Here is a 57,671-nt window from a genome sequence, read left to right on the forward strand (position 1 = left end):
ACTCAAAATTTAAATGTGATTACAACGGTATTGAAGCGACAAAAACGCTTTTCATTCCTAAAAGGGAAGATGCCGAAGTATGGGATGTGGTACTACGTAATACCAGCAATAAACCACGTACAATCAGCACCTTTTCTTTTGTAGAGTTCTCTTTTAGCCACATTGCTTCAGATAACCAGAATCATCAAATGTCGCTCTACTCTGCCGGAACTGAGTATCAAGATGGCGTGATCGAGTACGATCTTTTCTACAACACCAATGAGAAAGAAGGGTTCTACTATCTTGCTTCAACCTTCGAACCTGATAGCTACGATGGTCAACGAGACAGTTTCTTAGGCCTATACCGTGATGAATCAAACCCAATCGCCGTTGAGCGTGGACAGTGTTCAAACCATGTACAAACCTGCTACAACCATTGTGGCTCACTGCATAAGCAGTTCACCATCCAGCCCGGTCAAGAGGTTCGCTTTGCCTATGTCTTAGGTATTGGTAAAGGCAACGGCACTCGACTACGTGAAAAATACCAAGATCTGAATGAAGTCGATAAAGCCTTCGCAGAGATTAAAACGCACTGGGATGAACGCTGCGCGAAATTCCAAGTCACTTCTCCTAATGAAGGGCTTGATACCATGCTTAATGCTTGGACGTTATACCAAGCTGAAACATGCGTTGTTTGGTCGCGATTTGCTTCCTTTATTGAAGTTGGCGGACGTACCGGACTGGGTTACCGAGACACCGCTCAAGATGCAATGGCCGTCCCCCATTCAAACCCGGAGATGACCAAGAAACGCATTGTTGATTTACTTAGAGGCCAAGTGAAAGCAGGCTATGGTTTACACCTCTTTGATCCTGACTGGTTTGACCCTGACAAAGCCGATGTTGAACCGTCAAAGTCACCAACTGTGGTCCCTACGCCAAGTGATGAAGATAAGATCCATGGCATTGCAGACACCTGCTCAGACGATCATCTGTGGTTAATCCCAACCATTTGCCGTTACGTCATGGAAACCGGTGAAACTGAGTTCTTTAATGAAGTCATCCCTTATGCCGACGGTGGCGATGCGACCGTCTACGAACATATGAAAGCAGCGTTAGATTTCACCGATAAACATGTTGGCGCGACGGGTATTGCTAAAGGACTTCGAGCGGATTGGAACGACTGTTTAAACCTCGGCGGCGGTGAGTCTTCCATGGTGGCTTTCTTGCACTACTGGGCGTTGCAAGAGTTTGTCGACCTTGCCAATTATCTCGATAAACCTAGCGATGTCGCGTGCTATGAAGCGATGGCTAAAAAAGTTCAAGATGCTTGTGAAACTCACCTTTGGGATGAGGACGGTGGCTGGTACATCCGCGGTATCACCAAAAATGGTGACAAAGTCGGCACCAATGAGCAAACCGAAGGAAAGGTTCACTTAGAGTCAAATACTTGGGCGGTTGTCTCTGGCGCGGTTAGCGAAGAACGTGGTCAAAAGGCAATGGATGCCGTAGACGAATACCTATATTCCGATTACGGACTGCACCTCAACGCCCCATCTTTTGCTACGCCTAATGATGACATCGGTTTCGTGACTCGAGTCTATCAAGGCGTGAAAGAAAATGGCGCCATTTTTTCTCACCCGAATCCATGGGCTTGGGTAGCCGAAGCGAAATTAGGCCGCGGTGATCAAGCAATGAAATTCTACGACTCGCTTAACCCGTACAATCAAAACAACAATATCGAAACCCGTATCACTGAACCCTACTCATATGTGCAATTTGTCATGGGACGCGATCATCAAGATCACGGCCGTGCCAACCATCCTTGGCTGACTGGTACCTCAGGGTGGGCATACTATGCCGCGACTAACTACATATTAGGCGTTCGCCTCAGCTTTGAAGGGCTCATTGTCGACCCGTGTATTCCAACAGACTGGCCTAGTTTTGAGGTCACAAGAGAGTGGCGTGATGCCACCTATCACATCACTGTTGAGAACCCACACAACGTGAGTAAAGGGGTAAAATCTATGACCCTCAATGGCGAGAAAATGACCGGAGCAGTTGCCCCTCAACAACCGGGATCCACCAACCACATCCATGTGGTACTTGGCTAATTCCCACCTCAAGGACGAACTATCAATACGAGCTCTTCGGAGCTCGTTAGGAGAGAATTATGATTAAATTTGGTACGGGTGGTTGGCGCGCATTTATTGGCGAGGAATTTACCCGAGATAACGTCAGGATTGTGGCTCAAGCTTTAGCAAATATTATTAACCACGAAGGGGTAGCGAATAAAGGTTTCGTCATTGGTTACGACCGACGTTTTTTATCAGACAAAGCGGGTCAGTGGTTTGCCGAAGTACTCGCAGGAAATGATATCCCGGTTAGCTTCATCAATAAATTTGTACCAACCCCGATCGTCATGTATCAGGCTAAGCACATGGGCTGCGCCTATTCAGCTTGCATCACCGCCTCTCACAACCCCGCCGATTACAATGGCGTGAAAGTGTTTATTGAAGGTGGCCGAGATGCTGATGAGATCATCACAGAAAAGATCGAATCTCAGATCGCCACGTTAACGGCAGATCAAATCCAACGTCTCGACTTTGATATCGCAGTGCAACAACACAAGATCATTGAGATCAACCCAATGAATCAGTTTGTTGATTCAATCATCGATCTCATCGATATTGACGCGATCAAAAAAGCCAACTTACGAGTGCTCATCGATCCTATGTTCGGTGTGGCTAAGAACGCCCTACAAACGGTATTAATCAACGGTCGATGCGATGTTGATGTGATTAACGATGGTAAAAATCCAGACTTCGGTGGCTTAATGCCATCCCCTAATGCCGCTACACTCTATCGCTTGAAGCACCTTGTTGCCGCTGAAGGCTATGATATCGGTATCGGTACCGATGGTGATGCCGATCGACTAGGCATCATTGATGAAAAAGGTAACTTCATTCATCCCAATGAAGTCTTGATGCTGTTGTACTACTACTTACTTGAGTATAAAGGTTGGACTGGCTCGGTAGTTCGAAATATTGCAACCACTCATCTACTCGACAAGATCGCCGCGCATTATGGACAAAAGGCCTTTGAGGTTCCCGTAGGCTTTAAGCACATTAGTGCCCAAATGGAAGCTGACGACTCACTTATTGGTGGGGAAAGCTCGGGCGGTTTAACCATTAGAGGCCACATTAAAGGTAAAGATGGCGTGTTCGCTTCAAGCTTACTGGTAGAGATGCTGAGCGTCACCGGAAAAAAACTTTCCGAGCTTCTCAATGAAATTTACAGTCAATATGGCTATGCCTATACCGCTGAGGGCGACTGTACCTTCAAGGCCTCACAAAAAGATAGCCTGTACCATAAACTCTATATCGAAAAACAGCTGCCAGAATTTGATTACGACATTGATAAAGTGAGCTACGCCGATGGCGCTAAGGTTTACTTTAAAAATGGTGGCTGGGTCATTGCTCGCTTCTCAGGAACAGAGCCTCTATTGCGTATTTTTTGTGAGATGGAAGATAAAGAACAAGCAGAATATGTTCTTCAACAGATGAAAGGCTTTTTGTCGTTGTAGTCTCTGTTACCTTTCTCCTTGCTTCCTGTTATAAGGACCTGCCTTACCAAATGATGGGCTAGCAAGGAACTCCCTATAGGTGGAGAACATCTTTGCCCGATGAATATTCATCGGGCTTTTTTTGAATGGTACTAAAAGCATTCCTTCCCATATTAATCACAATGAGCAGCCGTATGAGTGTCATCACTTAACTAAAAGCCACAATCCCTTGGGATTCAACACTCACTGCCACACTTTGACCGACATTCAATGCTTCCATTGACGTCGCTAGTACTCGTGTGCCTTTTATATCCACCACATAACGGCAGTGGTCACCCATGAACTGCTGCTCTACAACATGAATGCTACTTTGCTCAGAAGAGGACAATTGGATCTGTTGCGGTCGAACCAACAACTGACACTTTGCACCTTCCGCAATGAAAGTACAGGATGTCGCAGCAATCTGCCCTATCACCGTATCAAACGTAGAGCTCGTGATATGCGTAGCTTCAAGATAGCTGCCTCCCCCTAAGAAATCGGCAACAAACTTACTCGATGGACAAAAATAAAGCTCTGATGCACTGCCATACTGCTCGATAACGCCTGCATTCATCACCGCCATTTTATCAGCAAACGCGAAAGCCTCTTCGCGGCTGTGAGTCACAAAGATAGCGGTGATACCCTGCTTCTTAAATATTTTACGGATCTCACGAATCAATTCATGACGGACTTGAGTATCGATATTTGAGAACGGCTCGTCGAGAAGAAGTAGATCGGGTTTATACGCTAAGCTTCTTGCTATCGCCACGCGCTGCTGTTGACCACCGGAGAGTTGATGCGGGTATCGGGCTTTAAACGCTTTGAGGTGAACAAGAGAAAGCGCCTCATCAACAATTGAATCTTGTTGCTCTTTCGGTTGCCCCTTGAGTCCAAACGCGACATTTTCTGCCACAGTAAGATGCGGGAATAACGCATAATCTTGGAAGATCATACCAATATTACGCTGCTCTGGCGGTAACCATGTTCTACCATCATCAATGACTTTTTCATTTAACGTCATTAACCCGCCAGATAAAGGCAGCAAGCCAGCAATCGCTTTTAATAATGTTGTCTTGCCGCAGCCACTCGCGCCAAGCAAGCAAACAATCTCTCCTTGATTCACTTGCAGCGACAACGCTTCCAACACCATTTGAGAGTCATATTGGCAAGAAAGGTTTTCAATAGATAACGCAGTCGTCATTAGTGGGGTTGCTCCAAAGATCGGTTAACTATGATGAGAGGGATAAGTCCAACCAAGACTAATAAAACCGCTGGCATAGCCGCCAACTCTAAATGCTCATCAGAGGCAAAGTTATAGACATAAGTCGCTAACGTTTCGAAATTAAACGGTCGTAATAACAGCGCCGCATTGAGCTCTTTCATCGACTCAATAAACACCAAAAGACCGGCTATCAAAATCCCACGTTTAATCAAAGGAAAGTGCACGCGTGCCAACATCTGATTTTGCTTACAGCCCATGGTGCGAGACGCCATATCTAGTGAAGGCGACACCTTGCTTAAACTGGTTTCGATACTGCCAATCGCTACCGCTGAAAAGCGCACAACCATAGCAAAAATAATCGCAAACATAGAGCCAGAGAACAGCAGGCCTGGACGCTTCCACTCCATCCAAACAGCAAAATCATTAATCGCATGATCCATAAATAACACAGGAACCATGACACCAATGGCTAATACTGTTCCCGGAACGGCATAGCCTAATGAACTGGCTCTCATGAAAATTTGGCTAGATGTATTGGACGCCAAACGACGATAAAAATTCACCACTATTGCGATGGCCACCGCAATCACAGCTGCAATGATAGAAACCTTTAGGCTGTTCATTGCGTAAGTTTGAAATTCAGGTGTCCAGCTTTGAGCAAAATACTTATAAGCGTAAATAACCAGCTGGCCTAGTGGGAAAATAAAGGCAATCGCCACCAACCCCCAGCACCAAGCAACAGCAAACCATTTTTTCCAACCTTTAAGCTCATAGCGAAAGTCTTCATGACTATTATATTGGCTTTGAAACAGCTTTTGACGACGTCGACTGTATCGCTCGGCCCCCAATAGCAGCACAATAACCATCATCATTAATGCGGATATTTTGGCGGCAGCACTTAAGCTAGAATAACCAAGCCACGTATCATAGACCGCTGTCGTGAGGGTATTCACAGCAAAATAACTGACGGTACCAAAGTCCCCGATGGTTTCCATCGCCACCAGCGACAAACCGACGGCAATCGAAGGGCGAGCCAATGGTAGGGAAATACGCCAAAAGCTTTCAAACGGCGTACATTTCAGCAACCGAGCAGACTGTAACAAAGAGACGTTTTGTTCCATAAATGCCGCACGGCACAGAAGATACACATACGGATAAAGAACGAGTGACAACACCACTGTCGCGCCACCAACGGTACGAATATCAGGGAACCAATAATCGCCTACGCCCCATTCAAATACGTTTCTTAACCAGATTTGAATTGGACCAGCAAAGTCAAACCAATCGGTAAAAATATAGCCAATAATATAGCCAGGCATTGCGAGGGGAAGAACCAGTGCCCATTGCAGTACTTTTTCTGATGGTAGCTTACACATGGCCATAAACCACGCGCTAGGCACACCAAGAATCAGAGAAAGTATCAGTACACCGACAACAAGAAGCACAGTATTGATGGTGTAAGTGGGCATCACCGTATTTATTAGGTGCGAGAAGATGTCACTTGTTTCACCAAGTGCTGTATAGAAGATCGCTAAAATAGGCAAAACCAGTAGCAGAGTTAACACTCCACTACTGGTTTTCCAAACTGCATTTTTTTCTTTCATTGCCTAAACATACATCAGGCGACACGAAGTCGAGACGTTCAGTAACCGGAATTCAATAAGGGGCATTATACCCCTTTTTGCCAATTAAAGGTCGAACTTAACTTCATCTAACAATTTGATTGCCGCATTGTGATAGCCAGCGATGTCATCAAGTGAAACTGTGTCGGCTTTATAGTCGCCCCACGATTCAACCAATTCAGAACGCTTAACACCCTCTTTAACTGGGTATTCATAGTTCACTTCTGCGTACATTTGCTGCGCTGTTGCGCCAGTTAAAAATTCCATTAGCTTAAGAGCATTGTCTTGGTTTGGTGCGTATTTCGCCATGGCCATACCACTAATGTTTACGTGCGTACCTTCCGTTTTTTGATTCGGGAAGTTGATGTAAACTGCATCTGCCCAGGCTTTTTGATCTTTGTCGTTAACCATTTTTCCTAGGTAGTAGCTATTGCCCAGTGACACGTCACAAAGGCCTTCTTTGATCGCTTTTACTTGAGCGCGATCGTTACCTTGCGGCTTACGAGCTAAATTAGACTTCACACCTTCCAACCAAGCTTTTGTTTCTGCTTCACCGTGATGCGCAATCATAGAAGAAACTAAAGAAACATTGTAAGGGTGCTTACCGCTACGAGTACAGATTTTACCTTTGTATTCAGGGTTCGCTAAATCAGCATAGTTAAAGTCTTCACCAAGCTTGCCTACACGGTCTTTTGACGAGTAAACATTACGAGTACGTAATGTAAGCGCAAACCACTCATTTTCTTTGTCACGATATTGAGCAGGAACGTTGGCATTAATAACGTCACTTTCAACAGCTTGAACCACGTCTTTATCTGTGAGTTCAGCAAGGCGGCTAATATCGGTTGTTAATACCACATCGGCAGGGCTATATTCGCCTTCTTGTTGAAGCTTCTCTGCTAAGCCTTTTTTAGCAAACTTTACATTGACCTTAATACCAGTCTCTTTAGTGAACTCATTGAACATAGGCTCAACGAGAAATGGTTGACGGTAAGAGTAAACGTTGACTTCTTCAGCGGCCATTGCTGGGGCAGCAAATCCTGCGGCGATTGCTGATAGGGCTAGCAGTTTTTTCATTATTTAGTTCCTTTAATTCAAAATGAGAACGTTTATCAGTTGCGTTATTATATTCATCTCTAGACAGAAAACAATGATCTAACATAAAAAAACCTGCCACTATGGGCAGGTTTTTTAACAATTATGTGACAGCGTGTATATCTAGTATGAGACTTTAAATCGAGTGTTTAGCCGCTACTTTGAAGTCACAAACTCAGGATAAGCCCCGACACCGCAGTCATGCATATCCATACCTTCTAATTCTTCATCTTCTGATACTCGGATACCAATCGTTGCTTTTAGTACCGCCCAAACCACCAAGCTAGCACCAAATACCCAACCGAAGATAACCGCAGCTCCAAATAGCTGAGCGCCAAAGGTCGCATCACCATTACTCAGTGGCACAACCATCAGGCCAAAGAAGCCACACACACCGTGAACCGAAATCGCGCCTACTGGGTCATCGATCTTAATTTTATCTAAGCCGACGATGCTAAATACCACTAATGCCCCAGCAACCGCACCAATGGCGACAGAGTAAACGGGTGATGGTGATAACGGATCTGCAGTAATCGCAACTAGCCCAGCAAGCGCACCATTGAGAATCATAGTCAGGTCTGCTTTGCCCCACGTGGTTTTACACACTAACATCGCGGCAATAGCACCCGCAGCAGCGGCAGCGTTGGTATTTAAGAAAATTTGCCCCACCGCTGTTGCGTTCTCAAAGTCAGAGACCATAAGTTGAGAGCCACCGTTGAAACCAAACCAACCTAACCAAAGAATAAACGTACCTAGCGTCGCAAGTGGCATGTTTGAACCTGGAATTGGATAAATTTCACCGTTCTTACCATATTTACCTTTACGAGCACCAAGGAGTAACACGCCAGCTAGTGCTGCTGCTGCGCCAGCCATATGAACAATACCAGACCCGGCAAAGTCACTAAATCCTGCTTCAGAAAGGAAACCACCACCCCACGTCCAGTACCCTTCCATTGGATAGATAAAGGCCGTTAGCGCGACAGAGAAAATTAAGAATGACCATAGTTTCATTCGCTCAGCAACCGCACCAGAAACTACCGACATTGCCGTTGCAACAAACACAACTTGGAAGAAGAAGTCAGATTCTAGCGAGTGGTCCGCGCCTTCCGCTTGTGTACCAATTAACGCACCAAATGAAGGTAGCCAACCCGCTTCTGCATTATCGACATACATAATGTGATAGCCGACCACCAAATAACAAGTACAAGCAATGGCGTACAAGCAGAAATTCTTAGTCAAAATTTCTGTGGTGTTTTTAGAGCGAACTAAGCCGGCCTCTAACATGGCAAACCCCGCTGCCATCCACATCACTAAAGCGCCTGAAATAAGAAAGTAAAAAGTGTCCAGCGCGTAACGTAGTTCACTGACTGTTGTTGCTAATTCCATAATATTTTCTCCAATCCCTTAAAGTGCTTCAGCATCCATTTCGCCCGTACGAATACGAACGGCTTGGCACAAGTCATACACAAAAATTTTACCGTCACCTATTTTTCCGGTTTGTGCGGCATTTGAAATAGCCTCGACAACACGATCAACATTGTCGGCGTGAGTGGCAATTTCTAGCTTCACTTTTGGTAAAAAGTCCACTTGGTATTCAGCACCGCGGTACAATTCTGTGTGTCCTTTTTGGCGGCCAAACCCTTTGACCTCGGAAACCGTCATACCCTCAATACCGACATCAGCAAGCGCTTCACGTACGTCGTCTAATTTAAATGGTTTGATGATTGCGTTAATAAGTTTCATGGCATCCCCTTCGCCGTGTGTATCCCTGTTGTTGGAATAACACTTTCAAGGCGCGTGCCAAGTTTTTAACGTATTGATATATAAGAAATAGAAATAATCATGTTAATTAAATGAAAACACATTGCACTTTAGTGGTGCAATGTGTTCACAAAAATAAGGCAGGCCATCGTTCAAGCACTAGAACTGTGCATGAGAGTAAAAAAGCAATCTAACGGTTGTGAATAAATCGCTCCCACTGAGCAATAACAGAACTAAAATCCTCAAGACCTGACTCGCTAAAACTTTCACTGCTGTAAAGTTCAAAGTCTTCCACACTATCGCTAGTCACATCAAAATTTAGACAGTTTTCAAATACATGCACTTCTGACTCAACAATGCTCAACGAAATTTCTTTGCCTTCCCAACGAAACTCCTTGCTTGGATATTGCGAGGCTAAAGCAATCTGAGCTTTAATTTCCGCAATGGTACGGTCACACGTTGAGATTTCCTCTTGGAATAAACGTGCCAATACTTCATGCCCCATTTCACACCGGACCATATATTCTCCGGTGAGCGAGTTTTTAATAAATTCGAATTCCATCACATTGTCTCTTAGCAATAACCAAACGATTATACCTTAAATTCTAATGTTCTCGGGTATACTCAAAAGATTCCTAGTAGTAGAGACGACGAGATGCAGCTCAACGCATTGATAGCGAAACAAATTGTTGATAGAGCGAAAAAGATCATTCAACATTCAATCAACGTTATGGATGATAACGGTGTGATTATTGGTTCAAGCGACCCTTCACGCTTGCATCACACCCATGACGGTGCGTTATTGGCAATCAAAGACAATCGTATTATTGAAATTAATGATGCGGTCGCGTCTACCCTCTCAGGAGTAAGAAAAGGCATTAATTTACCCATTCTTTATGATGATAACGTCATTGGTGTCGTCGGGATCTCTGGCACGCCCGATGAAGTACGCAACTACGGCGAGCTAGTCAAAATGACGGCTGAACTCATCGTAGAACAAGCGGCGTTGATGCACCAAATTCAATGGAACAAACGTCACCGTGAAGAGTTATTGCTACAGCTTATCCAAGGAACCAGCTTAAACGAGGGGCAGCTACTCTCCATTGCTCAGCGATTAGATCTAGACCTAGACCAACCGCGCGTTGCTGCCGTTATCAAAGTGATCCCCAAAGCGAATGAAACGCTAACACTGGAACATCTACAACGGCTGGTACATTTACTTGAGTACCCAGAGCGCGACAATATTGTCGGCATTGTCTCGGTGTCTATGAACGAAATTGTGGTACTTAAGCCGATTACGGTTCAGCAAACTATTTGGAATCGACAAGAAGAACAAAAGCGCGTTGCCAAATTAATGAAGCGTATCGACCACGAGTGCGACTTTTCTATTCAAATGACCATTGGCGATTACTTCCCAGGTGTCATCGGGTTAGCAAAATCTTACGAAACGGCTAAATCCACAATGGAAATCTGCCAACCCAAAGCAAAGTCGATCCTTTTTTATCACGATCACAAGTTGTCAGTGCTGGTCAGTAGTATTAAGCGAGACCCTTGGCGAGCGCAGCAATTAACGGATCCTCTCCATAAGCTTACCGTGTCAGACACCAAGAACGTGCTAGTGAAAACGCTACGTGTCTTTTTTGAACAAAATTGCGATCTAGCTCAAACTTGTGAGGTGCTACATATTCATCGAAACACCCTTCGTTACCGACTAGATAAGATAGAACAAGAAACAACACTAAATATCAATAGGTTAGAAGATAAAATTCAACTTTACCTTGCTTTGAAATGTATCTGAATAAATCACAAAATTGTTCAAATGCACAAATAATCTATCACTCCCATCTATAAATCTGTCACTTCGCATAAAGCTTTAGCCTTATTCTGTCGGTAGTCTGTTTCAATAAGGTGAAACTCTACACCGACAAGAATTCTAATAACTTACGCGGAAAACTCAAAATGATAGAAGTCTCTACTCTCGGTGCCTTAGCGGCACTGGTCGTCGCTATAACACTCATTCTCAAGAAAGTACCACCCGCATACGGCATGATTATTGGTGCCCTCATTGGTGGTGTCATTGGTGGTGTCTCGCTTACAGAAACCGTCAGCTTAATGATTGGTGGCGCACAAGGTATTGTCACCGCAGTACTTCGTATTCTCGCTGCTGGTGTGTTAGCAGGTGTGCTCATTGAATCAGGTGCCGCAACCTCGATTGCAGAAACCATAGTCAAAAAGGTTGGTGAAACTCGAGCACTACTTGCATTAGCTATCGCAACGATGATCCTCACAGCGGTTGGTGTCTTCGTAGACGTGGCGGTTATCACTGTTTCTCCTATCGCACTGGCGATTGCACATCGTGCCGATATTTCTAAAGCTGCCATTTTGCTTGCGATGGTTGGGGGCGGTAAAGCGGGTAACGTCATGTCACCTAACCCAAATACCATTGCGGCAGCCGACGCATTTAACGTTCCACTGACCTCAGTAATGGCAGCCGGTATTATTCCTGGCATTTGCGGCATGATTGTCGCGTACTTCATCGCGAAAAAATTAATCAACAAAGGCTCAAAAGTAGCGGCGAGTGAAGTCGTTGCGGTTGACCATTCTAAACTGCCTTCTTTTGTCGCTTCTATCACTGCCCCTATGGTTGCGATTGCGCTACTGTCACTACGCCCGATTGCCGGTATCAACGTTGACCCACTCATCGCGTTACCACTCGGTGGTCTTATCGGCGCAGTCGTTATGGGCCGCTTTGCCGATACCAACCACTTTGCCGTATCAGGACTTAGCCGCATGGCGCCTGTCGCCGTCATGCTACTAGGTACAGGTACCTTGGCTGGCATCATCGCCAACTCAGGTCTAAAAGATGGGCTTATCGATGTCTTAACATCATCAGGCTTACCGTCTTACCTGCTAGCTCCTATTTCAGGTGCCATGATGTCACTTGCCACTGCATCGACTACAGCCGGTACTGCTGTTGCCTCTAGCGTATTTAGCGGCACCATACTAGAGCTTGGTGTTCCCGCTTTAGCAGGGGCGGCAATGATTCACTCGGGTGCAACCGTACTCGACCATATGCCACATGGTAGCTTCTTCCACGCAACGGGTGGTGCTGTTCATATGGACATTCACGAGCGCCTAAAACTCATTCCTTACGAGTCCGCTGTCGGTCTAGTGATCGCCTTTGTCTCAGTCATGATGTTTGGTGTATTTGGTTTATTTGTATAAGGTTTTATCATGAAAATTGTAATTGCTCCTGATTCATATAAAGAAAGTTTAACCGCAATGGAAGTTGCACAAGCCATTGAAAGCGGCTTCAAACAAGTATTTCCTAATGCCGAATACATCAAATTACCGATGGCTGATGGTGGAGAGGGAACGGTACAATCACTCATTGATGCGACTGGAGGGGATCTAGTATCGGTATCCGTCACCGACCCACTAGGTCAATCTGTTGAAGGATTCTACGGTCTACTCGGCGATGGCAGCACTGCCATCATCGAAATGGCCGCAGCCTCAGGCATTCACTTGGTGTCAGCGGAACAACGTAACCCACTACTTACCACATCTTATGGCACAGGTGAGCTAATCAAAGCTGCTCTAGACAAGGGGGTCAAACACATCATTGTTGGCATCGGTGGCAGTGCAACGAATGATGGTGGCTTAGGTATGGCACAAGCACTTGGTGCCCAGCTACTTGATAGCGAAGGGGCTAATCTCGGTTATGGTGGTGGGGAACTGAGTAAACTTGCCTCCATAAACGTTGATCACATTGACCCGAGGCTAAAAGAGATTAAGCTTGAAGTCGCGTGCGATGTTGATAATCCACTTTGTGGCGAGAAAGGTGCTAGTGCTGTATTTGGCCCACAAAAAGGTGCAACCCCTGCGATGGTCGCGACACTTGACGCTAACCTTTCACACTACGCGGATATTATCCAAGCAACAAATGGTCGCGACGTTAAGCACACTCCAGGAGCTGGCGCAGCGGGTGGACTCGGTGCTGCATTCCTTGGACTATTTAATGCCGAGTTACGTCCCGGAATACAGATCGTAATTGATGCGGTTCAACTCCGTGATGTCGTCAAAGATGCCAACCTTGTCATTACTGGTGAAGGACGCATTGATAGCCAAACGATTCACGGCAAAACACCAGTTGGGGTCGCAAGAACTGCAAAAGCGTATGATATTCCTGTCATTGCGATTGCAGGTAGCACAGCAAAAGACTGTCACGTCGTTTATGAACATGGCATCGATGCGGTTTATAGTGTCGTGCTTGGAGCGACAGATCTTGCCACTGCTTTGCAAGAAGCCGCGTTCAATGTAGAAATGACTTCGCGTAATGTAGCGGCTGCACTAGCAATGACTCTACCACGCTAAGAGTGGTCATCAATGTTAGCGTAACTAGGCTATACGCTGAATAAATTACAGCGTAATCTGGACAAAAAAAAGACTGCTAATCAGCAGTCTTTTTTAATGAAATCAAACTATTTCACAACTCTTAGGCTTGGTCGACCTTTTGCTCTAGGTGGCTCATCATCGCCATCAGGATCCGACTCAACTGCCGAGTCTGCAGGTAATTCTGCGACTGGCGCTTCCGCTACAGACAAACCTGACATTGGGGTCTCTGTTACGACGTCTTCCTCTTCAATAGACAAATACGCATCTTCAGGTTCAAACATTGTTCCCGCGCCATTTTCTCGTGCATAAATAGCTTGCACAGAATAAAGCGGAACAATAACCGAATGCGGTTTGCCACCAAAGCGAGCGTGAAAGGTAATGGCTTCATTACCTAACTCTAATTGACCCACTGCTCTAGAAGCGATATTCAAGATAATTTGGCCATCTTGAACAAACTCCAGCGGTACACGTACTCCTGGCAACATTGCGTCAACAACGATATGCGGAGTAAGGTCATTTTCTGCCAGCCAGTCATAGAATGCGCGAAGCATATAAGGACGGCGGGGCGTCATTTTAGTGATATCCATGAATAATTAGCGAACTAAACGCATCTCACGCTCAGCTTCTGTAAGCGAAGCTAGGAATGAATCACGTTCAAATACACGGTTCATGTAAATCTTAATCTCTTTTGCACCAGGACCAACAAGCTCGATGCCCATTTCTGGCAAACGCCACAATAGTGGAGCCAAGTAGCAATCGATCAAGCTGAATTCTTCACTCATGAAGTACTCGTATTCAGCAAAAATCGGCGCAAGTGTTAGTAGGTCATTACGCAGTTTATTGCGTGCAGCTTCAGATTCTTCAGCCGTACCTTTCACTACTTTTTCTGCAAGCGTATACCAGTTACGTTCAATACGGTAAATCATTAAACGGCTGTTACCACGAGCAACAGGATAAACCGGCATTAGTGGTGGATGAGGGAAACGCTCATCTAGGTATTCCATAATGATCTTTGAATCGTAAAGCGCAAGCTCACGATCAACCAAAGTTGGTACGGTTTTATATGGATTCAGTTCAGCAAGCTCTGCAGGGATGTTTGACTCATCCACTAACTCAACCTCAACACTGACACCCTTTTCAGCTAGAACGATACGAACCTGGTGGCTGTATAGATCAGTAGCACTAGAAAAAAGAGTCATCACAGAACGTTTATTGGCAGCTACAGCCATGGAGCCCTCCGGCATACTTACAAAAAACAATGGAGGCAAGGCCTCCATTGTTAACAAAATTTAGAATCAGCGCGACATGATAGCACAATTAGTGTACATCACGCCAATACTCTTTCTTAAGCAACACAACGACAATAGTAAATAGCACAAGGAATGCCATTACCCACCAACCCATTGCGTGACGTTCCAGTTTCACTGGGTCGCCCGAGTACTCAAGGAAGTTCACTAAGTCACGAACCGCATCATCGTATTCCGCAGAGCTCAGCTCACCACGTCCATTTGTCTCCGTACCAACGATCACTTCCACTTCTTGGCCGTCAACCATATGTGTTTCCACGATAGCGGTTGGAATGCCTTGAAGTTCTTCAAGCACGTGTGGCATGCCGACATTTGGGAAAGTGATATTATTCACACCAAATGGACGACTCGGATCAGCATAGAATGAACGAAGGTACGTATACAACCAATCAGCACCGCGTACACGAGCGACTAAGGTTAAATCTGGTGGCGGAGCCCCGAACCAAGCCGCAGCTTGCTTTTGTGGCATAGAGTTCACCATCAAATCACCAATTTTCGCTTCCGGATCAAAAACTAAGTTTTCCTTAGCTAAATCAACTGGAATGCCAAGGTCATTGGCGACACGCTCATAACGTTGATACTGCGTTGAGTGACAAGCAAAACAGTAATTCATGAACAACTTCGCACCGTTTTGCAGTGATGCTTGGTCTGTCAGATCATTATTTGCTTTATCAAGGTGTACGTTCCCACCCGCCGCTAGCGCAAGAGATGGCAACAGAGCAAAAAGTACTACAATCCACTTTTTCATTTAAATGTCACCCTCTTCGGTAGTGGCTTGGTGTTCTCATTTTTACTGTAGACATACAACAAAATGAAGAACATGAAATATCCCAAACTAAAGATTTGAGCCATCAAGGTGTACGTCGCTGTTGCAGGAAGTGCACCTAGAATGCCTAACGCAATAAAGCTGATCGTAAACTGAATGATATTAATCAAGTGGATTTTGCTTCTATAACGGTAAGAACGAACTTTACAACGATCAAACCACGGTAATAGGAACAAGAACACAATTGAAGCCCCCATTGCAACCACACCTAGCAGCTTATCAGGAACCGCACGTAAGATGGCATAGAATGGTGTGAAGTACCAAACTGGGGCAATATGCTCTGGTGTTTTCAGAGGGTTCGCTGCTTCAAAGTTTGGTGGCTCAAGGAAATAACCGCCCATTTCTGGGTTAAAGAACAACACGTAGCAGAACAAGAAGAAAAAGCCTGCTATACCCACCATATCTTTTACCGTTCCATATGGATGGAAAGGTATCGAATCAATGATGTCGTATTTTTTGCTGTAGTAATCATGGAATTTGAACTGCGTTTTGTAGTCATCGCCCATTGAGCCTTTCGGTAGCTTAGTTTCAATACCATCCGGGTTATTTGAGCCTACCTCATGTAGCGCCAAAACGTGCAAGACAATCAGTAGCAGTAGCACAATTGGTAGCGCAATAACGTGCAAGGCAAAGAATCGGTTTAGTGTCGCACCGGAGATGATGTAATCACCACGGATCCACAATGTCAGGTCATCACCGATAACTGGGATGGCACCAAACAGTGAAATAATTACTTGGGCGCCCCAGTAAGACATTTGCCCCCAAGGAAGGAGGTAGCCCATAAAGGCTTCTGCCATTAGCACTAAGAAAATCAGCATACCGAAAACCCAAAGCAACTCACGAGGTTTTTGGTATGAGCCATAAATTAGGCCGCGGAACATATGAAGGTAAACAACAACAAAGAATGCCGATGCACCCGTTGAGTGCATATAACGCAGTAGCCAACCGTATTCCACATCACGCATGATGTACTCAACAGAAGCAAATGCGCCTTCACCAGATGGTACGTAGTTCATGGTAAGCCAAATCCCCGTTAGGATTTGGTTAACAAGGACCAACATAGCAAGAGAGCCGAATAAATACCAAAAGTTAAAGTTCTTTGGCATTGGATATTCTGATAAATGCTTTTTATAAGCATTCATTGCGGGTAGTCGTTTTTCTACCCAATCAAGTACAGCTTGCATTATGCATCCCCCTCATCCACGCCGATAAGAATTTTTGTATCACTCAAATACATATGCTTAGGAATCACTAGATTCAGTGGTGCCGGCACGTTTTGGAATACTCGGCCTGCCATGTCAAATTTCGACCCGTGACAAGGACAGAAGAAGCCTGATTTCACACCTTGGACTTGCTCACTAAAAGAATCCGCAAGGTAAGTTGGCGAACATCCTAGGTGAGTACAAAACCCAACCGCGATAAAATACTCTGGTTTAATCGAGCGATAACCATTTTGAGCATATTCTGGTTGCTGTTCTTCTTGAGATTGTGGGTCACGTAATTTATCTGATAACGTCCCCAGATTATCCAAAACAGACTGTGCTCGCCTAACAACCCATACCGGTTTGCCTTGCCACTCGACACGAACCATTTGGCCCTCTTCAAGTTTACTGACTTCAACCTCTACAGGAGCACCGGCGGCCTTTGCTTTGGCACTTGGGTTCCAAGATTTAATAAAAGGAACGGCGACTGCAGCTGCTCCCAAACCACCGACAACCGCAGTTGTGGCAGTAAGGAAACGCCTACGACCGTTATTTAAAGGCGCATTGCTCATCCAACATTTCTCCCATATGCTCCTTGGGCCAATACCAAGCGAATCCAAGCTGCTCTGTCATGTTAAATAACCGCGGGGGAACCATTCCGTTGGTTATCTTCCTTGAATTGAACGTGCATATTTTATAATAAAAACCTACACACTTGAGTCCATTCCGATATTAGTTATCACCAATAAAGCATGGCTAACAAAATAAGAATTTTAGTTGTATTTATTTGATAGCAAATGATAAAGAAAACCCTACTTTTTGACAAGATAAAGCTACCTTTTCGTAACATCTATCGCAGGAAATCGTTTGCCAGTTCACAAAAGGGAGGAAAAGCGCAGTCTATTGAGGGGAGTTGATGAATCTAGGGGATTTATGCCGGACTTAAAAAACAAAAAAGCCCAGCCGTGAGGCTGAGCTTTTGGACCACAAACCAGAATAAACTGGAACGTAGATTTTTCGAAAAACGAAAAATTAACGCTTTGAGAATTGTGGCTTACGACGTGCTTTACGTAGACCAACTTTCTTACGCTCAACGCAACGAGCGTCACGCGTAACGTAGCCAGCTGCACGTAGAGCAGGACGTAGAGTTTCGTCGTATTCCATAAGCGCGCGAGTGATACCGTGACGGATTGCACCAGCTTGACCAGAAATACCGCCACCTTTAACAGTAACGAATAGATCTAGCTTCTCAGTTAGTTCAGTAAGCTCAAGAGGCTGACGAACTACCATGCAAGAAGTTTCGCGACCGAAGTAAACTTCTAGTTCACGCTTGTTGATTACGATGTTGCCAGTGCCTGGTTTAATAAAAACGCGAGCAGCTGAGCTTTTGCGACGACCAGTGCCGTAGTATTGATTCTCTGCCATTTCTGATATCCCCAATTAGATGTCTAGTACTTGTGGTTGTTGAGCAGCATGATTGTGCTCAGCGCCAGCGTAAACTTTTAGCTTACGGTACATAGCACGGCCTAGAGGACCACGTGGTAGCATACCTTTAACAGCTAGTTCGATTACCATTTCTGGCTTCTTGTCGATCAACTTTTCAAAAGTGATAGACTTAAGACCACCTGGGAACTCAGTGTGACGGTAATACACTTTACCTTTAGCCTTGTTACCAGTTACAGTAACTTTCTCAGCGTTAACAACGATGATGTAATCACCAGTGTCTACGTGAGGAGTGTATTCAGCTTTATGCTTACCACGAAGACGAGATGCGATCTCACTTGCGATACGGCCAAGAGTTTTGCCTTCTGCGTCTACAACATACCAGTCACGTTTTACAGTTTCTGGTTTAGCAACGAAAGTTTTCATGCTAATAATTACCTATTAAAAAAATTTACACTTAAGGAACAAACTGTTCCCACTGTCTAAGAGTCCCATTCATCACCCCTTCGAGTGTTGGAAACACTTGGCATAGTTAGACTTTCGTCATAACTAGAGGCTCGCAGTAACGGTAGGTCGCAGGATTATAGAGAAGCTAGAGGAAAAAATCACCTATTTTTTAGACAAAATAGGTAAAAACCCTTACGCCAAGTGCTCAGAGGCTAAATAATCATGACTTTGCATTTCTGTTAGGCGAGAAATACAACGTTTAAACTCAAACTCTAGCTGCCCTGTTGTATAAATTGCCTCTAATTCCACTTCCGCCGAAATAATCAATTTCACACGGCGCTCATAAAATTCATCGACCAACGCAATAAACCGTCTCGCAGCATCATCAAGCTTACTGTCCATCTGTTTCACATCCGCCAGTAATACGGTGTGATAAAGCCGAGACATCTCTATATAGTCATTTTGGCTGCGCATGGTTTGACACAATTGTTCAAAAGTCGCGAACAAGACATCGTCTACCGACGCGATAACAGGAATATCACGATGATTAATATCAATTGAGGTGTCTGGCTGTCGAGTTTCCACGACCAGTTGCTTAAAGTAGCGACGAAGATTTTCATTCGCCGAATGATCCAACGGATAATGATAAATTTCGGCCTGCTCTAACGTTCTCAGCCGATAGTCGATACCGCTATCAACATTCAATATGTGACAATGTTTTTGAATCAAGGCGATCGTAGGCAAAAACCGCGCACGCTGCAGACCATTACGATATAAATTTTCTGGAGGAATATTTGATGTCGCGACTAACACGACGCCTCTATTAAATAGCGCCTGCATTAAAGAAGACAAAATCATTGCGTCGGTAATGTCAGAGACATAAAACTCATCGAAACAGATAATGTTGGTTTCAGCATGAAAAATCTCCGCCACGCTCTCTAGCGGATCCTCAATGTCTCCTAATTTCTTCAGCTCATCATGAACTCGGTACATAAAGCGATGGAAGTGAACTCGCATTTTTTTGTCAGAAGGCAGGCTATCGAAGAACGCATCCATCAGGTAGGTTTTCCCTCGCCCAACCCCTCCCCAAAAGTATAGCCCTTGCGGAGCAATCGCTTCTTCTGGTGACTTGCCTAATAATTTTTGCATTATCGTCAGCGCTGGCGCTTCAAAGTTCAAGTAATCAATGAACTCATGATGAAGGCGGTCTAATGCTTCCACCGCCTGATGCTGAGCGGCATCGCGCTGAAAACCATTTGTTTCAATATCATTATTATACTTTTCTATCGGCGTCATGGATAACTCGCAGCACAGATCCAACAACCATAAATGGCGTATTTTGCTTTATTGGTAAGAACTCTCATAGTAACATGACAGAACAACGTGTGTAACCATCAGGTAACGCACATGTTAATAAACAATAATTAAGGAAGCTGCTATGCCTTGGATTTACGCCGTTGTCGGTCTGCTTGTGGGCGCTATTTTAGGAATTGTGATTTCTCGCCTCACTACCCCACAGTACAAAAAACAAAAAACCATACAAAAAGATCTCGAATCTGCAAAGTTCGCCTTAGAACAGCAACGCCAAGAGCTATCTGACCATTTTGCCCAAAGCGCAGAAATGTTAGATACACTTGGCAAAGATTACACCAAGCTCTATCAGCACATGGCAAAAACCTCTGCTGAGCTGTTGCCAAACCTGCCTGAGCAAGACAATCCATTTGTTAAAAAAGTCGCGGAGCACAACGTAGAATCCCCCGTACATTCAGATCTTGATGAACAACCGAAAGACTACGCAAATGGCGCGACCGGGTTATTAAGAGAAGAACAAAAACAGGTCATCGAATCACCAGAGCTTGTCGCCAGCGAACCGGTGACGGCAAAAGCCTCTTAAATTTCCCACCAATACAGTACAACAGATTCACTCTACCTATTGAGTGAATCTGATATCACCTTTCCATTTCGAGTGAACTTTATCCAAATCATCTAGTCATAACTTTTACTAAACCTTAGAGGAGTTTTATGATGAAGAAGCCAATGCTTGCCTTAACTGTTCTGTCGTTAAGCTTGAGTGCCATCATCACACCCATGTCAGTCTCTGCTGCATTACCCCTTGCGGTCAACGGAGAGCAACTTCCTAGCCTTGCCCCGATGCTAGAAACTGTGACACCTGCGGTTGTCAGTATTGCCGTTGAAGGCACTCAGGTCTCTAAACAGCAATACCCAGAGCAATTCAAATTCTTCTTCGGCCCTGACTTTCCAACAGAACAACTGCAAGAGCGACCTTTCCGCGGTTTGGGTTCAGGTGTTGTTATTAACGCCAAAAAGGGCTACATCGTTACTAACTACCACGTCATCAATGGCGCGGAAGAAATACGTGTAAAATTGCAAGATGGCCGCGAATACGATGCGGAACTCGTTGGCGGTGATGAAATGTCAGACGTCGCCTTACTCAAGCTTGATGACGTAAAAAATCTAACCGAGATAAAGCTTGCCGATTCCGACGCGCTTCGTGTTGGTGATTTTACAGTCGCCATTGGTAACCCATTTGGCCTAGGGCAAACCGTCACGTCCGGCATTGTCTCAGCTCTAGGGCGCAGCGGTCTGAATTTAGAAAATTTTGAAAACTTCATTCAAACCGATGCGGCAATCAATAGCGGTAACTCAGGTGGCGCACTGGTTAACCTAAAAGGTGAACTCATTGGTATCAATACGGCGATTTTAGGCCCTAATGGTGGCAATGTGGGTATTGGTTTTGCTATCCCGTCCAATATGATGAATAACCTAACCGAGCAAATTATTGAGTTTGGTGAAGTGAAACGAGGCATGTTGGGGGTACAAGGTGGTGAAGTCACCTCCGAACTGGCAGAGGCGCTGGGCTATGACTCAAGTAAAGGTGCCTTTGTTAGCCAAGTCATGCCAGATAGCGCGGCGGAAAAAGGCGGACTTAAGGCCGGTGATATAATTGTTTCGGTCAATGATAAAAGCATTACCACCTTCAGCGAGTTAAGAGCAAAAGTGGCGACTTTAGGTGCTGGTAAAACCATTACACTAGGATTAGTTCGTGATGGAAAAGCCATGTCTGTGGATGTCACATTGACGGAAGGCGCGAAAAGTGTCACGAAAGCCGACAAATTACACGAAGGATTGACTGGTGCTGAATTTGCCAATACTGAAAAAGGCGATAACGTCGCGGGTGTGAAAGTCACTTCTGTCAGCGAAAACTCACCGGCTGCTCAGTATGATCTGCAAGCCAATGACATCATCATTGGTGTCAATCGCCAGCGAGTGAAAAATGTTGGCGAGTTTCGTAAGATACTAGAAGAAAAGCCCGGTATTTTAGCGCTGAACATTCAGCGAGGCGAGCGTACTATTTACCTCGTGGTACGCTAGAACCGCACAAATTGTGTAAATTCTTAGTGAAAGGGCAGCCGAACGTGACTGCCCTTTTTTATTATTTGCTCACAAGGTGATATGCTTTGCTCGCAAGCTGTTGCTCACAAAAGCATTGAGTTCCATGGTTAATTCGCTTCGTTATTGACCAATTCCCGACTATGCTAGCTTCAGTGATTGTTATTTTGTCCAATTGACCACCAACTTCGGTACCCATTAGAGAGAGCAATGCTGAACTTTTTACTACGATCTGTATCAATGGGGCTAGTTACGGCGCTGTTAGTCTTAATTGCCGTTCCGTCACTAAGACCTACGATCATCTCAGAGCAGTTTGACGCAACGCCGACGCAAGATGCTTCATTGCAAGTCTCTTTTAATCAAGCGGTACGTAAAGCGGCACCAGCCGTCGTTAACATCTATAGCCGGCAATATAAAGAAAGTGACCGCACAACACTGTCTACGCAAGGCTTAGGCTCTGGTGTCATCGTGAGCGAAAAAGGCTATATCATTACCAACTACCATGTTGTCGCCAATGCCGATCAAATCATTGTCGCACTGCAAGATGGTCGTGTTGCCGCTGCGCAACTGGTGGGTAAAGATCAGCGCACTGATATCGCCATATTACGTGTAGAAGGCTCAGATCTCCCGGTTATTCCTCTCAACCCAAGCTACAGCCCTAAAGTCGGTGATGTGGTTTTGGCAATTGGCAACCCTTATAACCTGGGACAAACCACAACGTTTGGCATCATTTCAGCCACAGGTCGTTCTTCTATTAGTGCTGGAGGTATTCAAGCCTTCATTCAAACCGATGCGGCCATTAACCAAGGAAACTCTGGTGGCGCATTAGTCAATACCCAAGGTGAGCTCGTCGGCATTAATACCGCTTCCTTCCAACAAGCTACTGACTTAGAAACCTATGGCATTTCCTTCGCTATCCCGTATAAGCTTGCCAGTAAGATAATGGAAAAAATTATTGCTGATGGTCGAGTGATTCGCGGCTATATCGGCATTGATGGGCAAGATATCAATTCCGTCACTGCTCGCCTATTAGGCAATGAGCACATTGGTGGCATCATTGTTCTCGGACTAGACCCACAAGGGCCTGCTGCGAAAGGCGGCATTGAAGTTCAAGACATTATCCTGACGATTAACGGTAAGAAGTTAAATGGTAGACAGGGCGTATTAGACCTCGTCACAGACTTAAGACCAGGAACCACTGTCGACGTTACCTTATTGAGAGACGGTAAAGAGATGACACTACCTGTGACCGTTGCTGAAGATAGTCGCGAATAGACCTCATAACCGATAAAAAAATGCCGCTGATTTCTCAGCGGCATTTTTATTTGTAGCGAACCAAGCAAATTATTCGTCGACCGTTTCACTATCGAATGACACAGAGCTCTCTACATCGATTCGAGTGACACGCTGTAAACCTCTTGGTAGAAGTCCACCACGACGACCACGTTCACCTCTAAAGTTTTCCAAATCTGCAGGCTTGAGACCCAACTTACGCTTACCAGCATAAAGCGTCACTGAAGCACCTTGAGGTAACGCCATCAGGTGAGACACAAACTCTTCTCTCGACTTAGCCTTAGCCGATGGGATATTAATGATCTTGTTACCCTTACCTTTGCCTAATTGTGGCAAGTCTTTTATCGGGAACAACAACATTCGTCCCTGATTGGTAATCGCCATGATTTCATCGGAATCTAAGTCGCCAACCATACTTGGCGTCATCACTTCCGCAGCCTGCGGTAGGGTCACTAGAGCTTTACCGCTTCGGTTCTTCGACAGAAGGTCTGAACCTTTACAAACAAAACCATAACCCGCATCAGAACCAATCAACCACAACTGCGACTCTTCGCCCATAATGACTTGGCGAATACTCGTGCCAGCATTGATATTGAGACGCCCGGTAATCGGTTCACCTTGGCTTCGTGCAGAAGGCAATGAATGCGATTCAAGTGAATAACTGCGCCCATCGTTTCCTAAGAATACCGCTGGTTGACTACTTTTGCCGCGCGCGGCCGCAAGGTAGTTATCACCAGACTTATAGTTTAGCCCTGATGGATCAACATCATGACCTTTCGCATGACGAATCCAACCCTTCTCAGATAGAACCACGGTGATCGGCTCACTAGGAACAAGATCACGCTCTGTCATCGCTTTCGCTTCAGCTCGCTCCACTAATGGAGAGCGACGATCATCACCGTATTTCTCCGCATCAGCTTGAATCTCTTTTTTCAGCAAGGTATTCATGCGACGCTCAGAGCCCAATAAGCTTTCTAGCTTTTGACGCTCTTTTTCTAGCTCATCTTGCTCACCGCGAATCTTCATCTCTTCTAGCTTTGCCAGGTGGCGAAGCTTGGTATCTAAGATCGCGTCGGCTTGAATATCGGTGATACCAAAACGTGCCATTAGGACCGCTTTAGGTTCATCTTCAGTACGAATAATCTCAATCACTTCATCAAGATTAAGGTATGCGATCAACAAACCTTCCAATATGTGCAAGCGAGCCAATATCTTATCAAGACGATACTGTAAGCGTTTACGAACCGTTTCACGACGGTAAGCAATCCACTCAGATAAAATGGTGACGAGACCTTTCACCTGTGGACGATTGTTCAAACCGATCATGTTGAGGTTAACGCGGAAGTTCTTCTCAAGATCTGTCGACGCAAACAAGTGATTCATCAACTGATCGCAATCAATACGATTAGATCGTGGCACGATCACAATGCGAGTCGGGTTTTCATGATCCGATTCATCACGAAGATCGTCCACCATAGGCAGCTTTTTCGCACGCATCTGGTTGGCAATCTGCTCTAGCAACTTGGCACCAGAGACCTGATGAGGTAGCGCTGTGATAACAATATCTGCGCCTTCTTTATGCCAAACTGCGCGCATTTTCACACTACCGCGTCCAGTACGATAGATCTTTTCTAAGTCCGTCTGCGGGGAAATAATTTCCGCTTCTGTTGGGTAATCGGGCCCTTTGACATACGCCATGACATCCGACAATTCCGCCTTTGGATTATCAATCAGGTGCACGGTGGCATCCGCAACCTCACGGACGTTATGAGGAGGAATATCCGTCGCCATACCAACCGCAATACCCGTAATACCATTTAGCAAGATATGAGGTAATCGTGCCGGAAGGATCTTCGGCTCTTTCATCGTGCCGTCAAAGTTTGGTTGCCACTCAACCGTGCCTAGACCCACTTCACTAAGTAACACTTCAGCAAACTTAGACAATTTCGCTTCGGTATAACGCATCGCAGCAAACGATTTAGGATCATCAGGCGCACCCCAGTTTCCTTGACCGTCCACTAACGGGTAGCGATAAGAAAACGGCTGTGCCATCAATACCATTGCTTCATAACACGCAGAATCACCGTGTGGGTGGTACTTACCCAGTACATCACCAACGGTACGAGCAGATTTCTTATATTTAGCAGCTGATGATAAACCTAGCTCCGACATGGCGTAAATAATACGACGCTGTACCGGCTTAAGGCCGTCACCAATATAAGGCAATGCACGATCCATGATCACGTACATTGAGTAATTTAAATAGGCATCTTCGGTGAACTTGCGCATTGGCAGCTGTTCAACGCCATCAAAAGACATTTCAGTCGACATTATCGTTATACCTCGGCCATGTCGCCGTTACTTTGTAGCCAGCTACGACGGTCATCCGCTCGTTTTTTACCTAGCAACATATCCATCATTTCATCGGTCGCACTGTCATCATCAATGGTCAGTTGCACCAAGCGACGAGTATTCGGATCCATCGTGGTTTCGCGAAGTTGTAATGGGTTCATTTCACCCAGACCTTTAAATCGCTGTACGTTGATCTTCGCTTTCTTTTTACTCAATCGCTCTAAAATGCCATCTTTTTCGTCATCATCTAGGGCATAAAAGACTTCTTTACCACAATCGATTCGATAAAGTGGTGGCATGGCAACATAAACGTGCCCCGCCGAGACCAGTCCTCTGAAATGCTTAGTAAATAATGCACACAGTAAGGTCGCAATATGCAGCCCATCCGAGTCCGCATCGGCAAGAATACACACTTTACCGTAGCGCAGAGCACTCAAATCATCATTATCAGGATCAATCCCTAGCGCAACAGAGATATCGTGCACTTCTTGAGAGGCTAATACTTGGTCCGTTGACACTTCCCAAGTATTCAGAATTTTACCTCGCAGTGGCATCACTGCTTGGAATTCACGATCTCGAGCTTGTTTCGCAGAGCCACCAGCAGAGTCCCCTTCCACGAAGAAGATTTCTGTGCGGTTCAGATCTTGCTGTGAACAATCGGTCAATTTACCAGGTAGAGCAGGTCCTGATGCGACCTTCTTACGCACGACTTTTTTACTCGCACGCATACGTCGATGGGCGTTGGCAATACATACTTCAGCCAGTTGCTCTGCCAGCTGGGGCTTTTCATTCAACCACAGACTAAAGGCATCTTTCACAACGCCAGAAACAAAGGCAGCGCACTGACGTGACGATAAGCGTTCTTTCGTTTGCCCAGCAAACTGAGGATCTTGCATTTTCACGGACAAGACATAAGAGCAGCGATCAAACACATCATCGCCCGTTAACTTAACACCACGCGGCAGCAAGTTTCGGAACTCACAAAACTCACGCATGGCATCAAGAAGCCCCTGACGTAAGCCATTAACATGCGTGCCACCTTGAGCGGTAGGAATCAAGTTAACATAGCTTTCAGTGATCATTTCACCGCCTTCAGGCTGCCAAATTAGCGCCCAAGTCGCCGCTTCTGTCTCTGCAGAAAACTCACCAGTAAAAGGGACTTCTGGTAAAACGGTATAGCCTTTCACACCTTCAGCAAGGTAATCTTTCAGACCATCTTCGTAATGCCATTTATGATCTTTTCCGTTCACTTTGTCGCTGAATGTGATTTCCAACCCAGGACATAACACGGCTTTAGCTCGCAGGTTATTCACTAAGCGAGTAACGGAGAAGTTTGCGGAATCAAAGTAGCTCGTATCTGGCCAGAAGTGAACACTGGTCCCTTTGTTACGACGCCCACAAGTACCCGTTACTGTCAGCTCTTCAACCTTATTGCCGTTCTCAAACGCCATTTCATAGACTTGACCATCACGGCGAACGGTGACTTCAACACGTTTCGATAACGCATTGACCACGGAGATACCCACCCCGTGCAGGCCACCAGAGAATTGGTAGTTTTTATTGGAAAACTTACCACCAGCATGCAGCTTGCAAAAAATCAGTTCAACACCTGAGACTTTTTCTTCTGGGTGAATATCTACAGGCATACCTCGCCCATCATCAATCACTTCTAGGGATTGATCGGCGTGAAGAATTACTTGCACTTTCGAGGCATGTCCGGCTAGCGCTTCATCGACACTGTTATCGATAACTTCTTGGCCCAAATGGTTTGGACGCGCTGTATCCGTATACATCCCTGGTCGGCGACGTACTGGCTCAAGACCATTGAGAACCTCAATGGCTCCAGCATTATATTGTTCTGTCATAATACGGAAATTTTACTCAAATAAAGATTGATACTTAGCAGCAAAAAGATTGTCGATGATGCATTGCACCATCAGCCTTCATTTGACTCGTAACCAACAAGTCTTAAGGCACACGCGTAAGTACAGACACATCATAGTCTGGCTCAAAGGAAGTGTTGTCAAGTTTCGCACCAAAGTTGGGGGGAAATTTATGACTCCCTCCTCAGCTACACGCTATTTAGTGAAAACGCTACAACTCTAAGAAGTGGATAATCTGCTGTGGATAACGCTCAAAATTAACAAAGCTATGATCGCCACCCGCTTCCACTGTTTGCTTTGAATTCGAATACTTAGCGACCGCTTGGCGGTAATCAAGTACCTCATCTTCCTCTTGTTGCAACAACCAAAAATCGCTAGGCGAGCGGAGGATCGCCACGTCCAACTCTTTTAGTTCGTTGATATGACAAGATTCTAATGTGTATTGCTCATGAGTATAAGGGTTTTCTTGCTCGCCAAGAAAGTCCACCAGCAACTCATAAGGTTTAACTGCTGGATTAATCAACACGGCTTTAAAACCATACTGCGCATTTAACCACGTCGATAAGTAGCCACCTAAAGAGCTACCGATTAAGCCAATTCGATGCGTCTTTTCATAGCGCTGTATAACGTCAACCAAATACGTTGCCGCTTGCTTAGGAAAGCTCGGCATTTGCGGGGCCACCACCGTAATATCAGGACGATTCTCCTGACAAAACTGCTGCATGACTTGCGCTTTATGTGATTGAGGTGAGCTGTTAAAACCATGAATATAGAGCAATAACGACGGCTTTTTATTCATTAGTAACCCTCAGTATTAAAGTTAGTAACCTTCAGCATTAAAGTCGGGACGAAACGCTCCATGTGGTAAACGTTTGACGACGGTATCTAGCTGACCATCATTAAAGAGCTCCAACTCTCGCCACCCTGGCGACAGGGTATCCAGAGAGAATTCATTGGAGTTGGGCTTAAACTGAACACACGTCGACGGCGTTGCTAATACTCTTACACCACGGTGCATCAAATCAAGCTCTTGGTGAATATGACCACATAGCACAGCACGCACATTGTCATGTTTATCAGCAATATCCCAAAACTCTTGTGAGTCCTTTAATGAATGCTGATCGAGCCAAGCACTGTTCACCAATATTGGGTGATGATGGAGCAACACCAAAGTATGTCGGTCATGGTGCTCACTGAGTTTATTATCCAAATATTCGAGTTGGCTGTCGCTTAATCGCCCATGGGGTACGCCCACGACTTGAGAATCCAGCAACACAATTTGCCAATGCTCGCCCAGCAATGTATGCGTTGCGGTTTGTATCAGAGGTGAGTCCAATACACTGTTCATACTTGGTTTAAAATCGTGATTACCCGGCAACCAAAAACAAGGAAGGTTAAGCGGCATAATCCCGTCAACAAACTTTCGATAAGAAGACTCAGTATGATCTTGAGAGATATCGCCCGTTGCCAATAATGCATCAAAATGCGTGCCTTGCTGGCACACTTCAGACACGACAGCTTTAAAGCTATCGTGGGTGTTCACACTCAGTAAGCAGCCATCCTGAGGCGCAAATAGATGCGTGTCGGTCAATTGCAGTAACCTGACGGCACTAGACTGAGATTCACCACTGGGTGTTGTTTTCAAAATAATAAGACCTGAATATCTACTATTGTTTAACTTCGATACATGATCGGAGCTCGACTAATTCCATTTTTCAGACAAAATGTCAGCCAATCACTAAGAAACTGATTAAACTGAAACTTTTCATCCTTTTGAAGCATTTTAGTATTGGGGTAATCATACCGTGCTTTGACTCTAGCGGTTTGTTCACAATGACAAACTTCGGCAACTTTTGCGTCATGGTAGAGCCTCACCACCATTTTAGGCAAAGGGAAAACAGGAAGCTCATCATCTTGGCAAATTTCGACCAATGTTGTGTACTTGGTCACTTCTACAATCACGATTTGATACGTTAATGAACCTGCCTGATAGCAACGCACATCTCCAACTTGTGGTGTCGTTGGGATCAATCGATTTAACTTGGCGTAATTGGTCTCATAGACTCGCATGAGTTCTGCAAGATCAACGTGATACGCTTTACCTTCGATTTGACGTGTTGTTGCCATTTTTACCACTCTTGCTGTAGCTGACGATAATTCAGCTCAAGCCATTGCAGCGCAATAATAGATGCACCGTTCTCAATTTCACCACTGGCTATCATTTGATACGCCTTTTGTCGTGAAACGACCTTGACGCGAATGTCTTCGCCTTCGCTTTTTAGTCCATGAACACCACTCGCTGTTGAGGCATCTACCTGACCCACAAAGACTTCAATTTTCTCTGAACATCCACCTGATGATGGATAGTAAGCGGTAATTCGGGTGAGCTTATTTACCTCAACACCTGCTTCTTCGACCGCTTCTCGCTGTACAAGTTCTTCAACAGATTCTTGTTTATCAACAATTCCTGCAATAATCTCCGTCTGCCAAGGCGACTTATGCTCAAGTGCCCCGACTCGAATCTGTTCGATAAGCACCACTTCATCTCGCTTTGCATCATAAGGCAATAGCGCAGCAGCTCCGCCACGAACTAACATTTCTCTCTGAATGTCAGGGCTCCAACCGCCGTCGAAAAGACGATGCTTAAATCGATACAACACCATTTCAAAAAAACCTTTAAACACCGTTTGTTTAGAGATTATTTCGACATCATGTGATGTATATTTAGGCAATGGCTGTTGTGAATGTTCCATGACAAACCCCAATAAAAATGAATCTTACAGTTTACTCAACGAATCGCACAACTACCAACGACCAGCTTCAACTTTTTACGCAATAATTCAAAAAACATTGGGTTTTGGTTAATTTATTGTCGCATTCTTGCAGGCTCTAGCGTAAAAATTTGCAAAGTTTCGAGTGAATTACGCTCGTTTTAAGTTAAACTGTGAATCATACCTCTTATTCAGTATTCAGGCAGGATTAGGACAAATGAAAAAACTGCTTCCACTATTCATCACAGCTGCATTAGGAAGCGTAAGTGCAGCGACATGGGCCGACTCTTTAACCGAAGTCTATGATCAAGCTAAACAGAACGATCCTCAACTACTGCGTTCAGCTGCTGAGCGAGATCGTGCATTTGAAGCCATCAACTCTGCTCGAAGCACCTTACTACCGCAAATTAACCTCACTGCTGGTTATAATGTAAATCGAAGTGACGATGAATTTGCAGACAGCGATAAAGCTAGTGCTGGAATTGGCTTTTCTCAAGAGTTATACAATCGCTCTAGCTGGCTCACACTCGATACGGCGGAAAAGAATGCTCGCCAATCAGACTCATTGTACGCTTCCGCACAGCAAAACTTGATCCTACGTACTGCTCAAGCGTATTTTGAAGTACTACGTTCAAAAGACAGCTTAGAGTTTGTAAAAGCGAACAAGGCGGCGGTGGCTCGTCAACTAGAGCAAACCAAGCAACGTTTTGAAGTGGGTCTTTCTGCGATTACTGATGTACATGATGCGCAAGCGCAGTATGACCGAGTGTTGGCTGATGAAGTCGTGGCTGAAAACGACTTATTAAATAAGTACGAAGGTCTACGTGAAATCACCGGACAAGAGCACACTAATATCGATGAGCTAGATACGGATCGTTTCTCTGCTCAGCGCCCGACCAATTCGGTTGATTTCTTCATTGAAGAAGCGCAAAGTAAAAACCTTGATTTGCTATCGGCTCGTATCGGACAAGACATTGCTAAAGACAACATTACACTAGCAAGCTCTGGTCACCTTCCTAAGCTAACGCTTGATGGTGGTTATAACTACGGTAACGAAAGAAATGATACCGCTCTACTATCAAGACCAGGCAGTACTAACAGCTTCAACGCTGGTATCAACTTGTCTGTGCCTCTATATAGTGGTGGCAACATTACGTCACAAACTAAACAAGCAGAGTACGCTTATGTGGCAGCAAGTGAACAGCTAGAGCAAACTTACCGCTCTGTTGTGAAAAATGTTCGCGCGAACAATAACAACATTAACTCGTCCATTGGTGCTATCCGCGCTTACGAGCAAACGGTTATTTCTGCGCAATCAGCACTAGAAGCAACCAAAGCCGGTTTTGATGTGGGTACTCGTACTATTGTCGATGTACTAGAAGCAACGCAATCTGTGTTCGACGCTGGTCGTAACCTCTCTGATGCTCGTTACGATTACATCGTCAGCATCTTGAACCTACGCCAATCCGTCGGTACGTTAAGCGAGCAAGATATTATTGATATCAACGCTGGCCTTAAGCGAACAAACTAATTTATTGAAAAATAAATCGGTTGAAAAACAAATCAGTTGAAAAACAAAAGGGACGCCATGGCGTCCCTTTTTAATTACAGCGTTCTCTCGTGCTATAGAAAGGGATTAACCCTGACCACCCTTGATCGCTTCAATAATTTCCGTCGTTGAGCAGCCATCTTCAAAGTTAAGCACTTTAACTTCGCCACCAGCAGCAATCACTTCGGTTCCGCCAGCGATCTCTTCAGGTTTATAATCGCCGCCTTTAACCAATAAACTCGGCAATACTTCTGCGATTAAACGCTGCGGTGTTTCTTCCGAGAACGGAACAACCCAATCTACCGCACCTAATCCTGCAAGAACGGCCATACGACGATCCGTTGGGTTCACAGGACGGCCTGGGCCTTTCAGTGCTCGCACTGATTCGTCGGTATTCACCGCGACGATCAATCGGTCACCTAGCTCGGCTGCGTGGTTTAAATAAGACACGTGGCCGGCATGAAGAATGTCGAAACAGCCATTTGTCATGACGACTTTCTCGCCTTTTGAGCGCGCTTTTTTCACCGCTTCAATCAAAGCTGATTCACTGATCACACCATAGTCCGTATCCTGACTGCCATGTACCGCTTCTGCTAACTCAATAGTAGAAAGTGTTGATGTACCAAGTTTACCCACTACGACACCTGCCGCAGCATTAGCTAACGCACACGCTTCATCTAACGGCTTACCGGCAGCAACAGAGGCAGCTAATACCGAAATAACCGTATCGCCAGCACCCGTCACATCAAAAACTTCTTTCGCTTGAGTAGGTAGGTGGAATGGTGCTTCACCACGGCGAAGTAACGTCATGCCATGCTCACTGCGCGTGACAAGTAACGCTTCAAAGTCAAACTCTTCAATTAACGCACAGCCTTTTTCTACCAGCTCTTCTTCGTTTTTGACTTTGCCTACCACCGTTTCAAATTCAAGCATATTTGGCGTCAGTAATGTCGCACCACGGTAGCGTTCAAAATCCGCACCTTTAGGGTCGATAAAGACGGGTACACCTGCTGACTTAGCTTGTTGAATGTAGGATTGAACGTGTTCTAACGCCCCTTTAGCATAATCAGACAACACCACCGCTTTTACATTAGGCAACGCGTTCTGCATTCTTGTCAGCACTAGCTCAGGATCGGTATTTTCAAACTTGTCTTCAAAGTCTAAACGGATCAATTGTTGCCCACGGCTAAGTACACGCAGCTTGGTAATCGTTGGGTAGTTCTCTAACTCTACAAAGTCACACTTTACCTTCAGAGAAGTCAGCGTATCAGTTAATACTTTCGCTGGTTCATCTTGCCCAACCAAGCCAATAGTGTGGGCGTGGCCACCTAAAGAGGCGATGTTCATCGCTACGTTTGCAGCGCCACCGGGACGTTCTTCATTGTTTTCTACTTTAACAACAGGTACTGGAGCTTCAGGAGATATACGCCCGGTTGGGCCATACCAGTATCTGTCCAACATAACATCACCAACAATCAGTACGCCTGAATCGCTGTAATCAGGTAGGATGGGTTTCATTTCTTACTCCAAATAACGACCGCGATGAGTTGCCTCACCACGTTAAATTGTTTTGTATGCATCACCCCTGCCGCAGTTGCCAAGCTCGATTTGCAACCGATAGCCCGAATAAGCGCAGGTTAAAGCTTTGAAAAGATAGTAGCACAACTCCTACTACCGATACCAAATTCGCGTTACGAGATCATCCATTGCTTCCAAGCTTGAATCACCGCTTCACGCTCGGCAATAAGCTTGTCTTCTGCAACATCCGCATCCAAATTTAGCAGGTTACGATGATGAATTTCATCTCGCAGCGTCGTGTAGGCACGAATCAGCGTCATTGCCTGCTCTTCTTCCATCACCCCTTGTTTGAGCATGGTTTCAAAGATGCGGACATTGTCCGACCAACGAGTAAGCTTTGGTTTGTCATGGCTAAAACGCAGCACTAAGTACTGAGCTAAGAATTCAATATCGGTGATCCCACCGGGATCTTGCTTGAGCATAAACCGTCCCGCTTTCTTTCCCCCAAGATGCGTTCGCATCTTTTCACGCATCTCAACGACTTTGGGTTTCAGTTCCGATTCTTCTCGCGCTTTCGTTAACACATCAACTCGAGTGTTATTGAATGCCTGCTGCAAATCAGCATCGCCATAGATCAAGCGAGTCCGGACTAAAGCTTGGTGCTCCCATGTCCATGCATCATTGTGTTGATACTCATCAAAAGCATCGGTCGGGCTGACCAGCAAACCAGACACGCCAGAAGGACGCAGTCGCGTATCCACTTCATATAAAATTCCTGACGCGGTACGCGTTGAAAAAATATGAATGATGCGCTGCGCTAAACGTAAGTAGAACTGTCGACCATCCAGCTCTTTTTTCCCATCGGTGTACACATTAACCGGGCAATCATGCATAAAGACAATATCAAGATCCGAGTTATAGCCTAGCTCCCAGCCGCCCACTTTTCCGTAGCCGATCACGGCAAAACCTTTACTGCCACGATCTTTAATGTGCGTCGGTTCACCAAACTTCTCGGCCATTTGCTGCCAAGCTTGATTCACACCGGCTTCAACGATCGCTTCAGCCAAATACGTTAAGTGATCACTCACCTTCATTACAGGTAACACACCCGCAATATCTGCCGCGGCAATACGTAAAATACAGGTTTGCTTAAACTGACGCAGCGCTTCCATTTGCTGCTCCATATCCTCTTCTGGAATACGGGCAAGGTAGTCGCGCAACTCTGTTTTATACGACTCTAATGGCACCGGGTTATAAAGGTGGGAAGGATCTAACAGCTCATCCAGCAAGATCGGATAACGACCTAACTGCTCGGAAATCATTGGACTGGCGGTACATAACCGCACCAGCTGAACCAGTGCGGCGGGGTGCTCATCGAGCAACTCAAGGTACGTTGTTCTGGTCACAATGCGGTGCAACACATACAACACTCGAGACAAACCAAATTCCGCGTCCTTATGAGCATAAATCGCATTGAACACTTTTGGCATAAGGCGGTTTAGTACCTCTCGACCACGCGGCCCCAACGTCTTTTTGGCTAGATCTTTTTTAAACTGGCAGATGATCGTTTGCTTCTGCTCTGCCTCTGCAACGTTCAAGTCATGCTCAAGGATATGCTCAACTACTTCAGCATCATGAGCCATGTCCCATAACTCATGGAAGTGTTTTTGTATTGGGTTGGGCTCTTCTTCATCGTCTTCACCAATCAAATCACCAAACACGCAATGCACGTTAAGCATATGCTGCGAGGTTGCCTCTAACATCAACTCCCACGAATCAAACCCCATCACATAGGCCAATTTGATCTGGTCATCTTCCTTTTCAGGCAGCGTTTGGGTCTGCTTATCGCCCATGGCTTGCAGCAAATTTTCTTGGCGGCGTAAAAAGCAGTACGCCTCTCGTAGGTGCGTCACTTCTCTTTGTTCTAGCAGTTTAAGAGTTTCAATGGCATCAAGCGTTTCAAGTAAACCTCGGCCTCGTAAACTCGGTTCGCGTCCACCACGAATCAGCTGGAAAACTTGGGCAATAAATTCCACTTCTCGAATTCCACCGGGACCAAGTTTGATATTGTTCGCTAGGCCACGGCGCCTCACTTCACTGCTGATCATCGATTTCATCCGGCGCAGAGACTGAATCGCACTAAAATCGATATAACGGCGGAAAACAAACGGGCGCAACATCTGACGCAGTTCCTGGTACTCTGGGTACATCTCCCGCCCCATGACTCGCGCTTTGATCATGGCATAGCGCTCCCAATCACGACCTTGCTCTTGATAATAATCCTCAAGTGCCGCGTAGCTCATCACTAATGGTCCACTTTCACCAAATGGTCGAAGTCTCATGTCAACGCGATAGCAAAATCCATCAAAAGTTGGCTGATCAAGCGCTTTAATAATGCGCTGCCCTAAACGAGTAAAAAACTGCGCATTGGCAATAGAGCGTCTCGCGCCCTGTGTTTCACCGTTTTCTGGATAAGTGAAAATCAGGTCGATATCTGAAGAAAAATTCAGCTCGCCACCACCGAGTTTCCCCATACCAATGATCAACATTGGTTGAGCTTCACCTTCTTCATTACAAGGCGTGCCCCATTCTTGACAGCAAGCCTGATATTGCCAATTGTAGGTTTCAAATATCATGGCTTCGGCAAGCATAGACAAGTGATGTAGGCTTTCCTCAAGCGACCAATCCCCCACCATGTCACGCCAAGCAATATAGGTCATCTCACGGTTACGAAACCGTCGTAATACCCTGTGACCATCGGTTTCTATACTGCATTCCGATAAATGAGCATGTAAGAGGTCACGATAAGACTCCGCGCGTTCGGTATGCTCGAGCATCTCAGGAAGCTGCTGGAACAGTGTCTCGTCTTTCAGCAGTGCCTCTTCAACAAACTCACTGACTGACAATACCCGTTGCAATTGCTCATATCGAACAGGCGTCCAATGAGAAATATCTGTATAGCGCTCTTTAATTCGCTCAATAGACTGTTGAGCATGGTGTTGTAATGGTGCTGGCAGTTGCATTCGTCGTCCTTGTCTCGACTCAAAAACAAAAATGGTGGCTAATGCCACCATTTTACTTGTCACTTTGACGCCTAGCTTCTCAGGCCAATGCCTTTTGTCACTAGATGGTGTGCTACCCCATAAAGTACCACGATAAACACCAATAGTACGCTAAATGAGGTCACAATCCCGACATCCGAAACACCTAAAAATCCATAGCGGAAGGCGTTAACCATATAAACAATCGGATTGATTTTTGATACTCCCTGCCAAAACTCAGGCAACAAGCTGATGGAATAAAATACCCCACCTAGATAGGTAAGCGGTGTCAAAATAAACGTTGGGATTATAGAGATATCATCAAAGGTTTTTGCGAACACGGCATTAATCAAACCGCCTAAAGCAAACACCACCGATGTCAAAAATACCGTCGCGATAATAATGCCCCAGTGCTGCACTTGCAGATCGACAAAAAACAGAGATACAAAGGTTACAATAGTGCCGACCAAAAGACCGCGCACAACACCGCCCATCACAAACCCTGCGATTATCACATAGTTAGGTACCGGTGCTACTAACAACTCTTCAATGTTTTTCTGGAACTTAGCGCTGAAGAAAGAAGAAGCCACATTAGAATAAGAGTTGGTGATTACCGACATCATAATCAGGCCTGGAACAATATATTCCATATAGCTAAACCCGTTCATTTCGCCGATTCGAGAGCCAATCAGGCTACCAAAAATAATGAAGTACAAGGTCATAGTGATAGCTGGCGGTACCAGTGTTTGTACCCATATACGTGTGAAACGGTTAATTTCCTTAGTGAGTAAGCTCTTAAATGCGGTCCAATAAATTGAATACATATTATTGCTCTCCTTGCTTTGGCTGGCGAACAATAGACACAAACAATTCTTCCAATCGGTTGGCTTTGTTTCTCATGGACAACACTTTGATATTAGCTCGACTGAGTTGCTCAAAGACATGATTGAGCCCTTGCGTCTTCTCTAACTCGATTTCCAAAGAGCCATTGACGACTTGCTGTGAGTTCACACCCGACAACTCTGGGATCGTTTGGTTAGTCTCAATATCTAGCACAAATGTCTCAACATGAAGCTTATTTAATAATGACTTCATGGAGGTATTTTCAATCAACTCACCGCGTTGAATGATCCCGATATTACGACACAACAGCTCTGCTTCTTCTAAGTAGTGAGTCGTCAAAATAATCGTAATGCCTTGTTTATTAATTTCTTTAAGAAAGTCCCACATAGAGCGACGCAACTCAATGTCGACACCCGCAGTCGGCTCATCAAGAATAAGCAGCTTAGGTTCATGCATTAATGCTCGAGCTATCATCAGACGTCGCTTCATGCCGCCTGATAAATTTCTTGCGCGCTCTTCACGTTTTTCCCATAAATCTAACTGAGTCAGGTACTTTTCGGCACGCTGCTTTGCCACATCACGCGGCACTCCGTAATACCCTGCTTGCTGTAAGACGATTTGTTGCACGGTCTCAAACGGATTAAAGTTGAATTCCTGCGGCACTAACCCGAGTTGCTGCTTTGCCAATTCCAGCTGTTCATCAATGTCATGGCCGAAGACTTTTACCTTGCCCGAGGTTTTATTCACCAAAGAAGTGATGATACCAATCGTGGTCGATTTTCCTGCTCCGTTTGGGCCAAGCAAGGCGTAAAAGTCGCCTTTTTCAACCGTCAGAGTCACCCCTTTCAGCGCTTCAAAGCCGCCTGCATAGGTTTTACGTAACTGTTCTATCTCTAATGCGTACATGTTGTGCACCAATTGTGGTCAGACACGATAACTGGTAGTCAAATGGTTATAATTTGATAATTCCAATTATATCGAAAAATAAATAACGCCAGCAAACACTGTACCACTCAACATGATGTCGCTTTAGCTTATTTTCAATAGCAAAAGCAACATCATGATTAAATTGCCACTATTTATTCTACTTCTCTATGTCATCCGCTCAGTCATGCACTCATGCTATATCGCTAGGTTAGTTTCATTTTCTAACTGACTTGAAGCCGCGCTTAATGCCTGTTCACGCGATGGATACATATTACTGTTTGGCACCAAATCTAGGATGTGAAACTTTTCAAGCTGCTGCTGCGTCTTTTCATTCGGACACAGAAGATACACTTGGCAGTGCGCATCCAACGCATCTTTGATGGCATTCTCCAAAGCCAGGCCAACCGTTACGTCAATCATGGGGACGTCGGTCAGGTCTAGGATCATTGCCTGGTAATCGGCGATACTGGAGTGCTGCCTAGATATCGCTTTGGAGACACTAAATATCATCGGTCCGGAAAGATAAAAGAACAAAATCTTGCCGTTGGCCTGTTCAAGTAATCGGCGTTCATTTGCTGTCAGTGGTACATCGTCCTCATCGGCATCACTAATCGCCTTAACTTGACGTGCCTGTTCACGACTTAAACGTTCAATAATGATGATATTAGAAATGAATACCCCTAACCCTACCGCGACAATAAGATCGACAAATACCGTTAATAGCATCACGCCATACATAACAGCCATGCCTTGAAGGCTGACCTTATGGGCGCGCTGAATAAAACTCCAATCGAGAATATTAAAACCAACGAATACCGCAATCCCCGCCAGCACAGCCATTGGGATCGGTTCGGTTAATCCACCCGCAACTAATACGACAAGCGCTAAGACTAATGCACGAACCACCCCAGATAATGGCGAACGCGCCCCGACTTGAATATTGGTGACGGTTCCCATAGTGGCACCTGCACCGGGTAGTGCGCCAAATAGTCCCGCCACTAAGTTCGCGAGCCCTTGCCCACGTAACTCTTTATCGGAATCGTGCTCTTTTCTAGTCAGTGAATCGCCAATGACAGCGGTGAGTAAGGTATCAATACACCCTAGCGTGCCGAGCACCAACGCATCAATCACCATCGTCGTCAGCATATCGGCATTGATATGTGGCAACACGATGCTTGGCAGCCCTGCGGGAATTTCGCCGATTCGACGAATGCTGTCCATATCAAAAAACAGCACCGACAATAGAGTCACGGCCACTAACGCGACAAGTTGCGGTGGTACGTATTTTTGATACGACTTAGGGAATAAAAACAAAATAGCCAGCGTCAATAGACCTAAGAAAAGCTCAGCGATATCCATATTACTGAGAATATCAGGCACTGCTTGCAGCGTTCCGATGACGCCTCCAGCGGGTGCTGCCTGCCCCAATAGTGGCGCAAACTGAAGAATAATAAGAATGACCCCAATTCCAGACATAAAACCAGAGACGACACTGTAGGGCATTAGCGTCACATACTTACCCAGTTTAAGCGTGCCTAATAGAATCTGAAATGCACCTGCCATCATCACCACGGTAAACGTCATGGCGAGCCCGGTTTCAGGGTACTTAGCCATCATGCTGGTGAGAACGGCGGTCATAATTACCGTCATAGGACCGGTTGGCTCAGAAATGAGTGTTGAAGAGCCACCAAATAGTGAAGCAAATAACCCCACCATGATTGCCCCCCACAGCCCGGCTTCAGCACCAGCTCCGGATGCAACACCAAATGCTAACGCTAAAGGAAGGGAGATAATCGCGGTAGTGACACCACCAAAAAGGTCGCCTTTGAGGCTTATTTCACGAAAACGATGTGTTAACTGCATATCCATCCTTGTTCAATCACTCGAAAACCGCCGTACGATAGCAAATGTAATAGTGTATGAAGAAGTGTTAGTGGTTAATTCAATTGTTATATCTCATATACAAAATGTCACTTCTTGTATAAGTGGTTGATTTTAGCGACATGAAGACGTCAGATGAGTGCTTTTTGACGTAATTTTTACGGGATTCAAATTGTAACATTGTGTATAGTAATTCGAATCAATTAAGGGAATAACCATGCCAGAAATCAAACAACTCTTTGAAAATAACTCAAAGTGGTCAGAGCAAATAAAAGCAGAGCGCCCAGCGTATTTTGCCAAACTGGAAGAAGGTCAGAACCCGGGCTTTCTTTGGATCGGTTGTTCAGATAGTCGCGTCCCCGCAGAGCGCCTCACAGGCCTTTATTCTGGCGAACTGTTTGTACACCGCAACGTTGCTAACCAGGTCATTCATACTGACCTGAACTGTTTATCTGTAGTGCAATACGCGGTTGACGTATTGAAAGTCAAACATATCATTGTTTGTGGTCACTATGGCTGCGGTGGTGTGAATGCCGCGATTGATAACCCACAACTTGGTCTTATCAATAACTGGCTACTGCATATCCGTGATTTGTACCTAAAGCACAGAAACTGGCTTGGTGAACTGCCTCGTGAAATGTGGGGAGACAAGCTTTGTGAAATCAATGTGGCGGAACAAGTCTACAACTTGGGTAACTCTACCGTGATGCAAAATGCTTGGGAACGCGGACAAGAGACAGAAATTCACGGCGTGGTATACGGCATTGGTGATGGCAAGTTACAAGATCTAGGCGTGCGCTGCTCAAGCCGTGAATCTCTCGAAGTTAACTACCAAGCTGCCATGGCAAAAATTTTAAATAGCGGAGTACTGAAGTAAAGCATACTGTAAGTACTCGAATGATAGTGCCTCCTCTTCACTAGAATAAAAATCGCCCACTCTTAACTAGAAGAAGTGGGCGTTTTTATTATTCCTGAGGAACAACTTTACCAATGTAAGGCAGATGGCGATACTTCTGTGCGTAATCAATACCTACACCGACCACAAACTCATCTGGAATACCAAAGCCAATCCACTTAACATCAACAGGGACTTCACGGCGAGAAGGCTTATCCAATAGCGTACAAATCTGGATAGACTTAGGCTCACGCAGCGACAAAATCTCTTTTACTTTCGTCAATGTGTTACCAGTATCAATAATGTCTTCAACCAATAAGACATCCTTACCTTTGATGTCATCATCAAGATCTTTCAAGATACGAACATCACGAGAGCTTTCCATGGTGTTGCCGTAGCTAGATGCGGTCATGAAATCCACTGAGTGTGTAATATCAATCGCACGTGCTAAGTCAGCCATGAATACAAATGAGCCTCTTAACAAGCCAACCATGACCAAATCTTCGCTGCCTTTATAGTGCTCAGTAATTTCCTTGCCCAAGACTTGAACGCGGTCATGCACTTCTTTCTCGGAAATCATCACTTCAATAGTATGTTTCATATCGATCTCGATTATTGTGGTTTACTCAAACGATACGATTCTAACCGCTTTTAACTCAGTAAAATCTAATCCCAAGAGCAGGATAAAATGAACCCCACTTAGAAGCAGAGGAGTCACTCTTAAAGTGGCGGTATGGTAACACTTTCTGTGTTTCGATAAAAATAGCGGCCGAAATAGTCCGATAAAAAGCTTACTGGTCTAAACCAGCCCCCCTTCTTGTTAACTTAACCTGTTGAAACATTGTTACACTTTCAATAAAAGTGTGATGCGCAGGTAAATACGCACTAATTATCATAATTATCAGTGAATGGGCATTGACCAAGTGATATATGCACCATTACACTTATCACTCAATAGAAAAAGCTAAGCAGTATATTTCCAAAATGGAAAAGTGGTTATTTCATGATAGGCACACTTCATGTCAATCGACCATCCCAACATAGGGGCCACTGACTCAGCACAATAATCTGAGCATTTTTAACGTCACATGCTCAAACAACGTTGGCAAGGAACATAAAATGGACTCAATAGTTAAAAGACCAAGAACTCGCCTGTCGCCTCAGAAGCGTAAACTGCAACTGATGGAAATAGCCTTAGAAGTATTTGCAAAGCGCGGCATTGGCCGTGGTGGACACGCCGATATTGCAGAAATAGCTCAAGTCTCTGTCGCCACTGTCTTCAATTACTTCCCAACCCGAGAAGATCTTGTTGATGAAGTGCTCAATCACGTCGTCTGTCAATACTCTAACTTCTTATCTAACACCATCGATCTTGATATCAACATTAAAGAAAACCTGACGAACATCTTAGATAAAGTAGTCGACATGGTGATGGAAGATTGTCATTGGAATAAAGTGTGGTTCGAATGGAGCACATCAACACGTGAAGAAGTATGGCCGTTGTTTATCTCTTCCAATAAAACCAGCCAAGCGCTGATTGAGAACATGTTTATCAAGGCGATTGAACGCGGTGAAGTTTGCCCGCATCATAACCCTAAGCACCTCACAAGCCTGTTCCATGGCATTTGTTATTCGCTATTCATTGAAGCTAATCGTAATACCGATAGTGACGGTATTAAGTCTTTAACAGATTGCTATATGGATATGGTCTGTATCTATAAAAATGAAGGGAATCACTAGGCTTCACTCGGCCAATTGTCGCCTAAGCATGATTCAGACATAACGTCTCACCATAAACGTTTAGGCATAAAAAAAACCGCTCATCTGAGCGGTTTTTTAGATTCTTAAGAAATCTTAATTATTTCTTTTTCTTCGCTTTAGCATTTGGAAGGTCTGTGATTGTGCCTTCAAATACTTCAGCCGCAAGACCAACAGATTCATGCAATGTTGGGTGAGCGTGAATCGTCAATGCGATATCTTCCGCATCACAACCCATCTCAATTGCTAGACCAATTTCACCCAGCAGTTCACCACCGTTAGTACCAACAATAGCACCACCGATAACACGGTGCGTGTCTTTATCGAAGATCAGCTTAGTCATACCGTCAGCACAATCAGAAGCAATCGCACGACCAGACGCTGCCCACGGGAAGCTTGCTGTTTCGTAGTTTAGACCTTCTGCTTTCGCTTCTTTCTCAGTCTTACCAACCCACGCAACTTCTGGCTCAGTGTAGGCAATAGATGGAATCACTTTCGGGTCAAAGTAGTGCTTCTTACCAGAGATAACTTCTGCCGCTACGTGACCTTCATGCACACCTTTATGCGCAAGCATTGGCTGACCAACGATATCGCCGATAGCATGGATATGAGGCACATTAGTACGCATTTGCTTATCCACATTGATAAAGCCGCGCTCATCTACTTCAATGCCCGCTTTTTCAGCATCAAGCAATTTACCGTTAGGAACACGACCAATCGCAACAAGAACAGCATCATAACGCTCAGCTTCTGCTGGTGCTTTTTTGCCTTCCATTGAAACGTAGATACCATCTTCTTTCGCTTCAACAGCGGTCACTTTGGTTTCAAGCATCAAGTTAAACTTGTTTTTGATACGCTTGGTGTAAACCTTAACCATGTCTTTATCAGCTGCAGGGATCAGTTGATCGAACATTTCAACAACGTCAATTTTAGAACCTAGAGAGTGATATACCGTTGCCATTTCCAGACCAATGATACCACCGCCCATGATAAGCAGTTTGCCCGGAACTTCTTTAAGCTCAAGTGCATCCGTTGAATCCCAAATACGTGGGTCTTCATGCGGGATGAATGGCAATTTGATAGGACGAGAACCCGCCGCAACGATCGCGTTATCAAAGTTAATGGTTGTTTTACCATCTTCGCCATCAACGTCGATAGAGTTAGGACCAGTAAATTGACCTAAACCGTTAACCACTGTCACTTTACGCATCTTAGCCATACCGCCAAGACCACCAGTAAGCTGACCGATTACTTTTTCTTTCCAAAGACGAATTTTGTCGATGTCGGTTTGCGGTTCACCAAATACGATACCGTGTTCAGCAAGCGCTTTTGCTTCTTCGATAACTTTAGATACGTGAAGTAGTGCTTTAGATGGGATACAACCCACATTCAAACATACACCACCAAGCGTGCTATAACGTTCGATTAGAACCGTTTCTAGGCCTAAATCGGCGCAACGGAATGCAGCGGAGTAACCAGCAGGACCGGCACCAAGTACTACCACTTGGGCTTTAATTTCTTTGCTCATTTTGACCTCTTGTAGTCATTATCCCTAACAGGCTGAGTGGGTATTGATTTCTTATATTGAGACGTTGTTTTAAACAACATTATCTAAAGTATGTTGCTTAAACAATGTAATTCAGACCGCCAACAGTTTACAGAGATGTTAATGGTGTGAAAAGTAAATCAATTTAGCCTGTGAGCTAGACAACAATTCGATTTGTAAAAATTACAGTATCATCAAATTGTCATTGAATTTTGTCAATAAGGGCGGCTGTTTCAGCCGCCCTAGTTTCTATTTATTTGTTACAGTACCAAACGGCGAATATCGCTCAAGCAGCTGTTTAAATAAGTAATGAAGCGTGCACCTTCTGCACCATCAATCACTCGGTGATCGTAGGATAGAGAAAGTGGAAGCTGTAGGCGCGGTTCAAATTCTTTCCCGTTCCATACTGGCTTCATTTCAGATTTAGATACCCCTAGGATACCCACTTCTGGTGCATTAACGATTGGCGTAAATGCAGTACCACCAATGCCACCTAGGCTAGAGATGGTGAAACAACCACCTTGCATATCGGCTGCAGTCAGTTTACCAGAACGTGCTTTCTTAGAAATTACGGCTAGCTCTTCAGATAGCTCGTAAATGCCTTTTTTGTTCACATCTTTAAAGACAGGAACAACCAAGCCATTTGGCGTATCAACCGCAATACCAACATTCACGTATTTCTTCAGAATGATGCTCTCACCATCTTCAGATAGTGAAGAGTTAAATGCAGGGAAGGCTTCTAGTGCTTTCGCGACCGCTTTCATGATGAACACAAGTGGTGTGATCTTCATGCCTGTGTCTTTCTTCGCTTCAATCGCATTTTGCTCTTTACGGAATGCTTCAAGCGCCGTGATATCAGCATTATCCCACTGTGTAACATGTGGAATCATTACCCAGTTGCGGTGCAAGTTAGCACCAGAGATTTTCTTGATTTTAGACAGTTTTTGAACTTCCGTCTCACCAAACTTGCTGAAGTCAACTTTTGGCCAAGGTAGTAGGCCAAGTGCTGAACCATCACCGCCTTTACCAGATGCTGCTGCACCAGACTCAAGACGTTTAAGCGCTTCTTTCACGTAAGATTGAACATCTTCTTTCAAGATACGGCTCTTACGACCTGAACCTTTAACTTTAGAAAGGTTAACGCCAAACTCACGAGCAAGACGACGCACAACTGGAGAAGCGTGAGCGTAATCGTTGTTTTCTTGGAAGTCATTTGCTGCTGGAGCCGCTGCAGGCGCTTCTGCTTTAGAAGCCGGCGCCGCCGCTGGAGCGGCTGCTTGTGCAGGTGCTGCAACAGGAGCAGGTGCTGCGCCTTCCACGACAAACGTCATGATTAGAGAGCCAGTTGACACGGTATCGCCAGCTGCAATCTTGATTTCTTTCACTGTACCAGCAAATGGTGCAGGGACTTCCATTGAAGCTTTGTCACCTTCAACAGTAATGAGAGATTGCTCTTCTTCTACTGTATCGCCAACCGCTACCATGATTTCAGTCACTTCGACTTCGTCGCCACCGATATCTGGTACGTTGACTTCTTTCTCAGCAGATGCTGCTGGAGTCGCTGCAACTGGTGCTGCCGCAGGAGCAGGAGCTGCTGCCGGCGCTGAACCAGCCACTTCGAATACCATTACTAGAGAACCAGTAGACACTGAATCACCAGAAGCGATCTTGATTTCTTTAACGATGCCCGCGAATGGTGCAGGTACTTCCATCGAAGCTTTATCGCCTTCAACAGTAAGAAGCGATTGCTCTTCTTCTACTGCATCGCCGATTGCAACCATGATTTCAGTGACTTCAACTTCATCACCACCGATGTCTGGAACATGTACTTCTTTAAGCTCTACTGCCGCAGGCGCAGCTGCAACAGGTGCCGCCGCTTCAACTGCTGGCGCAGCCGGAGCGCCGGCCGCTTCCGCTTCGAAGATCATGATAAGAGAACCAGTAGAAACAGAATCGCCTTCTGCTACTTTGATTTCTTTAACGATACCCGCTTGAGACGCTGGAACTTCCATAGAAGCTTTATCGCCTTCAACAGTGATCAGTGACTGTTCTTCTTCAACCTTGTCGCCAACGTTAACCAGAATCTCAGTTACTTCAACCTCATCTGCACCGATGTCTGGTACATTAATTTCGATTGTCATTGTATTTTCCTACCTTAATGGAAGTCTTATGCGTATTGCGGGTTAGTTTTTTCAGTGTCGATGCCAAATTTAGCAATCGCTTCTGCAACTACTGATTTTTCAACATCACCACGCTTAGCCAGCTCAGTCAGCGCTGCTACCACTACGTAACCTGCGTTAACTTCGAAGTGACGACGTAGGTTTTCACGGCTATCAGAACGACCGAAACCATCAGTACCAAGTACTTTGTATGATTCGCTTGGCATAAATGCACGAACTTGCTCAGCGTAGTTCTTCATGTAATCCGTCACTGCGATAGCAGGTTCTTTACCAAGAACGGTTGTGATGTACGGGACTTTCTCTTCCGCTTCTGGGTGAAGCATGTTGTCACGCTCTACCGCTTGGCCGTCACGAGTCAGTTCGTTGAACGACGTGACAGAGAAGACATCAGAGGCTACGCCGTACTCTTCACTTAGAATTTCAGCAGCTTTACGCGCTTCGTTCATGATAGTACCAGAGCTCATTAGTTGAACTTTGCCCTTCGTACCCGCGTGAGACTCAAGCTTGTAGATACCTTTACGGATGCCTTCTTCAGCGCCTTCTGGCATTGCTGGCATTGCGTAGTTCTCGTTCATTACTGTTAGGTAGTAGTAAACGTTCTCTTGCTCAGGACCGTACATGCGACGAATACCGTCTTGCATGATTACCGCTAGCTCGTAAGCAAACGTTGGGTCGTAAGAGATACAGTTAGGTACTGTGTTCGCCATAATGTGCGAGTGACCATCTTCGTGCTGTAGACCTTCGCCGTTTAGCGTTGTACGGCCCGCAGTAGCGCCCAATAGGAAGCCACGAGCTTGTTGGTCACCAGCTAACCATGCCATGTCGCCAATACGTTGGAAACCGAACATTGAGTAGTAGATGTAGAACGGGATCATTGGTAGATCGTTGGTGCTGTATGACGTTGCCGCAGCAACCCAAGACGCCATTGAACCTAGCTCGTTGATACCTTCTTGAAGAACTTGACCAGACGTCGCTTCTTTGTAGTAAGAAACAATGCCCTTATCTTCAGGAGTATATTCTTGACCATGCGGGTTGTAGATACCCACCTGACGGAACAGACCTTCCATACCGAACGTACGTGCTTCATCACAAATAATAGGAACAATGTTTTTACCAATATTCTTATCTTTAAGCAGGATATTAAGAGTACGAACGTAAGCCATTGTCGTCGAGATATCACGCTTTTGCTCACCTAGTAGTGGTGCAAATGCATCAAGCTCTGGCACTTTAAATTCTTGAGTGAATTTAGGCAGACGCGCAGGTGTGTAACCATGTAGAGCATTACGACGAGCATGTAGGTATTCGTACTCTGCCGTGCCTTCTTCCAACTTCAAGTAAGGTAGCTCAGCTACTTTCTCATCAGAAAGAATATCTTGTAGGCCTAGACGGTCACGTAGGTGTTGAACATGAGTCATGTCCATTTTCTTAACACCGTGTGCAATGTTCTTACCTTCTGCTGCATCACCCATACCGTAACCTTTAACTGTCTTAGCTAGGATTACCGTTGGCTTACCACCTGTTTCTTTTGCATTGTTGAATGCAGCAAACAGTTTAGAAGAGTCATGACCACCACGCTTAAGCGCGAAGATTTCGTCATCCGTCATATCAGCCACAAGTGCCGCTGTTTCAGGGTACTTACCAAAGAAGTGCTCACGTACGTAGGCGCCATCTTTAGATTTGAATGTTTGGTAGTCACCATCGATAGTTTCGTTCATTAGTTGAAGAAGCTTACCAGTGGTGTCTTTAGCCAGTAGAGAATCCCAGTTACTACCCCAGATAACTTTAACAACGTTCCAACCTGCGCCTTTAAATAGGCCTTCCAGTTCTTGGATGATGCTACCGTTACCCATTACAGGGCCATCTAGGCGCTGTAGGTTACAGTTGATTAGGAAACATAGGTTGTCTAGTTTCTCACGCGCAGCGAAAGAGATCGCACCACGTGATTCTGGCTCATCCATTTCTCCGTCACCTAGGAACGCGTATACGCGTTGCGCTGACGTTTCTTTCAGGCCACGGCCTTCAAGGTACTTAAGGAAGCGCGCTTGGTAGATCGCTGAGATAGGGCCAAGACCCATAGATACGGTAGGGAACTGCCAGAACTCAGGCATCAGTTTCGGGTGTGGGTAAGAAGGGATACCTTTACCATCTACTTCTTGACGGAAGTTGTCTAGCTGCTCTTCAGTAAGACGACCTTCAACGAATGCACGAGAATAGATACCAGGAGAGATATGGCCTTGGTAATAAACTAGATCGCCACCGTCCGTCTCGTTTGGAGCACGGAAGAAGTGGTTGAAACATACTTCGTAGAACGCAGCAGCTGACTGGTAAGAAGCCATGTGACCACCAAGGTCTAGGTCTTTCTTAGAAGCACGCAATACGATCATGATTGCGTTCCAGCGAATAATCGAGCGAATACGACGTTCAAGAGTGACGTCACCTGGGTAAGCTGGCTCTTGTGCTGCTGGGATGGTGTTGATGTAGTTAGTGTTGATACCAGTTGGCATATCAACGCCGTCTAAACGAGCTTTATCTAGAACTTGTTCTAGTAAATATTGTGCGCGTTCTACGCCTTCTTCGCGTACTACTGACTCTAGTGCTTGTAACCAATCTTGAGTTTCTAGAGCATCAACGTCATGCTTCATGTCAGACATGGCGATCTATCCTTTTGTTAGTTGGATTCTACTAAACATTTAATGCGTCGCTTGATTACGACTCATTACCCTGCTGAATTCGACGTAGAGAACGCTCTCGGCGTGATTCTTCGCGCGTCAAATCCAGCAATGTTTCTTCGATATACGCTAAATGTGAATGAGACATTTCTCGCGCCTTTTCAGGCTGACCAGAAACAATCGCATCTACAATATTAGCTCTATGTTTACTGACTTTCTCCGACACTTCAGTGCGGCGATGTAATAACTTTAAATTTTGTAGAACATTTTGCTCAAGTAGTGGTGCTAAGCTTCTAATAATATGTAATAAAACCACATTATGAGCCGCCTCTGTTAAGGCAATAAGAAAAGCCATAACCGCAGACGCTTCTGCCTCTACATCACGCTTTTCTTGCGCTTCACCGATATTAACTAAGCAACTTTCTATCTGAGCAAAATCTTCTTCGGTACCACGCAACGCTGCAAAATAAGCTGAAATACCTTCCATCGCGTGACGAGCTTCGAGCAAGTCAAGTTGGGTTTCATTGTGAGATGAAAGTAGCTCTAGCAAAGGATCTGAAAAACTTTTCCATATATTGTCACTAACAAACGTACCGCCACCCTGTCTACGGGTCAGCAGGCGCTTTGCTTCCAAGCGCTGAATTGCTTCTCGAATCGAAGGTCGAGAAACATCAAATTGTTTTGCCAGTTCACGTTCTGGTGGCAACTGCTGCCCTGCAGAAAGTGTTCCTTCGACGATCAACCGCTCAAGTTCCTGTTCGATAACATCCGAAAGTTTGGGCTGACGAATCCTTTGATAAGCCATGGCTATAGTTCTACTTTTCTTATGCAGTGAATTGGTATTACCAATTTCAAGTTGGGCTAAAAATTAACACATTTAAAACGCAAATGTCTAGCTAAAAATTGATTCACATCATAGAAGCGGCGGTACATTAACAGCAATGAAACATTTATTGATTAAAACACCAACAGACTTGGTCATACCAATTACATACAAGAAACCTATCGGGCGTTTTTCGTGCTAGAAAAATCATTATAAATCAACAGGTAAGAACGTGATGATTGGGTGAGGGAAGTTGATCGAAATCAAAAAAAGCTTGCAGGATGAGACAAGCTATTTTTAATAATTTAAGTAACAAAATAAATATATCGATGTTGAGGATGTCTAACCCATTGGTGGTATTAGTATTTAATCATAGCCCTTGTTTGAACCGCACCCAGTCAAAAACCAATCCAGGGTCAGTCTTTCTCAAAGGGGCAATATATTGATGTCCAGTTATCCGCTCAGGGGTAATTTGCGGATAATACAACAAAATAACCTTAGTTAGTTCAGCCAAGCTCTGATACTGCTCTGGGCTGTACGGTAAAAAGTCCGTCCCTTCTAACTCGATCCCTATTGAGTAATCATTGCATTTATCTCGCCCAGCGAAACTAGATACACCCGCATGCCAAGCACGAGCAGAGAACGGGACAAACTGCACTACCTCTCCGTCACGCCGAATGAGACAGTGGGCAGAAACACGCATATTCTCGATGACCTTAAAAAATGGATGACGATTCGCATCCAAGTTACCCTGAAAAAATGATTCAATATAATCGCCACCAAATTGCCCGGGCGGCAAACTGATGTTGTGCACCACCAGCAAAGAGATATCTTGCTCATCACTACGGGCGTCAAAGTGTGGCGATGGCACACGTCGAGCCGGTAAATACCAGCCTTGTTCATCTACGGCAAGTGTGGCAGCTTCACGCTGATTCGTATTGGGGTTTTGCATACTAATGATGTCCATCTGCACAAGGTTCGCTATGATTTTATCCAACAACCAACAAAATGCGAGAATTGATGCTGAAATTACGCACAAGCCAGAGTATCATGCCCACTTTGTTCCCCCATATAGATTCCTTAAGCGATGAAAAACACACATAACAGCCAAGAACGCCTTGAGTATTTAAAGCAGCAACTTCCTACTGAAATTACTCGTGCCGTCGCCGATACACTTCGTGAAGACTTGGGCGGAACGCTAGATGCAAGCGCCGACATCACCACCAGCTTGATCCCTGCGGAAACGCAAAATGTCGCGACTATCATTACCCGTGAGCACGGTGTTTTTTGCGGCAAAATGTGGGCGGACGAAGTGTTCAAGCAACTCGGTGGTGAAGTCACCATTGATTGGCATGTTAATGATGGTGATAAAGTGGAACCTAACCAAGTCCTTTGTACTATGTCAGGCCCAGCTCGTATTCTATTAACCGGCGAACGCAATGCGATGAACTTCATCCAAACGCTATCTGGCTGCGCGACCATTACTGCCCAATACGCTGAAAAGATTGCCCACACACAGTGCCGCTTATTAGACACCCGTAAAACCATTCCAGGTCTGCGTAGCGCACTTAAATACGCGGTCGCCTGTGGCGGTGGTTTCAACCATCGTATTGGGGTCTTTGATGCCTACCTAATTAAAGAGAACCACATCATCGCGTGTGGCGGTATCACCAAAGCTATCACAACGGCTAAGCAGTTAAATCCAGGCAAACCTGTTGAAGTAGAAACTGAATCGCTTGAAGAGCTAAACCAAGCCATCGAAGCGGGGGCCGACATCATCATGCTGGATAACTTTACGACCGACATGATGCGTGAAGCCGTGAAGATCAACGCAGGCCGCGCTGCACTAGAAAACTCTGGGAACATCACGATGGACACCATCAAAGAGTTCGCAGAAACAGGCGTTGATTATATTTCTGTTGGCGCGCTGACTAAACATTTAAAAGCGATGGATTTATCGATGAGGTTTAAGGGGTAGGAGCGGGTTAGGAGCTGGGTCCTAGGTCCTAGGTCCTAGGTCCTAGAGGAAAATTAAACTGAGCGGAGTCTGATTAGACTTCGCTTTTTTTATGTCTGTGGTCCTGTGGTCCTGTGGTCCTGTGGTCCTGTGGTCTAGCAAAAAATCAAAAGCATGACATGTCAAGCACAATCCTGCGCCCCATAGGGCCACAGGGCCATAGAACCGCTCTTTCTCCACCTACAACCCAAAACTCAACCCTACTCGCAACCTCTCCTGCATACCTTGCAACAAACTCCAAAAGTTTCCCAACTCACTCGTAGCTCAATCATTGTGCGCTTTATTGCGTATGGGCTGATACCTACTGTAGTTAAGTATCACTATTCTAAGGACAAGATGATGAGAAAAACGAATAAACAACAAGGTTTTACCTTGGTTGAGTTGATGATTGTAGTGGCGATTATTGGAATACTCTCTGCTGTGGCTATCCCAGCATATAAGGACTACGTCAATAAGAGCGAAGCAGCTTCAGCACTAGCAACTATGAAATCATTAATCACACCAGCAGAACTATTAATTCAAGACAACGGAAAGCTATCATCAGCCGTGTCCACCTTAGGAATTACAAAGGATTCAAATACTCTTGGGAAAATAGAAACCGCTGATAAATCCATAACATTTACATTTAATTCAGGTTCATTACTTAATAAAAAAATAACGCTAGCAAGAGATGACACTACTGGCTGGGAATGTACACAGGACACAGGGCTGTCCTTAAAAGGCTGTGAAGCCACACCTTAACAAATGCAATCCAACCTCCCCTCTATCTTGCAGCACGCTAGCCTGATTAGTGCGTCGCAAGCGGAGTCGGTGTTAGACCTCATCGCCACATCGGGCTGTTCCGCGCCCGATGCGGTGCTTGAGCTGAATCTATTCACGCCACAGGAATTCACCCACCAACTGAGTTTGTTATTCGGGCTGGCGGTGACGCCGATTCATAACTTTGATTTTACTGAGCTGTGCCAGCGTTTAGGGTTACGCGACGCCATCACCAACCACAACGCCTTACCCCTTTCTCAATTTAATGGCGTGCTCACCATCGCTATTGGCGATCCCACTTTACAGCATGTTGAAAATGACTTTCGTTTTGCCACTGGCATGCAAATTGAGCTAGTTTTAGCGTGTCATCAAGACATTCGCGCCGCCATTCGGCGTATGTATGGAGAGACAGGAGACAGTTGGCAAAATAGCAGCAAAGATCTCACTTCCGATGACTTAGCCAACCTAGTACAAGTTACCGATGCAGAATTGGATAACATCGAAGATTTAAGTCTCGATGAATCCCCTGTTAGCCGCTTTATTCAACAAGTCCTCATTGATGCGGTTCGTAAGAAAGCCTCCGACATTCACTTTGAACCCTATGAACACGTCTACCGCATTCGCTTGCGCTGTGACGGCATTTTAATTGAAACCCACCAACCAGCAGGGCACCTCAGCAGGCGTCTCTCTGCCCGAATTAAGATTTTGGCCAAGCTCGATATTGCCGAACGTCGCTTACCACAAGATGGTCGGATTAAACTTAAACTGTCCGACAGCGCCGCCGTGGATATGCGAGTATCAACACTTCCTACCATGTGGGGTGAGAAAATTGTCTTACGGATCCTTGATGGCGGCTCGGCCAACTTGAACATTGATCAACTTGGCTATACGTCACAACAACGCACGCTTTACCTTGATGCACTTAAAAAGCCGCAAGGCATGATCCTTATCACCGGTCCGACTGGCAGTGGCAAAACCGTGTCGCTGTATACCGGCTTGAGCATTCTCAATACTGCGGATCGCAACATTTCAACGGCAGAAGATCCGGTTGAGATCCATCTTGATGGCATCAACCAAGTGCAAGTTAACCCCAAAATTGGCTTTGGTTTCCCAGAAGCGCTGCGATCGTTCTTAAGACAAGATCCTGATATTGTCATGGTAGGAGAAGTTCGAGATTTCGACACCGCAGAAATTGCGGTAAAAGCGGCGCAAACTGGTCACTTAGTCCTATCCACCCTGCACACCAACTCTGCGATTGAAACCGTCGTTCGGCTGCAAAATATGGGCATCGACGCTTTCAACCTTGCATCGTCGCTGTCCCTAATCATCGCCCAACGACTGGCTCGTAAACTCTGCAATCACTGTAAGACGCCTGAAGTACTGCCAATTGGGTTACAGCACAACCTCGCTTTATCACCATCGATAACCATTTATCAAGCCAATGAAAAAGGCTGCAACGCCTGCAATCACGGCTACTCAGGACGGACAGGTATTTATGAAGTGATGCCCTTTACGGCTGAGCTCGCAAAGGCGGTCATGCAAAATGCCAGTATTCAAGAGCTAGAGTCTATCGCCAAGTCGCAAGGCATGCTCACCTTAAAACAATCAGGGATCACCAAACTTGAGCAAGGCATCACCAGCTTTAAGGAGCTGCAGCGTGTGCTCTATTTCTAGGCCAGGTACTTTAAGTACTTAGATTCAACATTACCATCTTTGCATTGCAAGCTCTGTATCACTTTGAAGGAAACGACAATGGCGAAAATACAAGCTATTCCGCTAAAAACCTTTCGCTGGAAAGGCATCAACAGCACCGGAAAAAAAGTGTCGGGTCATACGCTTGCCATGACAGAAAGTGAGGTTAGGGATAAGCTTAAAAGCCAGCATGTTCAAATTAAGAAAATCACCCGCCATAGCGTATCCCTTTGGACTAAGCTCACGCATCGCATCCAACGACAAGATATCACCACACTGACACGTCAGCTCGCCACCATGTTAGGTACCGGTATTCCCATTATCCATGCGCTGAAATTAGTCGCAGATAATCACACCAAGGCGGAAATGAAGTCGGTGCTCGGGCAAATATGCAAAGCGATTGAAGCTGGGACACCTATCTCACGAGCCATGCAAATGGCCAGTGTGCATTTCGATAGCTTCTACGTCGACATGGTCGCAACTGGTGAAACATCGGGAAACTTACCTGCGGTCTTCGAGCGTCTCGCACTGTATAGAGAGAAACAAGAAGCACTAAAATCCAAGGTCGTCAAAGCCCTCATCTACCCCGGCATGGTACTTTTTGTCTCGTTCATCGTCACCTTTTTAATGTTGACACAAGTGATCCCAGAATTCGAAAGCATGTTCAAAGGATTTAACGCCACCTTGCCTTGGTTTACCTTACAAGTTCTGCAAGCCTCGCATTGGTTACAAGCTAACGGGGCCATGCTCATCATCAGTATCACTGTCGCTCTTGTTATGTTTCGCTTATTAAGAAAGCAAAATGCCGCGTTTAAACTGCAAACTAGTCGCTTGTCCCTTCGTATCCCCATCATAGGAGGTATCATCACCAAGGCTTCAATCGCTAAGTTTAGCCGTACCCTCGCCACCAGCTTTAGCTCAGGGATCCCTATTTTATCGAGCATTCAAGCCAGTGCGAAAACCGCCGACTGCACCTATTATCAACAATCCATTCTTTCGATTCATGGCGATGTCGTCGCAGGCACCCCTATTCACCTTGCCATGCGCAATGCCAATGCCTTCCCCGAGATGGTGCTACAAATGGTCATGATCGGTGAAGAATCAGGGCAACTCGATGACATGCTGAATAAAATTGCGGCCATCTATGAATTTGAGGTGGATAACACCGTCGATAATCTCGGAAAAATACTCGAGCCATTCATTATTGTTTTTCTAGGGACGATGGTGGGAGGATTAGTGGTCGCAATGTACCTTCCTATCTTTAACTTAATGTCGGTAATAGGCTAACATAGGCAATAACCTGTTGATTCTTTAGGCTAGCACTCAAAAATGGACGTTTTTACCTATTATCCTTGGCTTTACTCGGTCTTCGCCGCCATTGTTGGCCTAATTGTTGGCAGTTTTCTTAATGTGGTGATACACCGTCTGCCCATCATGATGGAAAGAGGTTGGCGCCAAGAATGTGCTGAGGCCTTTCCCGAATATCACATTGAGCCACCTCAAGGTGACTATAACCTGAGTATTCCTCGTTCAACCTGCCCTAACTGCCAAACCGCAATACGAATAGTGGATAATATTCCCGTCTTAAGCTGGGTATTATTACAAGGTAAATGTCGCCAATGTGGTAATAAAATAAGCGCACGCTACCCTATTATTGAATTACTCAGCGCCGTACTTGCCACTGTCGTAGCATTTGAATTAGGCTACAGCCTTTACAGCGTTGCTTTGATTGCGTTTACTTTTACGCTCATCGCTGCAACCTTTATCGACCTTGATACTATGCTGCTGCCCGACCAGCTTACACTGCCGCTTATGTGGGCAGGTATCTCACTGGCATTATTTGGCATTTCTCCCATTTCTCTAATGGATTCCGTTATTGGTACCATGCTTGGCTATCTCTGTCTTTGGTCTGTCTATTGGGCATTTAAACTGCTCACAGGTAAAGAAGGCATGGGCTATGGTGACTTTAAACTGCTGGCAGCCTTAGGTGCATGGCTAGGGTGGGCGCATCTTCCCATCATTGTATTACTTTCCTCTGTAATCGGGGTCATATTCGGCCTCATCCAGCTTCGACTACAAAAAAAAGGCATTGATATGGCGTTCCCTTTTGGCCCTTATTTAGCCATAGCGGGTTGGGTATGCGCACTATGGGGAGACGCCATCATCAACTACTATTTAACCGCTTTTGTGGGAGCCAGTTTATGAGTTATGTCATTGGACTAACCGGGGGGATAGCGAGTGGGAAAACCACCGTGGCGAACCTTTTTCGTGATGAGTTTAATATCGAGTTGGTCGATGCCGATGTGGTGGCGCGAGAAGTCGTGGCAAAAGGCTCCACTGGACTCAACGCAATAACTGCGCAATTTGGTCCATCAATACTGCTGCCTAGTGGAGAGTTGAATCGCACAGCACTAAGAGAACGTATTTTTGCTAGCGAACAGGATAAGCAATGGATCAATCAGTTGCTCCACCCTATGATTCGCCAACGCATGCAAGTGTTACTGGATAACTCAACAAGCCCTTACACACTTTTTGTTGTTCCGCTGTTAGTTGAAAACGGCTTAAATAGCATGGCTGATCGCGTCTTGGTGGTTGATGTTGATGAAGAAACGCAAATTTACCGAACCATGACACGGGACGGTGTACCAGAATCACAAGTGCGTTCTATACTCAATTCACAAGCTGACCGAGAAACTCGACTAGCGTATGCCGATGATGTGATTGATAATAATACGAACAACGCTCAACTTTTGTCCCAAGTCACACAATTACACCAAAAGTACCTAGCATTGTGCAGTCAAAATCGGTGAAAATAATAGGGAAGCGTTTAAAGGCTAGTGAAATGACAACAAATAGATTCGAACATCCTCTTAATGAAAAAACTAGAATTTACCTAAGAGTTGAATCTCTCCTGAGACAGCTTCAGCATTCTTCGTCATTTTCGGACAGTCATCAGTACCAAA

The 57,671-nt window shown here is 45.3% G+C and carries 49 protein-coding genes (2 of these 49 running past the window's edge); 18 read left to right on the forward strand and 31 right to left on the reverse strand.

What is annotated here, in order from left to right; genetic code table 11:
- Together L4D74_RS16430 and L4D74_RS16435 are read left to right on the forward strand one after the other, a co-directional pair.
- Positions 1–2,090, forward strand: the 3' portion of a protein-coding gene (locus tag L4D74_RS16430; protein WP_428753357.1) for a glycoside hydrolase family 94 protein. It extends 316 nt beyond the left edge of the window; the window shows 2,090 of its 2,406 coding nt (coding positions 317–2,406); its start codon lies beyond the left edge, outside the window; its stop codon occupies positions 2,088–2,090.
- A 59-nt stretch (positions 2,091–2,149) separates the two neighbouring features.
- A complete protein-coding gene (locus L4D74_RS16435; protein WP_428753358.1) occupies positions 2,150–3,562 on the forward strand; it encodes a phosphoglucomutase/phosphomannomutase family protein in 1,413 nt (470 codons plus the stop codon).
- Between the two features lie 187 nt (positions 3,563–3,749).
- Here L4D74_RS16435 and L4D74_RS16440 read toward each other — a convergent pair whose 3' ends face one another.
- The 6 genes from L4D74_RS16440 to L4D74_RS16465 form a co-directional block, all read right to left on the reverse strand.
- Complete coding sequence (locus L4D74_RS16440) at positions 3,750–4,781, reverse strand: ABC transporter ATP-binding protein (protein WP_428753360.1); 1,032 nt, start codon at positions 4,779–4,781, stop codon at positions 3,750–3,752.
- On the reverse strand, positions 4,781–6,406 hold the full coding sequence (locus tag L4D74_RS16445) for an ABC transporter permease (RefSeq protein WP_428753361.1): 1,626 nt from the start codon (positions 6,404–6,406) through the stop codon (positions 4,781–4,783). Before L4D74_RS16445 ends, L4D74_RS16440 begins: the two co-directional genes overlap by 1 nt.
- 84 nt (positions 6,407–6,490) lie before the next feature.
- Positions 6,491–7,501, reverse strand: coding sequence for a Fe(3+) ABC transporter substrate-binding protein (locus tag L4D74_RS16450; RefSeq protein ID WP_428753363.1), 1,011 nt, complete (start codon positions 7,499–7,501; stop codon positions 6,491–6,493).
- Positions 7,502–7,675: 174 nt separating this feature from the next.
- Entirely contained in the window at positions 7,676–8,905 is a 1,230-nt protein-coding gene (locus L4D74_RS16455) for an ammonium transporter (protein ID WP_428753364.1), read from the reverse strand.
- An 18-nt stretch (positions 8,906–8,923) separates the two neighbouring features.
- Entirely contained in the window at positions 8,924–9,262 is a 339-nt protein-coding gene (locus L4D74_RS16460) for a P-II family nitrogen regulator (RefSeq protein ID WP_250617406.1), read from the reverse strand.
- A gap of 208 nt (positions 9,263–9,470) precedes the next feature.
- Positions 9,471–9,842 carry a YacL family protein gene (locus L4D74_RS16465; RefSeq protein WP_428753366.1) on the reverse strand — a complete coding sequence of 124 codons (372 nt, stop codon included), beginning with the start codon at positions 9,840–9,842 and terminating at the stop codon, positions 9,471–9,473.
- A gap of 93 nt (positions 9,843–9,935) precedes the next feature.
- Here L4D74_RS16465 and L4D74_RS16470 point away from each other — a divergent pair, with 93 nt between their 5' ends.
- From L4D74_RS16470 to L4D74_RS16480, 3 genes are all read left to right on the forward strand, one after another.
- On the forward strand, positions 9,936–11,078 hold the full coding sequence (locus L4D74_RS16470; protein ID WP_428753368.1) for a sugar diacid recognition domain-containing protein: 1,143 nt from the start codon (positions 9,936–9,938) through the stop codon (positions 11,076–11,078).
- Between the two features lie 161 nt (positions 11,079–11,239).
- A complete protein-coding gene (locus L4D74_RS16475) occupies positions 11,240–12,505 on the forward strand; it encodes a GntP family permease (protein WP_428753370.1) in 1,266 nt (421 codons plus the stop codon).
- A gap of 9 nt (positions 12,506–12,514) precedes the next feature.
- A complete protein-coding gene (locus L4D74_RS16480) occupies positions 12,515–13,654 on the forward strand; it encodes a glycerate kinase (RefSeq protein WP_428753372.1) in 1,140 nt (379 codons plus the stop codon).
- Between the two features lie 107 nt (positions 13,655–13,761).
- Here L4D74_RS16480 and sspB read toward each other — a convergent pair whose 3' ends face one another.
- From sspB to zapE, 8 genes are all read right to left on the reverse strand, one after another.
- Complete coding sequence (gene sspB, locus L4D74_RS16485) at positions 13,762–14,262, reverse strand: ClpXP protease specificity-enhancing factor (RefSeq protein WP_428753374.1); 501 nt, start codon at positions 14,260–14,262, stop codon at positions 13,762–13,764.
- A gap of 6 nt (positions 14,263–14,268) precedes the next feature.
- The gene (gene sspA, locus L4D74_RS16490) at positions 14,269–14,904 is read right to left on the reverse strand and encodes a stringent starvation protein SspA (protein WP_265676534.1); all 636 of its coding nucleotides are present in this window, start codon (positions 14,902–14,904) and stop codon (positions 14,269–14,271) included.
- 88 nt (positions 14,905–14,992) lie between these two features.
- Positions 14,993–15,730: a cytochrome c1 gene (locus tag L4D74_RS16495; RefSeq protein WP_428753375.1), complete on the reverse strand. Its 738-nt coding sequence runs from the start codon at positions 15,728–15,730 to the stop codon at positions 14,993–14,995.
- Positions 15,727–16,992 carry a cytochrome b gene (locus L4D74_RS16500; RefSeq protein WP_428753377.1) on the reverse strand — a complete coding sequence of 422 codons (1,266 nt, stop codon included), beginning with the start codon at positions 16,990–16,992 and terminating at the stop codon, positions 15,727–15,729. The genes L4D74_RS16495 and L4D74_RS16500 overlap by 4 nt, the downstream gene beginning before the upstream one ends.
- Complete coding sequence (gene petA, locus L4D74_RS16505; RefSeq protein WP_102469799.1) at positions 16,992–17,582, reverse strand: ubiquinol-cytochrome c reductase iron-sulfur subunit; 591 nt, start codon at positions 17,580–17,582, stop codon at positions 16,992–16,994. Before petA ends, L4D74_RS16500 begins: the two co-directional genes overlap by 1 nt.
- 460 nt (positions 17,583–18,042) lie before the next feature.
- Positions 18,043–18,435 carry a 30S ribosomal protein S9 gene (gene rpsI / locus L4D74_RS16510; protein ID WP_250617398.1) on the reverse strand — a complete coding sequence of 131 codons (393 nt, stop codon included), beginning with the start codon at positions 18,433–18,435 and terminating at the stop codon, positions 18,043–18,045.
- A 15-nt stretch (positions 18,436–18,450) separates the two neighbouring features.
- Positions 18,451–18,879, reverse strand: coding sequence for a 50S ribosomal protein L13 (gene rplM / locus L4D74_RS16515; RefSeq protein WP_244358259.1), 429 nt, complete (start codon positions 18,877–18,879; stop codon positions 18,451–18,453).
- A 213-nt stretch (positions 18,880–19,092) separates the two neighbouring features.
- On the reverse strand, positions 19,093–20,196 hold the full coding sequence (zapE, locus tag L4D74_RS16520; RefSeq protein WP_428753379.1) for a cell division protein ZapE: 1,104 nt from the start codon (positions 20,194–20,196) through the stop codon (positions 19,093–19,095).
- A gap of 142 nt (positions 20,197–20,338) precedes the next feature.
- On the opposite strand from zapE, the gene zapG reads away from it, so the two are divergent.
- The 3 genes from zapG to degS all read left to right on the forward strand — a co-directional run bounded on the left by zapG (position 20,339) and on the right by degS (position 23,586).
- Positions 20,339–20,794, forward strand: a complete 456-nt coding sequence (gene zapG / locus L4D74_RS16525; protein ID WP_428753380.1) for a Z-ring associated protein ZapG — start codon at positions 20,339–20,341, stop codon at positions 20,792–20,794.
- 131 nt (positions 20,795–20,925) lie between these two features.
- Positions 20,926–22,293 carry a Do family serine endopeptidase gene (locus L4D74_RS16530; protein ID WP_428753420.1) on the forward strand — a complete coding sequence of 456 codons (1,368 nt, stop codon included), beginning with the start codon at positions 20,926–20,928 and terminating at the stop codon, positions 22,291–22,293.
- A gap of 228 nt (positions 22,294–22,521) precedes the next feature.
- Positions 22,522–23,586, forward strand: coding sequence for an outer membrane-stress sensor serine endopeptidase DegS (gene degS, locus L4D74_RS16535; RefSeq protein ID WP_428753381.1), 1,065 nt, complete (start codon positions 22,522–22,524; stop codon positions 23,584–23,586).
- Positions 23,587–23,655: 69 nt separating this feature from the next.
- On the opposite strand, the gene parC is transcribed toward degS, so the two are convergent.
- The 6 genes from parC to nudF all read right to left on the reverse strand — a co-directional run bounded on the left by parC (position 23,656) and on the right by nudF (position 30,592).
- A complete protein-coding gene (gene parC / locus L4D74_RS16540; protein WP_428753382.1) occupies positions 23,656–25,935 on the reverse strand; it encodes a DNA topoisomerase IV subunit A in 2,280 nt (759 codons plus the stop codon).
- A 5-nt stretch (positions 25,936–25,940) separates the two neighbouring features.
- A complete protein-coding gene (gene parE / locus L4D74_RS16545) occupies positions 25,941–27,821 on the reverse strand; it encodes a DNA topoisomerase IV subunit B (protein WP_250617393.1) in 1,881 nt (626 codons plus the stop codon).
- A gap of 229 nt (positions 27,822–28,050) precedes the next feature.
- Positions 28,051–28,638 (reverse strand): esterase YqiA, encoded by a 588-nt coding sequence (yqiA, locus tag L4D74_RS16550; RefSeq protein WP_428753384.1) that lies wholly within the window; start codon positions 28,636–28,638, stop codon positions 28,051–28,053.
- Between the two features lie 21 nt (positions 28,639–28,659).
- A complete protein-coding gene (gene cpdA / locus L4D74_RS16555) occupies positions 28,660–29,484 on the reverse strand; it encodes a 3',5'-cyclic-AMP phosphodiesterase (protein ID WP_428753386.1) in 825 nt (274 codons plus the stop codon).
- Positions 29,485–29,513: 29 nt separating this feature from the next.
- Positions 29,514–29,966, reverse strand: a complete 453-nt coding sequence (locus L4D74_RS16560; RefSeq protein ID WP_428753388.1) for a DUF1249 family protein — start codon at positions 29,964–29,966, stop codon at positions 29,514–29,516.
- 2 nt (positions 29,967–29,968) lie between these two features.
- Positions 29,969–30,592: an ADP-ribose diphosphatase gene (gene nudF / locus L4D74_RS16565; protein ID WP_428753390.1), complete on the reverse strand. Its 624-nt coding sequence runs from the start codon at positions 30,590–30,592 to the stop codon at positions 29,969–29,971.
- A 235-nt stretch (positions 30,593–30,827) separates the two neighbouring features.
- Between nudF and tolC the strand changes: the two genes are divergently transcribed.
- The gene (tolC, locus tag L4D74_RS16570; RefSeq protein WP_428753391.1) at positions 30,828–32,141 is read left to right on the forward strand and encodes an outer membrane channel protein TolC; all 1,314 of its coding nucleotides are present in this window, start codon (positions 30,828–30,830) and stop codon (positions 32,139–32,141) included.
- A 105-nt stretch (positions 32,142–32,246) separates the two neighbouring features.
- On the opposite strand, the gene hldE is transcribed toward tolC, so the two are convergent.
- The 5 genes from hldE to L4D74_RS16595 form a co-directional block, all read right to left on the reverse strand.
- Positions 32,247–33,677: a bifunctional D-glycero-beta-D-manno-heptose-7-phosphate kinase/D-glycero-beta-D-manno-heptose 1-phosphate adenylyltransferase HldE gene (gene hldE / locus L4D74_RS16575; protein WP_428753393.1), complete on the reverse strand. Its 1,431-nt coding sequence runs from the start codon at positions 33,675–33,677 to the stop codon at positions 32,247–32,249.
- 173 nt (positions 33,678–33,850) lie between these two features.
- Complete coding sequence (gene glnE, locus L4D74_RS16580; protein WP_489686469.1) at positions 33,851–36,700, reverse strand: bifunctional [glutamate--ammonia ligase]-adenylyl-L-tyrosine phosphorylase/[glutamate--ammonia-ligase] adenylyltransferase; 2,850 nt, start codon at positions 36,698–36,700, stop codon at positions 33,851–33,853.
- Between the two features lie 71 nt (positions 36,701–36,771).
- Complete coding sequence (locus tag L4D74_RS16585) at positions 36,772–37,542, reverse strand: ABC transporter permease (protein WP_265676517.1); 771 nt, start codon at positions 37,540–37,542, stop codon at positions 36,772–36,774.
- A 1-nt stretch (position 37,543) separates the two neighbouring features.
- Entirely contained in the window at positions 37,544–38,467 is a 924-nt protein-coding gene (locus L4D74_RS16590; protein WP_428753395.1) for an ABC transporter ATP-binding protein, read from the reverse strand.
- A 216-nt stretch (positions 38,468–38,683) separates the two neighbouring features.
- Positions 38,684–40,351 carry a SulP family inorganic anion transporter gene (locus L4D74_RS16595; RefSeq protein ID WP_428753396.1) on the reverse strand — a complete coding sequence of 556 codons (1,668 nt, stop codon included), beginning with the start codon at positions 40,349–40,351 and terminating at the stop codon, positions 38,684–38,686.
- A 235-nt stretch (positions 40,352–40,586) separates the two neighbouring features.
- Between L4D74_RS16595 and can the strand changes: the two genes are divergently transcribed.
- On the forward strand, positions 40,587–41,246 hold the full coding sequence (can, locus tag L4D74_RS16600; protein ID WP_428753397.1) for a carbonate dehydratase: 660 nt from the start codon (positions 40,587–40,589) through the stop codon (positions 41,244–41,246).
- 88 nt (positions 41,247–41,334) lie between these two features.
- On the opposite strand, the gene hpt is transcribed toward can, so the two are convergent.
- Positions 41,335–41,865 carry a hypoxanthine phosphoribosyltransferase gene (gene hpt / locus L4D74_RS16605; protein ID WP_250617381.1) on the reverse strand — a complete coding sequence of 177 codons (531 nt, stop codon included), beginning with the start codon at positions 41,863–41,865 and terminating at the stop codon, positions 41,335–41,337.
- Positions 41,866–42,383: 518 nt separating this feature from the next.
- Between hpt and L4D74_RS16610 the strand changes: the two genes are divergently transcribed.
- A complete protein-coding gene (locus L4D74_RS16610) occupies positions 42,384–43,004 on the forward strand; it encodes a LuxR/HapR/OpaR family quorum-sensing transcriptional regulator (RefSeq protein WP_428753398.1) in 621 nt (206 codons plus the stop codon).
- A gap of 118 nt (positions 43,005–43,122) precedes the next feature.
- Here L4D74_RS16610 and lpdA read toward each other — a convergent pair whose 3' ends face one another.
- The 5 genes from lpdA to ampD form a co-directional block, all read right to left on the reverse strand.
- Positions 43,123–44,550 (reverse strand): dihydrolipoyl dehydrogenase, encoded by a 1,428-nt coding sequence (lpdA, locus tag L4D74_RS16615; RefSeq protein ID WP_250617379.1) that lies wholly within the window; start codon positions 44,548–44,550, stop codon positions 43,123–43,125.
- A gap of 278 nt (positions 44,551–44,828) precedes the next feature.
- Positions 44,829–46,709, reverse strand: a complete 1,881-nt coding sequence (gene aceF / locus L4D74_RS16620; RefSeq protein WP_428753400.1) for a pyruvate dehydrogenase complex dihydrolipoyllysine-residue acetyltransferase — start codon at positions 46,707–46,709, stop codon at positions 44,829–44,831.
- Between the two features lie 26 nt (positions 46,710–46,735).
- A complete protein-coding gene (gene aceE, locus L4D74_RS16625; RefSeq protein ID WP_428753401.1) occupies positions 46,736–49,399 on the reverse strand; it encodes a pyruvate dehydrogenase (acetyl-transferring), homodimeric type in 2,664 nt (887 codons plus the stop codon).
- 55 nt (positions 49,400–49,454) lie between these two features.
- Positions 49,455–50,222, reverse strand: coding sequence for a pyruvate dehydrogenase complex transcriptional repressor PdhR (gene pdhR, locus L4D74_RS16630; protein WP_428753402.1), 768 nt, complete (start codon positions 50,220–50,222; stop codon positions 49,455–49,457).
- A 388-nt stretch (positions 50,223–50,610) separates the two neighbouring features.
- Positions 50,611–51,192: a 1,6-anhydro-N-acetylmuramyl-L-alanine amidase AmpD gene (gene ampD, locus L4D74_RS16635; RefSeq protein WP_428753404.1), complete on the reverse strand. Its 582-nt coding sequence runs from the start codon at positions 51,190–51,192 to the stop codon at positions 50,611–50,613.
- Positions 51,193–51,327: 135 nt separating this feature from the next.
- Between ampD and nadC the strand changes: the two genes are divergently transcribed.
- From nadC to zapD, 7 genes are all read left to right on the forward strand, one after another.
- Positions 51,328–52,218, forward strand: coding sequence for a carboxylating nicotinate-nucleotide diphosphorylase (gene nadC / locus L4D74_RS16640; RefSeq protein WP_428753405.1), 891 nt, complete (start codon positions 51,328–51,330; stop codon positions 52,216–52,218).
- Positions 52,219–52,593: 375 nt separating this feature from the next.
- Positions 52,594–52,998 carry a pilin gene (locus L4D74_RS16645; RefSeq protein WP_428753406.1) on the forward strand — a complete coding sequence of 135 codons (405 nt, stop codon included), beginning with the start codon at positions 52,594–52,596 and terminating at the stop codon, positions 52,996–52,998.
- 3 nt (positions 52,999–53,001) lie between these two features.
- Positions 53,002–54,690, forward strand: coding sequence for a type IV-A pilus assembly ATPase PilB (pilB, locus tag L4D74_RS16650; RefSeq protein WP_428753407.1), 1,689 nt, complete (start codon positions 53,002–53,004; stop codon positions 54,688–54,690).
- Positions 54,691–54,768: 78 nt separating this feature from the next.
- Positions 54,769–55,995, forward strand: a complete 1,227-nt coding sequence (locus L4D74_RS16655; RefSeq protein WP_428753409.1) for a type II secretion system F family protein — start codon at positions 54,769–54,771, stop codon at positions 55,993–55,995.
- 42 nt (positions 55,996–56,037) lie between these two features.
- Complete coding sequence (locus L4D74_RS16660; RefSeq protein ID WP_428753411.1) at positions 56,038–56,913, forward strand: prepilin peptidase; 876 nt, start codon at positions 56,038–56,040, stop codon at positions 56,911–56,913.
- Positions 56,910–57,518: a dephospho-CoA kinase gene (gene coaE, locus L4D74_RS16665; RefSeq protein WP_265677573.1), complete on the forward strand. Its 609-nt coding sequence runs from the start codon at positions 56,910–56,912 to the stop codon at positions 57,516–57,518. The genes L4D74_RS16660 and coaE overlap by 4 nt, the downstream gene beginning before the upstream one ends.
- A 32-nt stretch (positions 57,519–57,550) precedes the next feature.
- A protein-coding gene (gene zapD / locus L4D74_RS16670) for a cell division protein ZapD (RefSeq protein WP_428753412.1) crosses the window boundary here: on the forward strand, positions 57,551–57,671 show its start. The gene runs 620 nt beyond the window's last position; only the first 121 of its 741 coding nucleotides appear in the window; the start codon lies at positions 57,551–57,553; its stop codon lies beyond the right edge, outside the window.

It is taken from the genome of Vibrio cionasavignyae (assembly GCF_050337155.1).
Classification (GTDB): domain Bacteria; phylum Pseudomonadota; class Gammaproteobacteria; order Enterobacterales; family Vibrionaceae; genus Vibrio; species Vibrio nomapromontoriensis.

Coding starts and splice junctions, on each gene's coding strand:
- L4D74_RS16435 (WP_428753358.1), top strand. CDS start 2,150: ATGATTAAATTTGGTACGGGTGGTTGGCGCGCATTTATTGGCGAGGAA.
- L4D74_RS16440 (WP_428753360.1), bottom strand. CDS start 4,781: ATGACGACTGCGTTATCTATTGAAAACCTTTCTTGCCAATATGACTCT.
- L4D74_RS16445 (WP_428753361.1), bottom strand. CDS start 6,406: ATGAAAGAAAAAAATGCAGTTTGGAAAACCAGTAGTGGAGTGTTAACT.
- L4D74_RS16450 (WP_428753363.1), bottom strand. CDS start 7,501: ATGAAAAAACTGCTAGCCCTATCAGCAATCGCCGCAGGATTTGCTGCC.
- L4D74_RS16455 (WP_428753364.1), bottom strand. CDS start 8,905: ATGGAATTAGCAACAACAGTCAGTGAACTACGTTACGCGCTGGACACT.
- L4D74_RS16460 (WP_250617406.1), bottom strand. CDS start 9,262: ATGAAACTTATTAACGCAATCATCAAACCATTTAAATTAGACGACGTA.
- L4D74_RS16465 (WP_428753366.1), bottom strand. CDS start 9,842: ATGGAATTCGAATTTATTAAAAACTCGCTCACCGGAGAATATATGGTC.
- L4D74_RS16470 (WP_428753368.1), top strand. CDS start 9,936: ATGCAGCTCAACGCATTGATAGCGAAACAAATTGTTGATAGAGCGAAA.
- L4D74_RS16475 (WP_428753370.1), top strand. CDS start 11,240: ATGATAGAAGTCTCTACTCTCGGTGCCTTAGCGGCACTGGTCGTCGCT.
- L4D74_RS16480 (WP_428753372.1), top strand. CDS start 12,515: ATGAAAATTGTAATTGCTCCTGATTCATATAAAGAAAGTTTAACCGCA.
- sspB (WP_428753374.1), bottom strand. CDS start 14,262: ATGGATATCACTAAAATGACGCCCCGCCGTCCTTATATGCTTCGCGCA.
- sspA (WP_265676534.1), bottom strand. CDS start 14,904: ATGGCTGTAGCTGCCAATAAACGTTCTGTGATGACTCTTTTTTCTAGT.
- L4D74_RS16495 (WP_428753375.1), bottom strand. CDS start 15,730: ATGAAAAAGTGGATTGTAGTACTTTTTGCTCTGTTGCCATCTCTTGCG.
- L4D74_RS16500 (WP_428753377.1), bottom strand. CDS start 16,992: ATGCAAGCTGTACTTGATTGGGTAGAAAAACGACTACCCGCAATGAAT.
- petA (WP_102469799.1), bottom strand. CDS start 17,582: ATGAGCAATGCGCCTTTAAATAACGGTCGTAGGCGTTTCCTTACTGCC.
- rpsI (WP_250617398.1), bottom strand. CDS start 18,435: ATGGCAGAGAATCAATACTACGGCACTGGTCGTCGCAAAAGCTCAGCT.
- rplM (WP_244358259.1), bottom strand. CDS start 18,879: ATGAAAACTTTCGTTGCTAAACCAGAAACTGTAAAACGTGACTGGTAT.
- zapE (WP_428753379.1), bottom strand. CDS start 20,196: ATGACGCCGATAGAAAAGTATAATAATGATATTGAAACAAATGGTTTT.
- zapG (WP_428753380.1), top strand. CDS start 20,339: ATGCCTTGGATTTACGCCGTTGTCGGTCTGCTTGTGGGCGCTATTTTA.
- L4D74_RS16530 (WP_428753420.1), top strand. CDS start 20,926: ATGAAGAAGCCAATGCTTGCCTTAACTGTTCTGTCGTTAAGCTTGAGT.
- degS (WP_428753381.1), top strand. CDS start 22,522: ATGCTGAACTTTTTACTACGATCTGTATCAATGGGGCTAGTTACGGCG.
- parC (WP_428753382.1), bottom strand. CDS start 25,935: ATGTCGACTGAAATGTCTTTTGATGGCGTTGAACAGCTGCCAATGCGC.
- parE (WP_250617393.1), bottom strand. CDS start 27,821: ATGACAGAACAATATAATGCTGGAGCCATTGAGGTTCTCAATGGTCTT.
- yqiA (WP_428753384.1), bottom strand. CDS start 28,638: ATGAATAAAAAGCCGTCGTTATTGCTCTATATTCATGGTTTTAACAGC.
- L4D74_RS16560 (WP_428753388.1), bottom strand. CDS start 29,966: ATGGCAACAACACGTCAAATCGAAGGTAAAGCGTATCACGTTGATCTT.
- nudF (WP_428753390.1), bottom strand. CDS start 30,592: ATGGAACATTCACAACAGCCATTGCCTAAATATACATCACATGATGTC.
- tolC (WP_428753391.1), top strand. CDS start 30,828: ATGAAAAAACTGCTTCCACTATTCATCACAGCTGCATTAGGAAGCGTA.
- hldE (WP_428753393.1), bottom strand. CDS start 33,677: ATGAAACCCATCCTACCTGATTACAGCGATTCAGGCGTACTGATTGTT.
- glnE (WP_489686469.1), bottom strand. CDS start 36,700: ATGCAACTGCCAGCACCATTACAACACCATGCTCAACAGTCTATTGAG.
- L4D74_RS16585 (WP_265676517.1), bottom strand. CDS start 37,542: ATGTATTCAATTTATTGGACCGCATTTAAGAGCTTACTCACTAAGGAA.
- L4D74_RS16590 (WP_428753395.1), bottom strand. CDS start 38,467: ATGTACGCATTAGAGATAGAACAGTTACGTAAAACCTATGCAGGCGGC.
- L4D74_RS16595 (WP_428753396.1), bottom strand. CDS start 40,351: ATGCAGTTAACACATCGTTTTCGTGAAATAAGCCTCAAAGGCGACCTT.
- can (WP_428753397.1), top strand. CDS start 40,587: ATGCCAGAAATCAAACAACTCTTTGAAAATAACTCAAAGTGGTCAGAG.
- hpt (WP_250617381.1), bottom strand. CDS start 41,865: ATGAAACATACTATTGAAGTGATGATTTCCGAGAAAGAAGTGCATGAC.
- L4D74_RS16610 (WP_428753398.1), top strand. CDS start 42,384: ATGGACTCAATAGTTAAAAGACCAAGAACTCGCCTGTCGCCTCAGAAG.
- lpdA (WP_250617379.1), bottom strand. CDS start 44,550: ATGAGCAAAGAAATTAAAGCCCAAGTGGTAGTACTTGGTGCCGGTCCT.
- aceF (WP_428753400.1), bottom strand. CDS start 46,709: ATGACAATCGAAATTAATGTACCAGACATCGGTGCAGATGAGGTTGAA.
- aceE (WP_428753401.1), bottom strand. CDS start 49,399: ATGTCTGACATGAAGCATGACGTTGATGCTCTAGAAACTCAAGATTGG.
- pdhR (WP_428753402.1), bottom strand. CDS start 50,222: ATGGCTTATCAAAGGATTCGTCAGCCCAAACTTTCGGATGTTATCGAA.
- ampD (WP_428753404.1), bottom strand. CDS start 51,192: ATGCAAAACCCCAATACGAATCAGCGTGAAGCTGCCACACTTGCCGTA.
- nadC (WP_428753405.1), top strand. CDS start 51,328: ATGAAAAACACACATAACAGCCAAGAACGCCTTGAGTATTTAAAGCAG.
- L4D74_RS16645 (WP_428753406.1), top strand. CDS start 52,594: ATGATGAGAAAAACGAATAAACAACAAGGTTTTACCTTGGTTGAGTTG.
- pilB (WP_428753407.1), top strand. CDS start 53,002: ATGCAATCCAACCTCCCCTCTATCTTGCAGCACGCTAGCCTGATTAGT.
- L4D74_RS16655 (WP_428753409.1), top strand. CDS start 54,769: ATGGCGAAAATACAAGCTATTCCGCTAAAAACCTTTCGCTGGAAAGGC.
- L4D74_RS16660 (WP_428753411.1), top strand. CDS start 56,038: ATGGACGTTTTTACCTATTATCCTTGGCTTTACTCGGTCTTCGCCGCC.
- coaE (WP_265677573.1), top strand. CDS start 56,910: ATGAGTTATGTCATTGGACTAACCGGGGGGATAGCGAGTGGGAAAACC.